We start from the raw sequence: 56,672 nt of genomic DNA on the forward strand, positions 1-56,672 counted from the left end.
CCACGCCACCACCGCCCGTTGCTCGACCGGCGCCGCCTCCGCCTGCGATGGCGCGTCCTGCGCCGCCTCCGATGGCACGGCCTGCGCCGCCGCCACCTCCGGTCGCGCGGCCCGCGCCGCCGCCGATGGCTGCTGCGCCGCATGCGCCTCCGCGGCCGGCCAGCCCACCACCAAAGAGCTGCCCGCCGGGCCAGCCGAAGTGCTAGGAGGCTCGAGGGCAGGGAACTCGGCAAGCGACGGGAGCTTGCCGGCGTCCCTGACGGCCCCTTATTTCCTTGCTTCTGGCCGAAATGGCGCTATATAGCGCGCCATCTCACACGGAAACATGGCTCACAAGGCCGTCCGGTGGCAGCCGGGGCGAGAACGCTCCGTTTTGCTCACACGTTTCCGGAGGAACCAACCGGAGAATTAGAACGATGGCGCTACCCGATTTCACCATGCGTCAGCTGCTCGAAGCTGGCGTGCACTTTGGTCACCAGTCGCACCGCTGGAATCCGAAAATGGCTCCGTTCATTTTCGGCACCCGCAACAACATCCACATCGTCGATCTCGCCCAGACCGTGCCGATGCTGCACCAGGCTCTCCAGGCCGTCAGCGACACGGTTGCCAAGGGCGGCCGCATCCTGTTCGTCGGCACCAAGCGCCAGGCGCAGGACGGCGTCGCGGACGCGGCCAAGCGCTGCGCGCAATATTTCGTCAATTCGCGCTGGCTCGGCGGCACGCTGACCAACTGGAAGACGATCTCCGCCTCGATCAAGCGCCTGCGTCACCTCGACGACGTGCTTGCAGGCGGTGAAGCCAATTCGTACACGAAGAAGGAGCGCCTGACGCTTCAGCGCGAGCGCGACAAGCTCGACCGCTCGCTCGGCGGCATCAAGGACATGGGCGGTCTGCCCGACCTGATCTTCGTGATCGACACCAACAAGGAAGACATCGCGATCCAGGAAGCCCAGCGGCTCAACATCCCGGTCGCCGCGATCGTCGACACCAATTCGGACCCCAAGGGCATCACCTATGTGGTGCCCGGTAATGACGACGCCGGCCGCGCCATCTCTCTGTATTGCGACCTCATCGCGCGTGCGGCGATCGACGGCATCTCGCGTGCGCAGGGCGATTCGGGCATCGACATCGGCGCCTCGGCCAAGCCGCTGGCCGAAGAGCTGCCGGCCGCATCGTCGAGCGGCTTCCAGGGCCTTGCGGGCCCTCGCGGCACCGCCGACGACCTCAAGAAGCTCCCGGGCGTGTCGGGCGCGATCGAGAAGAAGTTCAACGACCTCGGCATCTTCCACTACTGGCAGCTCGCCGAGCTCGACCACGACACCGCGCACACGATCGGCGAAGAAGTCGGTCTTCCGAGCCGCGCGGACGCCTGGGTGGCCAAGGCCAAGGCGCTGACCGCGGAAGCGGAATAGTCAAAAAGAGCGATGGGTTGGCCGGATAGGATCCGGCCACCATTTCAGTTGACGCGAATTCCTGAGATGGACCGCGGCGGGGCGCTTCGATGCCACGCCGCGGCAAACCGGCAGGCACAAAGGATTTTCAACGATGGCAACGATCACAGCTGCGATGGTCAAGGATCTGCGCGAGTCGACCGGCGCAGGCATGATGGACTGCAAGGCCGCGCTGACCGAAAACGACGGCAACATGGAAGCCGCGCAGGACTGGCTGCGCAAGAAGGGACTGTCCAAGGCCGCCAAGAAGTCGGGCCGCGTCGCGGCCGAGGGCCTGATCGGCGCACTCACCAAGGGCACCAAGGGCGTCGTGGTCGAGGTCAATTCCGAGACCGACTTCGTCGCGCGCAACGGCCAGTTCCAGGGCCTGGTCAAGATGATCGCCCAGGTCGCGTTCGACGCCGGCGCCGACGTCGAGAAGATCAAGGCCGCCAAGGTCGGCGACGTCACGATCGAAACCGCGATCAATGATGCCATCGCCACCATCGGCGAGAACATGACGCTGCGCCGTGCCGCCCAGCTCGAAGTCAGCCAGGGCGTGGTGTCGCATTACGTCCACGGCGCCGTTATCGACGGCGCCGGCAAGATGGGCGTGATCGTGGCGCTGGAATCACCGGGCAAGGCCGACGAGCTCGCCGTGCTGGGCCGTCAGATCGCGATGCATGTCGCGGCCGCCAACCCGCTGGCGCTCGATCCGTCCGGCCTCGATCCGGCCGTGGTCAAGCGCGAGAAGGACGTGCTCGCCGACAAGTACCGTCAGCAGGGCAAGCCCGAGAACGTGATCGAGAAGATCGTCGAGTCCGGCCTCAAGACCTACTACAAGGAAGTCTGCCTGCTCGAGCAGGCCTTCATCCACGACACTGGCAAGTCTGTGGCGCAGGCGGTGAAGGAGGCCGAGGGCAAGGTCGGCGGCGCTGTGAAGATCGCGGGCTTTGTGCGCTATGCTCTCGGCGAGGGAATCGAGAAGCAGGAAAGCGACTTCGCGGCCGAGGTCGCCGCGGCCAGCGGCAAGAAATAAGCGCCGGAACGTTCCTTCCGGCGTGCCGCCGGAAGCGGCGCCCGGACAAGGAAAGTGCTCATGACTGATCCGGTCTATCGTCGCGTCGTGATCAAGCTGTCCGGCGAATATCTCGCGGGACAGCAAGGCTTTGGCATCGATCAGCCGACCGTCGACCGGGTTGCGGACGATCTGATCGCGGCCCGCCATCTCGGCACCGAGGTTGCGGTCGTGATCGGCGGCGGCAACATGGTCCGCGGCGTCGAAGTCTCCTCCCGCGGGGTGTCGCGCACGACCGGCGACACCATGGGCATGCTCGCCACTATGATGAACTGCCTCGCGCTGGAAGCGGCGATCGAGCGCAAGGGCACGCCGGCACGGACGCTGTCGGCCTTCGTCATGCCCGAGATTTCCGAGCTGTTCACCCGCACCGCGGCACACAAATACCTGGCCGAGGGCCGGATCGTGCTGCTTGGCGGCGGGACGGGCAATCCGTACTTCACCACCGACACGACCGCGGTGCTGCGTGCCGCCGAGATCGGGGCGCAGGCGGTCCTGAAGGCGACCAATGTCGACGGCGTCTACTCGGCCGACCCGAAGACCGATCCGACCGCCACGCGGTTCGACCGTCTGACGCATTCGCAGGCGATCGAGGGCGGCTACAAGGTGATGGATGCGACCGCCTTCGCGCTTGCCCGCGAGACATCGTTGCCTATCATCGTATTCTCGATCGCGGAGCCGGGGTCGATCGGCGCGATTCTGCGTGGCGTCGGCCATGGAACCATCGTCGCCGGCTGACGGCTCGTCGGGCGCGCCCTGAGGGAAGGGCGCGGAGCGGCCGCCGGGATTTTGAAGGAGAAACGTGATGGCCACGGGTAATTTCGACCTCAACGAAGTGAAGCGCCGCATGCAGGGCGCCGTCCAGTCCCTCAAGCACGAACTCGGCGGCCTGCGCACCGGCCGCGCCTCCGCCTCGATGCTCGATCCGGTTCAGGTCGAGGCCTATGGCAGCCACATGCCGTTGAACCAGCTCGCCACCGTCAGCGTGCCGGAGCCGCGGCTGATCTCGGTGCAGGTCTGGGACAAGTCGATGGTCAAGCCGGTGGAGAAGGCGATCGTCGATTCCAATCTCGGCCTGTCGCCGGCGACCGAGGGCCAGGTGCTGCGCCTGCGCATCCCCGAGCTCAACGAGGAGCGGCGCAAGGAGCTGGTGAAGGTCGCGCACAAATACGCCGAAGCCGCCAAGGTCGCCGCGCGCCACGTCCGTCGCGACGGTCTCGACGTGCTCAAGAAGCTCGAGAAGAATCACGAGATGTCGGAGGACGATCAGAAGCGTCACGCCGACGAGGTGCAGAAGGCGACCGACGGCACCATCGCCGAGATCGACCAGTTGCTGGCCGCCAAGGAAAAAGAAATCCTCACCGTTTAAGGCATCGCCTTCATGTCCAACGCCGCCGCGCCAGCAACGGAAGGACCCGACCGGTCCGAGGCGCCTGCGCATGTCGCCATCATCATGGATGGCAACGGGCGTTGGGCGGCCGCGCGCGGCTTGCCGCGTGCGGAAGGGCATCGCCGCGGCGTGGACGCGCTGCGCCGCGTGGTGCGCGCCTCGCACGAACTCGGCATTCGCTATCTCACCATCTTCTCGTTCTCTTCGGAGAACTGGTCGCGCCCGGCGAGCGAGATCGGCGACCTGTTCGGCCTGCTGCGGCGCTTCATCCGCAACGATCTGGCGAGCCTGCACCGCGACGGCGTCAAGGTTCGCATCATCGGCGAGCGCGAGGGGCTCGATAACGACATCTGCACGCTCCTCAACGAGGCCGAGGAGCTGACACGCGACAACGCGCGCCTGACGCTCGTCGTCGCTTTCAACTACGGCTCGCGGCAGGAGATCGCGAAAGCAGCGCAGAAGCTCGCCCGCGAGGTCGCCGAAGGCAGGCGCGATCCCGCCACGATCGACGCCGAGACACTGGGCGCGCATCTCGACGCGCCCGACATTCCCGATCCCGATCTCATCATTCGCACCAGCGGCGAGCAGCGCCTGTCAAATTTCCTGATGTGGCAGGCCGCCTATAGCGAGCTCGTGTTCGTGCCGATCCACTGGCCCGACTTCGACAAGGCGGCGCTGGAAAGCGCGATCGCCGAGTTTGCCCGGCGCGAGCGCCGTTTCGGCGGCCTGGTCGCGAAAACCGCCTCGTGAGCGAACCCGACGCCGCACCGGCGGGCTCGGCGCCTGCTCCGAGCAATCTCATGATGCGAATCCTCGCAGCCCTGGTGCTGGCGCCGCTCGCCATTGCGCTCGCCTACGCCGGCGGCTGGCTTTGGGCGCTTCTCGTCACCCTGGTGTCGATCGGACTGTTCGCCGAATGGCTGATGGTGGTGGGCGCGAGCTCAGTCGCGCTGACGGGGGCGGGGACCATCGTCATCGCCATCATGGGATTCTGCGTGACCTTCGGTGCCCTCAGGACCGCCGTCATCACCGGCTTGATCGGCGGCGCGATCGTGATGCTGATCGCGCGAGGCAAGTTCGTCTGGGCGGCGACGGGCTTTGCCTATGCATCGGTGGCGCTGCTGGCCTCGATCCTGGTGCGGAAGGATCTCGTCAACGGCTTCTCCGCGCTGATGTTCGTGCTGCTCGTGGTGTGGGCGACCGACATCGGCGGCTATTTTGCCGGCCGCAGCATCGGCGGTCCGAAATTATGGCCGCGCGTGAGCCCGAAAAAGACCTGGTCCGGAGCGCTCGGCGGCTTCGGGGCGAGCCTTGCGGTTGCAGCCGGCTTTGCCGCCTGCGGGATCGGAAAGGCGGTTCCACTGCTGCTCGTCAGTGCAGTCCTGTCGGTGGTGTCGCAACTCGGCGATCTCTTCGAATCCGCAGTGAAGCGGCGCTTCGGTGTCAAGGATTCCAGTCACTTAATTCCCGGCCATGGCGGGCTTATGGACCGCCTGGACGGTTTCGTCGCCGCCATCCTGGCGGCATGGATTATCGGCTTTCTCCGCCACGGTGTGCATAGCGCTGGAAGCGGTCTTATGGTTTGGTGAGGATATGAGCGCGGTCCCATTGCGTAACAACAGGCTTGCGGCGTCCGACGTCCGCAGCGTCACGGTTCTCGGTGCCACCGGCTCGATCGGCGACAGCACGATGGACCTGCTGCGCGCCTCGCCCGAGCGCTACCGCGTCGAGGCGCTGACGGCGAACGGCAATGTCGCAGCGCTGGCGAAGCTCGCCAGGGAATTCTCGGCGCGCTATGTCGCGATCGCCGACACCTCCAAGCTCGCCGAGCTCAAGGCCGCGCTGGCGGGCACCGGCACCGAATGCGGCGCCGGCGAGAGCGCGGTGATCGAGGCCGGCGCGCGTCCCGCCGACTGGGTGATGGCGGCGGTCAGCGGAGCCGCCGGACTGAAGCCGGCGCTGGCGGCGGTCGATCGCGGCGCCCATGTCGCGCTCGCCAACAAGGAGTGCCTGGTCTGCGCCGGCGATTTCTTCATGCAGCGCGCGGCAAAGGCGGGCGCCTGCATCCTGCCGGCCGATTCCGAGCACAATGCGCTGTTCCAGGCGCTGAGCTCAGGCAATCGCGACGAACTCGTCCGCGTCATCATCACGGCCTCGGGCGGTCCGTTCCGGACCTGGAAGCCCGCCGACATCGAGCAGGCCACGCTCGAGCAGGCCCTGAAGCATCCGAACTGGAGCATGGGCCAGAAGATCACGATCGATTCCGCCTCGATGATGAACAAGGGGCTCGAAGTGATCGAAGCGTCCTATCTGTTCGCGCTCGCGCCCGACGAGATCGACGTGCTCGTTCACCCGCAGTCGATCATCCACGGCATGGTCGAGTTTTCCGACTGCTCGGTGGTGGCCCAGCTCGGCGCGCCCGACATGAGGACGCCGATCGCGCATTGCCTCGGTTGGCCCGACCGCATCAAGGGGCCGGCGGCCAAGCTGGACCTCGCCAAGATCGGCCAGCTGACTTTCGAGGCGCCGGATTTCGAGCGCTTCCCCGGCCTCCGGCTGGCTTACGATTCGCTCCGGACCGGGAAGGGGGCGACCACCGTCTACAACGCCGCCAACGAGGTTGCGGTCGCCGCGTTCATCGCCGGCAAGATCCGGTTCGGCGCGATTGCGCGGCTGGTGGAAGCAACACTGGACGACTGGATCCGCGGCGGGAACCAGGCGCCCCTGACGTCCGCCGATGACGCAATTTCCGTTGACCATGTTGCGCGAAATAGAGCTGCCGCCCTATTGCCTCAAATTGCCTTAAAGGCATCCTAGCTGGTTGGGGCCAGGGCCTTGCGGCGCTGGGTGAGGGAAATCGATGATCGACTTTTTAGTCCATAGTTTCAATACGTTGAGCCATGGGCTCCTCGGCTACGCAGTCCCCTTCCTGTTCGTCCTGACCATCGTCGTGTTCTTTCACGAGCTCGGCCATTTCCTGGTCGCGCGGTGGGCGGGCGTTCGCGTGTTGACCTTCTCGCTCGGCTTCGGACCTGAGCTGGTCGGCTTCAACGACCGCCATGGCACCCGCTGGAAGATCTCGGCAATCCCGCTCGGCGGCTACGTCAAGTTCTTCGGCGACGAGAGCGAGGCCTCGACTCCGTCGGCCCAGAGCCTCGCGGCCATGACGGCCGAAGAGCGCGCCGGCAGCTTCCACCACAAGAAGGTCGGCCCGCGCGCCGCCATCGTCGCGGCAGGACCGATCGCCAATTTCATTCTGGGCGCGCTGATCTTCGCCGGCATGGCCCTCTACTACGGCAAGCCGAGCACGATCGCGCGTGTCGACGGCGTCGTCGCCGATGGCGCGGCGGCTGCGGCCGGCTTCAAGATCGGGGACGTCGTCGTCCGGATCGACGGCAAGCCGATCGAGAGCTTTGCCGACATGCAGCGAATCGTTGCGATGAACGCGGGTTCGGCGCTTGTGTTCCAGGTGAAGCGCGACGGCGCCGTGGTCTCGCTGACCGCAACCCCGGCGCTGCTCGAGCGCAAGGATCCGTTCGGCAACAGCCATCGTCTCGGCGTGCTCGGCATCGAGCACAAGTCGCAGGCCGGGGAGGCCTCGACCGCGCCGGTCGGCGTCGGTGAAGCGCTCAAGATCGGGGTCGAGCAGGTCTGGTTCATCATCACCAGCACCTTCAAGTTCCTGGGCTCGCTGTTCGTCGGACAGGGCAATCCGAACGAGGTCAGCGGCGTCCTGGGAATCGCGAAGATGTCGGGGCAGGCGGCCAGCGCCGGGTTCCAGTTCGTGATCAATCTCTGCGCGGTGCTGTCGGTCTCGATCGGCCTGTTGAACCTGTTCCCGATCCCGCTGCTCGATGGTGGCCACCTTATGTTCTATGCGGCCGAGGTGGTCCGCGGCCGGCCCTTGTCCGAGCGGACTCAGGAGATGGGGTTCCGAATCGGACTGGGCTTGGTGCTGATGTTGATGGTGTTTGCGACCTACAACGACATTCTGCGGATGGCAGCTTCCTGATAGGGGCTTTTTTGTGGCGTTGCTGTTGAGCAACGTCCTGGAATGAAATTGAAATTACGGCGCTTTCGGCCGTTTGCGGCGTCGGCGAAATTGGCTACAAGCGGCCTGAACTTGGGGAATCTCCGGACCGGCGTTGGGGTTGGGTCTGGCAGGGAATGATAAGGGCGCGTTGCGCGATGAAGTTTGGACTGCGACTCCGGGGGGGCTTGCTCGCAACCCTGATCATGTTCGGCGCGCCGGTGGTTGCCCCGGTTGGGGCTGCTTTCATGTCTTCGTCTGCGCTCGCTCAGACCGTCCAGTCGATTTCCGTCGAAGGAAATCGTCGGGTCGAGGTGGAGACGATCCGCTCCTATTTCAAGCCGGGTCCGGGCGGCCGCCTGGATCAGGGCGCCATCGACGACGGCCTCAAGGCATTGATCGAGACCGGCCTGTTCCAGGACGTGAGGATCAACCGCGGGCCCGGCGGCCAGATCATCGTCTCCGTGGTGGAAAATCCGGTGATCGGGCGCCTCGCCTTCGAGGGCAACAAGAAGATCAAGGACGAGCAACTCACCGCCGAAGTCCAGTCCAAGGCGCGCGGCACCTTCTCCCGCGCCATGGTGCAGTCCGACACGCTGCGAATCGCTGAAATCTATCGCCGGTCCGGCCGCTATGACGTGCGCGTCACGCCCGAGATCATCGAGCAGCCGAACAATCGCGTCGACCTGATCTTCACGATCGAGGAGGGCGCCAAGACCGGCGTCAAGTCGATCGAGTTCGTCGGCAACAACGCATTCTCGTCGTACCGCCTTAGGGACGTCATCAAGACGCGCGAATCGAACCTGCTGAGCTTCCTCGCCAGCGGCGACATCTATGATCCCGATCGCGTCGAAGCCGACCGCGATCTGATCCGGCGCTTCTACCTCAAGCACGGCTTCGCCGACGTCCAGGTCGTGGCCGCGCTCACCGAATACGACCCGGAGAAGAAGGGCTTCAACGTCACCTTCAAGATCGAGGAAGGCGCGCAGTACCGCGTCGGCGCGGTCGACTTCCGCTCCAGCATTCCGAACTTCGATCCATCCTCGATGCGCGCCTATTCGCGCGTCAATGTCGGCTCGCTCTATAACGTCGAATCGGTCGAGAAGTCGGTCGAGGAGATGCAGATCGAAGCCTCGCGCCGCGGCTATGCCTTCGCCGTGGTCCGGCCCGGTGGCGACCGTAATTTTGAAGCACACACGGTGTCCGTCGTTTTCAACATCGACGAGGGCCCGCGCACCTATATCGAGCGCATCAACCTGCGCGGCAACACCCGCACGCGCGACTACGTGATCCGCCGCGAGTTCGACATCTCGGAAGGAGATGCCTACAACCGCGCGCTGGTCGATCGTGCCGAGCGGCGCCTGAAGAACCTCGACTATTTCAAGAGCGTGAAGATCACGACCGAGCCGGGCTCGTCGAGCGACCGCGTCATCCTGAATGTCGACATGGAAGAGAAATCGACCGGCGACTTCTCGATCTCGGGCGGTTACTCCACCACCGACGGCGCGCTGGCCGAAGTGTCGGTCTCCGAGCGCAATCTGCTCGGCCGCGGCCTGTTCGCCAAGGCGTCGGTGACCTATGGCCAGTACGCCCGCGGCTACTCGCTGTCGTTCGTCGAGCCGTATCTGCTCGACTACCGCGTCGCGCTCGGCCTCGACCTCTATCAGCGCCAGCAGCTGTCCAACAGCTACATCTCCTACGGCACCAAGACGCTCGGCTTCTCGCCGCGCCTCGGCTTCTCCTTGCGTGAAGATCTGGCGCTCCAGCTGCGCTACTCGATCTACCAGCAGGAAATCACGCTGCCGAGCTACCTGGCGAACTGTAATAACGTCGTTGGCTCCTCGGCGTTCAACCCGAGCCCGGCCTTTGCTGCCTCGCAGGTCCCGCCGATCGACCTGAGCTCGACCAACGGTCTTGGCTGCTACAGCGACGGCGAAGCCTCGCTGCCGGTGCGCAAGGAGCTTGCCAACGGCAAGACCCTGACCTCGGCGCTTGGCTATACGCTGACCTACAACACGCTGGACAACAACAAGAACCCCACCGACGGTCTGCTCATCGACTTCCGGCAGGATTTTGCCGGCGTTGGCGGCGACGTCTCCTATCTGAAGACCGTGGCGGACGGAAAGTACTACGCTCCGCTGGTGTCGGACATTGTCGGCATCGTCCGTCTCCAGGGCGGTATTCTGACCAAGGTGGGCAGCGATCTGCGCATGCTCGACCACTTCCAGATGGGCCCGAACCTCGTTCGCGGCTTTGCCCCGAACGGCATCGGCCCGCGCGACCTGAATCCCTTTGGTACCCAGGACGCGCTCGGCGGCACCAAGTACTGGGGCGCCTCGCTCGAACTGCAGATGCCGTTCTGGTTCCTGCCGAAGGAAGTGGGTCTGAAGGGTGCGGTCTATGCCGATGCCGGTGGCCTTTACGACTACCAGGGACCGACGAGTTGGACCACGACCAACGAGGTCAATGCGCCCGGCTGTATCCCGTCGACGATCAATCCGTCATCAGCGGGCACCTGCACCGGTCTCGTGTTTGATGACAGCAAGGTGGTCCGCACGTCGGTCGGTGTCGGCCTGATCTGGCAGTCGCCGTTCGGTCCGCTGCGGTTCGACTACGCCGTGCCGCTCACCAAGGGCAAGTACGATCGCGTGCAGGAATTCCGGTTCGGCGGCGGCACCACGTTCTAGTTCGACCAGCACGGCACGATCCGGATCACTGGAGCCGGTTTCCGAAAAGGGATCGTGCCAATCCAAGACATGAGGCATGATGCGGCCCGACCGCTTCATGCCGAAGCCGGACCGCGACGGGGTGGAATGGCGCAGCCGATCTTCTTCACAAAGCCGCCTGCCACAGCGTTGGGCGATATCGCCACGCTGACCAAGGCGCAACTGGTCGACCCCGCGAGGGGCGGCCATGTCATCACGGGCCTGGCGTCGCTCGACGAAGCCGGCCCGATGCATCTGGCATTCTTCGACAACCTCAAATATGCCGACCAGCTCAAGGCAACCAGGGCGGGCGCTTGCCTGGTCAGTCCGCGCTTCGAGGCCGCGGTGCCCGCGCATGTGGCCGTGCTGCGGGTGGCGCAGCCGTTCCGCGCCTTCGTCAGGATCGCGCGGGAATGGCACGGGGACGCGCTGAGGCCGCAATCCTGGGTCGGCAATGATGGTATCGCGCCCTCGGCGATCATCGATCCCTCGGCCCGGCTCGAGGACGGCGTGATCGTCGATCCCCTGGCCGTGATCGGCCCGGACGTCGAGATCGGCAGCGGGACCGTGATCGGCGTCGGAGCGGTGATCGGCCCCGGCGTCAAGATCGGCCGGGACTGCAATGTCGGCGCCCGTACGGCGATCCAGTGCGCCCTGATCGGCAACAACGTGCTGATCCATCCCGGCTGCTCGATCGGCCAGGACGGCTACGGCTTCATCTTCTTCGGCCCCGAGGGCCATCTGAAGGTGCCGCAGACCGGACGCGTGCTGATCCAGAACGACGTCGAGGTCGGCGCCAACACGACGATCGACCGCGGGTCGTTGCGGGACACCGTGATCGGCGAGGGGACCAAAATCGACAATCAGGTCCAGATCGGCCACAATGTGACGATCGGCCGGCATTGCCTGCTGGCAGCCCAGATCGGCCTCGCCGGCAGCCTGACCATCGGCGACAACGTGGCGCTCGGAGCGAAGGTTGGCATCAACAATCACCTCAAGATCGGCGATGGGGCTCAGGTCACCGCCATGAGCGCGGTCAAGGACGACATCCCGCCGGGCGGCCGCTGGGGCGGGCATTTCGCCAAGCCGACCAAACAATGGTTCAAGGAAATCATCGCAGTGGAGCGCTTGGTACGCGACAGCAAGGCCGATCCGAAGGACGAGGGACGGGAATGACGGAGGAATCACCTGTTAAGTTCGAGTTGGTGGATATCAACGCAATCCTCCAGACCCTGCCGCACCGTTTTCCGATGCTGCTCATCGACCGCGTGATCAACATCCGCGCCGATTACAGCGGCATCGGCATCAAGAACGTCACCTTCAACGAGCCGGCCTTCCAGGGACATTTCCCCGAGCGCCCGGTCTATCCCGGCGTCATGATGATCGAGGCGATGGCGCAGACCGCGGGCGTGATCGGCATCAAGTCGGTCGAGGGCACCGAGAAGCCGCGCGCGGTCTATTTCCTCACCATCGACAAGTGCAAGTTCCGCAAGCCCGTGCTGCCCGGCGACACCATCGAATATCACATGCGCTCGCTCGGGCGCCGCAAGGCCATGTGGTGGTTTCACGGCGACGCCAAGGTCAACGGCCAGGTGGTTGCGGAGGCCGATGTCGGCGCCATGCTGACGGACTGAGCGGGATCAACTCCTCTGGAGCGGCTCGCGCGTCCGGCACGCGTAGCGCCCTGAGGTCGCCTCGCGCCTGATATTCCGGTTGAAGAACTGGCCCATGGAGGGAGCGCCCAGGAGGCGTTCGACCGTGTCAGCCGTCACGCCGCAATAGCGCTCATAGGCGCCGTTGTTCGCGACAAGCAGGTCCTGCTGCGCGCGATCATAACAGACCCGTTGAAGCACTGTGCTGCGGGTGATGTCGCGGCATTCGAATGGCTCGAGATCGACGAAGCGGTGTTCGCCGGCCTCGACCGTCTCGGACACGATCGGTGTACCGGCGAGCTGTGCAAGCAGAAGGACCAGGGCCCTGACCACGATCGTTGAAGCTCCGTATGAACTTGTTGATGGGCCGGCAGGGCCGCTTCATCCGACACTTGAAACACGTCGAGATGATACGTCACTGGACAGATCGGGCATAGTCGCGCTAACCACCCGAAAACCAAGCGACTTCAATACATAACCAGACCTTCTTGACGAGTAAGATTGGCTTGATGAGCAAGATTGATCCCACCGCACGGGTCGCGGACGGCGCCGTGATCGGCGAGGGCACCGAGATCGGACCCTATTGCATCATCGGCCCGAATGTCGTGATCGGCGCGAATTGCAGGCTGATCGGGCATGTCACCGTCATCGGCCATACCTCGCTCGGCGACGGCTGCGTGATCTCGCCGTTCGTCGTGCTCGGCGGCGCCCCGCAGGATCTCAGCTACAAGGGTGAGCCGACCCGGCTCGAGATCGGTTCTGGCTGCACCATCCGGGAAGGTGCGACGATGAACGTCGGCACGATCAAGGGTGGCGGGCTGACGCGCGTCGGCAACGGCGGCTATTTCATGAACAACAGCCATGTCGGCCATGATTGCATGGTCGGCAACGACGTGATCTTCGCGACCTCGGCGACGCTCGGCGGCCATTGCGAGATTGGTGATGCCGTCTACATCGGCGGCCTGTCCGCCGTGCATCAGTTCACGCGCATCGGCCCTTATGTGATGGTTGGCGGGGTCTGCGGCGTGCGTGACGACGTCATCCCGTTCGGCTTGGTCAACGGCCAGTACGCCGTGCTGGAAGGCCTCAACTTGATCGGCATGAAGCGCCGCAAGTTCACCAAGCAGCGGCTTGCGACCGTGCGTGGGTTCTACCAAAAACTCTTCCACGGCCCCGGCACCTTTGCCGAGCGGTTGGAGGCATCCAGGCCGCTCGCAAGCGAAGATCCCGCGATCGCCGAAATCCTCGACTTCATCGGCAAGGGCAAGCGCCCGCTCTGTCTTCCCGCCATCGCGACGTGAGTACGGGATGGCCGCGGGCATGACATCGGCGGCTTCGCAGGTTTCGTCGCCGGTCGGCATCGTCGCCGGCGGCGGGGCCATGCCGTTCGCGGTCGCCGAGTCGCTCGCCGCGCACGGCATCACGCCGGTGCTGTTTCCGCTGCGCGGGGCCTGCGATCCGGCGCGGGTGGAGAAATTCCGCCATCGCTGGATCTCGGTCGGCCAGCTCGGCCGGGCGATGCGGCTGTTTCGCGAGGAGGGCTGCCGCGACCTGATCTTCATCGGCACCTTGGTGCGGCCCTCGCTGTCCGAGATCCGGTTCGACATGAAGACGCTGCGCCTGCTCGGCAACGTCATCCGCGCCTTTCGCGGCGGCGACGATCATCTGTTGTCCGGTGTCGGCCGCATCCTCGAGCAGGACGGCTTTCGTATGGTCGGCATCAGGGATGTCGCGCCGGATCTGCTGATGCCCGAGGGGTGCATCAGTCGGGCCTGGCCCAGCGATACCAGCAAGGCCGACATCGAGCGCGGGCGCGCGGTGCTGACCGCGCTAGGTCCGTTCGACATCGGCCAGGCCGCGGTGGTGATCGACGGCCATGTGGTCGCGGTCGAGGACATCGAGGGCACCGACGCGCTGCTCGCCCGCGTCGCGCGGCTGCGTGAGGAGGGCCGCATCCGCGCCGCCACGGGACGCGGCGTGCTGGTGAAGGCGCCGAAGAGCGGCCAGGACCTGCGCTTCGACCTGCCGACCATCGGCCCGCGCACGATCGAGGGCGTCGCGGCCGCCGGCCTTGCCGGCATCGCGGTCATCGCCGGCAACACCATCGCCGCGGAGCCGCAAGCGATGATCGCGCTTGCCGACGCAAGATATCTGTTCGTCATCGGCCTGCCGGCGTGATGCAGGGTCGCGATCCCAAGCGCAAGATCTTCCTGATCGCCACGGAGGAATCCGGCGACCGGCTCGGCAGCGCCCTGATGAAGGTGTTGCGCCAGCGCCTCGGCGACGGTGTGCAGTTCGTGGGTGTCGGCGGCCGCACCATGGCAAGCGAGGGCCTCGAGTCGCTGTTTCCGATCGAGGAGCTGTCGATCGTCGGCTTTGCCGCGGTGGTGCAGCAATTGCCGAAGATCCTGCGATTGATCCGGAGGACGGCTGACGCCGTGACCGAGGCCGCGCCGGACGCGCTCGTCATCATCGACAGCCCGGACTTCACCCATCGCGTCGCCCGCCGCGTGCGCGCGAAGAACTCCGCGATCCCGGTCGTCGATTACGTCTCGCCCCAGCTCTGGGCGTGGCGGCCGGGCCGGGCGCGGACGATGCTTGGCTATGTCGACCATGTGCTCGGCCTGCTGCCGTTCGAGCCGGAGGAATACCGCAAGCTCGGCGGGCCGCCATGCAGCTATGTCGGCCATCCCCTGATCGAGCAATTGTCGTCGCTGCGGCCGAATGCGGAGGAGCAGGCGCGCCGCGCCGGCCAGCCGCCGGTGCTCCTGGTGCTGCCCGGCAGTCGTCGCAGCGAAATCCGGCATCACCTCGATGTGTTCGGCGCGGCACTCGGCCGGTTGAAGGCGGATGGGCGCGCCTTCGAGCCGATGCTGGCGACCATGCCGCACCTTGAAACCACCATCCGCGAAGGCATCGCGCATTGGCCGGTCAAACCTCAAATCGTGATCGGCGAGAACGAGAAGCGCGCCGCCTTCCGCATTGCCCATGCGGCGCTGGCCAAATCCGGCACGGTGACGCTCGAGCTCGCGCTGTCGGGCATTCCGATGGTGACGGCCTATCGTGTCGGCGCGATCGAGGCCTTCATCCTGCGCCGCGCGATCCGCGTCTCCTCGGTGATCCTTGCCAATCTCGTGATCGGCAGGGACGTCATTCCGGAGTTCCTGCAGGAGGACTGCACGCCGGAGAAGCTGGCGCCCGCGCTTCACGATGTGCTGACGGATTCGCCGCTGCGACGGCAGCAGGTCGAGGCCTTTGCCCGGCTCGATCAGATCATGTCGACCGGCAACAAGTCACCGAGCGTGCTCGCCGCCGACGTCGTGCTGGACACGATGCGCAAGGGCAGGCGGTAAACGGATCAGCCCATCCTGCGGATCCCGCAAACAAAAACGGCGCCATCATGAGATGGCGCCGTTTCGAAAGCCGTGATGGCCGAGCTTACTTGCGATCGCCGATCGGCACGTAGTCGCGCTTGGCGACGCCGGTGTAGAGCTGGCGCGGGCGGCCGATCTTCTGATGCGGATCCTCGATCATCTCGCTCCACTGGCTGATCCAGCCAACGGTGCGGGCGACCGCGAACAGCACGGTGAACATCGAGACCGGGAAGCCCATCGCCTTCAGCGTGATGCCCGAATAGAAGTCGACGTTCGGGTAGAGCTTGCGGTCGATGAAGTACTGGTCGCTGAGCGCGATCTTCTCGAGCTCCATTGCCACGTTCAGCATCGGATCGTTGCCATGGCCGGTCTCCTTGAGCACGGCGTGACACATCTTCTGCATGATCTTGGCGCGCGGATCGTAGTTCTTGTAGACGCGGTGCCCAAAGCCCATCAGGCGGACTTCGGAGTTCTTGTCCTTCACCTTGGCGATGAACTCGGGGATCTTGTCGACCGTGCCGATGTCGTAGAGCATGTTCAGCGCGGCTTCGTTGGCGCCGCCATGCGCGGGGCCCCAGAGGCAGGCGATGCCCGCCGCGATGCAGGCGAACGGGTTGGCGCCGGAGGAGCCGGCGATGCGCACCGTCGAGGTCGAGGCGTTCTGCTCGTGGTCGGCGTGCAGGATGAAGATCTTCTCGAGCGCATCGGCGAGCACGGGGCTCACCTTGTAGTCCTCGCAGGGCACCGCGAAGCACATGTTCAGGAAGTTCTCGGCAAAGCCCAGCGAGTTCTTCGGATAGATGAAGGGCTGGCCGACGGTGTACTTGTAGGCCATCGCCGCCAGCGTCGGGATCTTCGCGATCATGCGCATGGACGCGATCATGCGCTGCTTCGGATCGTTGATGTCGGTGCTGTCGTGATAGAACGCGGCGAGTGCGCCGACGGCCGCAACCATGATCGCCATCGGATGGGCATCGCGGCGGAAGCCCTGGAAGAAGCGGGCCATCTGCTCGTGCACCATCGTGTGATGCGTCACGCGGTGGTCGAAATCCCTCTTCTGCGCGGCGGTCGGCAGGTTCCCGTAGAGCAGGAGATAGCAGGTCTCCAGGAAGTCGCCGTGCTCGGCGAGCTGCTCGATCGGGTAGCCGCGGTATTCCAGCACGCCCGCGTCGCCGTCGATATAGGTGATCTTGGACTGGCAGCTCGCGGTCGAGGTGAAGCCCGGATCATAGGTGAACAGGCCGGACTGGCCGTAGAGCTTGCCGATATCGATGACATCGGGCCCGACGCTGCCGCTGAGGATCGGAAGCTCGTAATTCTTGTTTCCTACCGTCAGCGTGGCGGTCTTGTTGCTTGGTTTTGCGTCCATCGTAGTCCCCGATGTGTGGTGAAACGGGCCGAAGCCGGAGGCCCCCAGGGAGATCAGGGGCAGGCCGGATGTTCCAGAATGTACGGGGGAGATGGGTATATTATTGCTATGTGCGCTGCAAGATCGCCGCACGCATGGTCGACTTACGTCGTAGACTGATCTTTAAGCCGGCCCAGGCTTTCCTGGCGCCCAAGGACGTCCAAAACCTCAAATATACCAGGCGAGGTGGTCCGTCCGGTGAGCGCGGCCCTCAAGGGCTGGGCGACGGCGCCGAGCTTGAGACTATTTTCCTCGGCAAAGGCGCGCAGCGCGGCTTCGGTGGTGGTGCCGTTCCACGTCTCGACTTTCTCCAGCGCGGAATGAAGCTGGCCGATCAGCTTGCGGTTCTCTTGTGTCAGCAATGCTCGCGCCTTGGGATCGAGCTCCAGTGGCCGGTCGGCGAAGATGAAATGGGCGGCATCGATCAGCTCGATCAGCGTCTTGGCGCGCTCCTTCAAGGCCGGCATGGCCTTGAGAAGTTGTGCACGTGTCGTGTCGTTTAACTTGGCCTTGATCTCGTCGCGGCTCGGCACGACGTGGTCGAGCACGTGCTCGAACATCCTCACGAGCGATCCATCGTCGGTGTGGCGGATGTAGTGGCCGTTGAGATTTTCCAGCTTGGCGAAATCGAAGCGGGCGGCGGCGCGGCCGACGCTGGCGAGGTCGAACGCCGCGATCATCTCCTCGGTCGAGAAGATCTCCTGGTCGCCGTGGCTCCAGCCGAGCCGGACCAAGTAGTTGCGCAGCGCGGCCGGCAGGTACCCCATGGCGCGGTAGGCATCGACGCCGAGCGCGCCATGGCGCTTCGACAGTTTCGAGCCGTCCGGGCCGTGGATCAGCGGGATGTGGGACATGCTCGGCAGCGCCCAGCCCATCGCATCATAGATCTGCTTCTGGCGCGCGGCGTTGATCAGATGGTCGTCGCCCCGGATCACATGGGTGACGCCCATGTCGTGGTCGTCGACCACCACGGCGAGCATATAGGTTGGGTTGCCGTCGCCGCGCAGCAGGACGAGATCGTCGAGGTTCTCGTTCTGCCAGACCACGCGGCCCTGGACCTGGTCCTCGATCACGGTCTCGCCGGTCTGCGGCGCGCGCAGGCGGATGGTGGGCTTCACGTCGTTTGGGGCGGTCGCGGGATCGCGGTCGCGCCACATGCCGTCATAGAGGCGGGTGCGCCCCTCCGCGCGCGCCTTCTCGCGCATGGCGGCGAGCTCCTCGGCCGTGGCGTAGCAGCGATAGGCCTTGCCGGCGGCCAGCAGCTGCTCGGCGACCTCGCGGTGGCGGGCGGCGCGGGCGAACTGGTAGATGACCTCGCCGTCCCAGCCGAGCTCGAGCCACTTCAATCCGTCGAGGATGGCGCCGATCGCGGCCTCCGTTGAACGCTCCCGGTCGGTGTCCTCGATCCGGAGCAGCATCTTGCCACCGTGCTTCTTCGCGTAGAGCCAATTGAACAGCGCCGTGCGGGCGCCCCCGATATGGAGGAAGCCGGTCGGCGAGGGAGCGAAGCGGGTGACGACGGAATCGGACATTCTTGGCAGGGCCTATGCATTGGAGGCGGTGGTGTATAGCAGGAACGGGACATAACTAAAGCCCGACCGCGGACCTGGCGGGCCTCGCTTAAGCTCTTGGCGCGGCCACGCGAATTTGGCAGAAGGACCGCTGATTTCCCTACAGGATTTTGGTGATGACAGAACCGGTGGCAGCTGAGGTTGGGCGCGATTTCATTCGTGACATCATTCAGGCCGACCTCGATCAGGGCAAGTACAGGGAGATCGTGACCCGGTTCCCGCCGGAGCCGAACGGCTACCTGCATATCGGCCACGCCAAGTCGATCGCTCTCAACTTCGGCATCGCCCAGGAGTTTCCGGGCCGCTGCCATCTGCGCTTCGACGACACCAATCCGGTCAAGGAAGAGCAGGAATATATCGATTCCATTCAGGCCGACGTGCGCTGGCTCGGCTTCGACTGGGGCAAGAACCTGTTCTTCGCCTCGGACTATTTCGACCGCCTGTACGCATGGGCGGAACAGCTGATCCGCGACGGGCTCGCCTATGTCGACGACCAGACCCAGGAGGAGATCCGCCTCTCGCGCGGCACGCTGACCGAGCCCGGCAGGAACTCGCCGTTCCGCGACCGCAGCGTGGAGGAGAACCTCGACCTGTTCCGCCGCATGAAGGCCGGCGAGTTTCCAAACGGCGCGCGCGTGCTGCGGGCAAGGATCGACATGGCCGCCGGCAACATCAATTTGCGCGACCCCGTGCTGTACCGCATCCTGCATGCGCACCATCCGCGCACCGGCAACGCGTGGTGCATCTATCCGAGCTACGATTATGCGCACGGCCAGTCGGATGCGATCGAGGGCATCACGCATTCGATCTGCACGCTGGAGTTCGAGGACCACCGGCCGCTCTATGACTGGTTCATCGAGAAGCTGCCGGTGCCATCCAAGCCGCACCAGTACGAATTCGCGCGGCTGAACCTGACCTACACGCTGCTGTCCAAGCGCGTGCTGACCCAGCTCGTCCGCGACGGCCATGTCGCGGGCTGGGACGATCCGCGCATGCCGACCATGGCGGGCATGCGCCGCCGCGGCGTGCCGCCGGCCGCCCTTCGCGAGTTCGTCAAGCGCATCGGCGTCGCCAAGGCCAACAGCGTGGTCGATGTCGGCATGCTCGAATTCTGCATCCGTGAGGAGCTCAACCGCACGGCGCAGCGGCGCATGGCGGTGTTGAAGCCGCTGAAGGTCGTGATCGAGAACTATCCGGAAGGGCAGGTCGAGGAGCTCGAGGCGATCAACCATCCCGACGACGCTAGCGCCGGCACGCGCAAGATCGCGTTCGGCCGCGAGCTCTATATCGAGCAGGACGACTTCATGGAGAACCCGCCGAAGAAATTCTTCCGCCTGTCGCCAGGCAACGAGGTACGGCTGCGCTACGCCTATTTCGTCAAGTGCACCGGCGTGATCAAGAACGATAAGGGCGAGGTGGTGGAGCTGCGCTGCACGTTCGACCCCGCGACCAAGGGCGGCAACGCGCCCGACGGCCGCAAGGTCAAGGCGACCATGCACTGGCTGCCGGCGGCGACCTCGAAGCCGGCCGAAATCCGCATCTACAACCAGCTGTTCTCCAACCCGAGCCCGGACGCCTCGAACTTCGCGGCCGACCTCAATCCGAATTCGCTGGAGATCCTGTCCGATGCGCGCATCGAGGCATCGGTCGCGGAGAGCAATTCCACCGAGCCGATGCAGTTCGAGCGCCAGGGCTACTTCGTGCGCGACAAGGATTCGACGCCCGGCAAGCCGGTGTTCTCGCGCACCATCGGCCTGCGCGACACGTTCGCGAAGGAAGTCGCGAAAGGTTGATCCGCAATGAGCAACGAAGCCGATGCCATCGTTTCCGCCGTCATCGCGAAATGGTGCGCCGGATTCGCGACGCTCGACGCGGCTGCGCTGTCGTCGCTCTATGCAAGGAACGCGTTCTTCTTCGGCTCGAATCCAAGACTCTATCGGGGCAGGGACGGCGTCGCCGACTATTTCAACGGGCTGCCGCGATGGCGCAAGCCGAGCGCGTCCTTTTCCGAGGTCAACGCAGCGCAGGCCGGGCCTGACCTGATCAACATGGCCGCGACCATCTCGTTCGATCTCGCCGGCGAGCGGGACGATCTCGTCGTCAAGATGAGCTGGGTCCTCGTCCGCGAGGACGGCGACTGGAAGATCGTCAATCATCACGCTTCGTCGCAAGCGCCGCTGATTTAGCGATCGGGCTTTACCGACCGCTTTCCGTCATTCCGGGCTCGCGCCAGGTGGCGCGCCCCGGAATGACATCAAAATACGAACCGAAGCTCTCTCCGCGCGTTGAGGTGGTTCCAACCAAGGACCCCACCATGCAGAACATCACAGAGCATATGGAAGTCATCGGCGCTGATGGCGTGCATGTCGGCACCGTCGACCGTGTCGAAGGCAACCGCATCAAGCTGACCAGGAAGGACAGCGGCGAGGGCAGCCACAAGGGTCATCATCATTTCATCGACAAGGGACTCGTCGCCGACGTCGAGGGCAACAAGGTCCGTCTCTCGGCCAAGGCATCGGTGGCCGTGACCATGGAAGAGGAAAAGTAGGGCTCGTCCGAGCTCGTTCCTGATCTGTACCGCTATTCGCGCAGCCGCACGGTCCGGTAGCCTCTGCACCCGTCGCGTATCGTAAGGTGCAGGAAATGGCAGAGCCGGGCCGGCCAGTCCGTTCCCAGGGAGTCGCCGGGACGTGGCCGGTCGGCCGTGCCGCGCCGGCCGGTGGCTTCGCGCCGACCGGCTTCGACGTTTGGCCGGCAATCGTCGAAACGCTGCGCGAATGGGCGTGCGCCGAGGCCGGCCCCGGCCGGTTGTTGCCCTGGGTGCCCGTCGCTTTCGGCGGCGGGATCGCACTCTACTTTGCGGCCGACCACGAGCCGGTGCTGTGGGTCGTTGCCGCAACGGCGGTCGCGCTCATGCTGGGTGCGGTCCTGCTGCGGAGGAGCCGGCTGTTCGCGCCGGCGATCATGATCGCGGCGCTCGCGGCCGGCTTTGCCGTGGCGACCTGGAAGACGGCGCGCATCGCCCATGCGGTGCTGGCCAAGCCGCTCTATTCGGTGTCGCTGTCCGGCTTCGTGGAAGCGCGCGACATCCGCGAGCGCACCGATCGTTTCGTGCTGCGCGTCAGCGCGATGGAGGCGCAGCGCAGCGACATCAGGCTCGAGCGCGTGCGCCTTTCGGTGCGCAAGGGCACTGCGCCCGAGGTCGGCAGCTTCGTGCAGTTGAAGGCGCGGCTGATGCCGCCGATCTCGCCGGTGCGCCCCGGCAGCTACGATTTCTCCCGGGACATGTTCTTCCAGGGCATCGGCGCTTCCGGCTTCGTGATGGGCGCGATCACGGCTTCTGTGCCGCCCGATGCTGCGGGCCTGCGGCTGCGCTATGCTGCGTTCATGCAGGGGCTGCGCGATGCGATCGACGCGCGCATCCGTGCGACGCTCGAAGGCGACAATCGCGCGATCGCGACAGCGCTGCTCACCGGACGGCGCGATGCGATCGCCGCGCCCGTCAACGATGCGATGTTCATCTCGGGGCTCGGCCATGTGCTGTCGATCTCCGGCTATCACATGGCGGTCGTCGCCGGTGTCGTGTTCTTCGCGGTGCGCGCGCTGCTGGCCTTGATCCCGGGACTGGCGGCCGGCTTTGCCATCAAGAAATGGTCGGCGGCCGCGGCGCTGGTTGCGGCTGCATTCTACCTGCTGCTCTCGGGCGCGGAGGTCGCAACGCAACGATCGTTCTTCATGACGGCGGTTGTGCTGATCGCCGTCATGGTCGATCGCCGCGCCATCACGTTCCGGACGCTGGCAGTGGCCGCGCTGATCGTGCTCGCAGTCGCGCCCGAGGCGCTGGTTCATCCGAGTTTTCAGATGTCATTCTCCGCAACGCTCGGGCTGGTGGCGCTGGTGCAGATCGGCATGCCTAACCTGCTTGCATCGCCCGATCATTCCGCAACGGCGCGGATCGCGCTGTGGGGCGGCCGCGAGATCGCGATGCTGTTCCTGGCCTCGTTGATCGCGGGGCTAGCGACCACGCCCTATGCCGCCTTCCACTTCCACCGCGTGACGCCATACGGCGTGCTCGCCAATCTCGGCGCGATGCCGGTGGTCTCGGCGCTGGTGATGCCGGCCGGGCTGTTGGGGCTGCTCGCGGCGCCATTCGGGCTCGACGGCGCGTTCTGGTGGCTGATGGGGATCGGCATTGATTGGATGGTCGCGGTCTCGCGCTGGGTGGCGGCTCTGCCGGGCGCAGTCGGCCGCATTCCGGCGTTCGGGATCGCGCCGCTGATCGCGGCGAGCCTCGGGATCATCGTGATGGGTCTGTTGCGCACGCCCTTGCGCTGGTCCGGTGCCCTGGTGCTGCTGGCAGCGATCCTCTGGGGACTGTCGGTGCGGCAGCCCGATATCCTGATTGCCGGGGACGGCGCGAGCGTCGCGGTCCGCGGCGGGGATGGGCGCCTGCATGTGATCCGCGCGAGCAAGGATGGCTTCCTGCTGAGGGAGTGGCTGGCCGCCGATGCCGATCCGCGCGATGCCGGCAACGCCTCGTTGGCGAGCGGTGTGTCATGTGACGAGTCCGGCTGCGTGACGCCGCTCGCGGACGGACGGCTGGTCGCGCTTTCCCTGCGCATCGACGCGCTGATCGATGATTGCAGCCGCGCCGCGCTGGTGGTGACGGCGCGGCCTGCGCCGCCCGATTGCGCGGCGATGGTGGTCGATCGGCCGCGTCTCGCCAGTCAGGGCGCGCTGGCTCTGACGCAGCGCGGTGACGGCTTCTCGGTTCAGGCGGTGAGGGCCAGAGGCACGAGCCGCCCTTGGCTGCCGGCCGGCGCCGGCGAGGGCGATTTCAGCGGCGACCTTGCGCCGAGGGCCGCGGCGCCCCGCAACCGGGACGCAACGCCATCCGAGACCGACTTGCAGGCTGACGATTGAGGACAGGGGGATGGGATTCCGTTGGACGCAAACCATGCCATCTCGCCGGCCTCGGCCGGCGATGGCATTTCAATCCTGGCCCTCGACCGATGAGCCGGGGGCGACGACGTCAGCCGATCGGCAGGCGCGTGATCGTGGGCCGCGTGCCGGCGACGGTCTGCGGCTTGTGCTCACGCTCGCCAACCGGCTGGGTCACCGGCAATTGCAGCACGGTCGCGCGCTGGCCTTCGACCAGCTGTGTCACCAGCACGTATTTGCCGTCGGGGAATTCGATCGCGTCATGATGGCGATCGGGAATGTGCGGATCGACCTTGCCGAACTTGCCGACGCGGGAGTTGACGGTGCGCGTCCAGATCCAGCGGTTGTCGTAACGGACATTGTCGGCGAAAGCGAGCTCCGTTCCCGGCAGCAGGCAGACCGCGACGGACAGATCGGCTTCGGAGGCGAAGCCGCGGGTCGAAGTTCCGCGGAAGGTTGTCGTGACGATCGTCTCGCCGACTTCGGCGGGGCGAGTCGCGACGGCATGCAGGCTGTAGTCACACATCGGGTGCTCCTCATGCGAAGATAGCAACCCGCACCTCCTTTGGAGGCACAGGCCTCTATCAAGGTGAAAGTATACGACGCTCTGCTTGGTTGTAGGCAAATCTGCGGCTGGGCCTCGCAAGCCGCGATCACATTATCTTTCCTGGTTTCGATAGGAACAAAGCTCACTCCTGCGCATTCGACGGCGCATCTCGGCGCCCCGCGGGTGCCGACCGACTCGCTATTGCCAGCTCGATTGCTGAGGCTGCGCGATGCACCGCGCGCGTTGCGGATATGCTCGCTGACCGCCGCTTCATTGCGCACATGGCGGTGTCATTGTGTGGCAACGGCTTGCAGCGCTGATGCTGCGATCAGCGCTGCAACGATTGTCCATGAAGGATCTGGCGCATGGCGCCGGCTCGAACTTTCAGGCCGCGAAGCCATGTTGCTTCGAGCGGCGTGCCGAGGATGCAGCGCCGGAAGAGGGGCCGGATAATCTGAGCAGAACCGGAATGACCATCCAGCCGGAGCGGATACGATCCGCTCCAATCGGTGTCGGGCGGCCGCCGGACCGGTCAGTACTTCCGGTAAAGCCCGATCAGCTTGCCCTGGATCTTCACGCGGTTCGGCGGAAGGATGCGGACCTCATAGGCGGCATTGGCGGGCTCTAGCGCGATCGAGGCGCCGCGGCGGCGGAAGCGCTTGAGCGTGGCCTCCTCGTCGTCGATCAGCGCCACCACGATGTCGCCGGTATCGGCGCTCTCGTTGCGCTGGATCAGCGCCATGTCGCCGTCGAGGATGCCGGCCTCGACCATCGAATCGCCGCGCACTTCGAGCGCGTAGTGCTCGCCCGAGCCGAGCATGTCGGGCGGCACGCTGATGGTGTGGCTGCGGGTCTGCAACGCCTCGATCGGCGTGCCGGCCGCGATGCGGCCCATCACGGGCACCGCGACGGGACGTTCGCCCTCGTCCGCAGGCGGGCTGGAGGTTGCGCGCACCTTGCCGAGATTGCCCTCGATGACGCTCGGCGTGAAGCCGCGGCGATTGCCGGCGGCGGCCTGGAGCTCGGGCAGCTTGATCACCTCGATGGCACGGGCGCGGTTGGGCAGGCGGCGGATGAAGCCGCGCTCCTCGAGCGCAGTGATCAGGCGATGGATGCCCGACTTCGAGCGCAGATCGAGCGCATCCTTCATCTCGTCGAAGGACGGCGGCACGCCGCTTTCCTTCAGACGTTCGCTGATGAACCGCAGAAGCTCGTATTGTTTGCGTGTCAACATCTCGACCAAAGTCCCCCGGTTGATGTCGTTCGATTCCGAGACGATGAAATCAGCGATAAGCCGCTACATCCTCGAAACAAATCATGAACGGACACTATATGTTCGATATGTGTTCCGCAACTGCTTAATTTAGCGTGAACGCGACGAAGTTCGCGGACCGCGTGTGGCCGCGCGACTTAAAGGGGGAGCCGCAGCACCTCGCAAGGCGTGCCGGCCTCGGCCTTCGGCGCGAACGGTGCGCGTACGAGAAGTGCCTGTGCCGCAGCGAGATTCGCAAGCAGAGAGGAGTCCTGATGGCTGACGGGAAGGGCGACGAGCGTGCCGTCGCCGCCTGTCTCGAGGCGCGCACGCAGATAGTCCTCGCGCTGGTCGTTGGCGCCGAGATCGCGGCCCAGCACGGCGCGCTCGCGGTGATGATGAATCACCGAACGGCCCGACAGGGCGCGAATCAGCGGCACCATGAACAGGAAGGCACACACGTATGATGACACGGGATTGCCGGGCAGGCCGATCACGCGCATGGCGCCGAGCCGTCCGTGCATCATCGGCTTGCCGGGCCGGATCGCGATCTTCCAGAACGCCATCGCGATGCCTTCGCCCTCGAGCGCCTGCTGGACCAGATCGTGGTCGCCGACCGACGCACCTCCGGTCGTGATCAGGATGTCGGCGCCGCTGTCGCGGGCGCGGCGGATGCCGGCGGAAGTGGCCTCCAGCGTATCGGCGGCAACGCCGAGGTCGATGGTCTCGGCGCCCTCGCTGCGGGCGAGCGCGTGCAGGGCATAGCCATTGGAATAGACGATCTGGCCGCGGCCGGGCGTGGTGCCCGGCAACACCAGTTCGTCGCCGGTCGCGAGGATCGCGACCTTCGGACGGCGGCAGACGGCGAGCTGCGGGTAATTCATCGCAGCCGCGAGCGCGAGATCGCGCTCGGTGAGACGGGTACCCTTGCGCAGGAGCACGTCGCCTTCAGAGAAGTCGACGCCGGCGGGACGAATGTGCCGACCGGGAATCGCGGCTTCCCTGATCGTGATGCGCTTGCCCTCGGCAACCGTATCCTCCTGGATCACGACCGCATCGGCACCATCGGGAATGACGCCACCGGTGAAGATCCGAACGGCTTCGCCGGGGCCAATCCTTCCCGCGAACGGACGGCCCGCCGCGACCTCACCGATGACCGTCAGCCCTGAATCGATCGTTGCCGCGTCGGCCGCACGCACGGCATAACCGTCCATCGCCGACATGGCTTCCGGGGGCTGCGTGCGCCGCGCCGCGACGTCGCGCGCGAGCACGCGATGGTAGGCCTCATCGAGGGAGACCATCTCTTCAGCCAGCGGCTCGGCGCCGGCCAGCACCGCGGCAAGCGCGTCAGAAACCGGCATGAGGGCCACGGGCGGAAACTCCTGCAAATGGGTGGCGGGAGTTCTAGCCGAGTGCGGGCACGAGGCAAAGCAGCACGCAAGACGATTTATCCTGCGTGATTTCCGTCGTGGAGGCGGGAGCTCAAGTCCGACGGGGCATGATCCGGAAGGCGAGACAGACCGGCACGAGGGCGACGATGGCGAGCACGAGCGCCACGGCCAGCATCGGTCAACTCGCGGTCGGATCGTCCGGACCGACGTCCCAGGCGACGTCGGGAGCTTGGGGACCTTGATCCTTGTCGGGCAGCGGATCGGCCCGGGATTTCAGGTCGGCGGCCTTGCTGATCAGCTTGGCGGAAAGGTCAGAATCCGAGGTGGTTCTGGCGAATTCAAGCAGGAGAGAGGCTTGCTTGGTCAGATAGGTTTTGCCCAGCACGTCGATGAGTCCGATGTAGAAATCCCAACAGACTCAAGAGTCCGGAGGGCGGTATTCCGTTCCCGGAACTCCGTACAAAAATGCACGGAGTGCTTGGGTTCCTCTTCTTACGCAAATTTAGCTCCGGAAACCGGGCGGCGGACTCTCGCGGCGACCGGTTCGCCTCAGATGCCCAGTGCCTTCAATGCGTTCCCGACGTCGCCGGGTGACGTCACGTGCACGGCGTTCAGACCGCGTGCCCGCGCGCCCTCGATGTTCTCGGCGAGATCATCGAAGAATACGATGCGCTCCGCCGGCACGCCGATCGCCGCCACGACATGGTCGAAGGCCTCCGCATCCGGTTTGCGCAGGCCGATGCTGGACGACAGATACAGATCGCGGAAATGGCCGAGCACGCCGGCATATTCCTTCGAGAAATAGTCCACGTGCGGCCGATTGGTGTTGGAGAACGCATAGAGCGGCATCTGCCTTGCCGCACGCGGCAACAGCTCGGCGATGTCGGGCATCTCGCCGGCGAAGATCGCATTCCAGCCTTCCAGGAACTGCGCGTCCGAGATGCCGATTCCGAGCGAAGCACGCAGCGAGGCGAAATAATCCTCGTCGCTGATCTTGCCCATCTCGTGCAGCCGGTAGGCCTCGTCACGCACATAGCGCGCGACGATCGCCTCGGGCTCGCAGCCCGCATGTCCCGCCCAGCAGGCGATCGCCTTGGAGAAGTCGATGTCGAGCACCACGCGCCCGAGGTCGAACAGGAGCGCATCCGCGCTGCCGGGAGAGAGCGATGTCATTGCGTCCCTTTCACTTCGGTATCGGCAAGTCAGTAGCGATAGGGCTCATGGTCGAACAGCGGGAACGCGCTGAACACGCTCGGCGCGTTGGTGGCGGTCGCCGGATGCAGGCAGGACTTGTCGATCTCGGCGAATGAGGTGGCGCCCAGCAGGCCGAGGCAGCGCAGCACCTCGTCCTCCAGCAGCTCCAGCATCCGTGCGACGCCGGCTTCGCCTGCCGCCGCCAGTGCCCAGCATTGCAGCCGGCCGATGCCGACGAGATCCGCGCCCGCCGCGATCGCCTTGACGATATCGGTGCCGCGGCCGAAGCCGCCGTCGACCATGATCTTGGCGCGGCCCTTCACGGCCTCGACGATCTCCGGCAGCACATGCATGGCGCCGCGGCCGTGGTCGAGCTGGCGGCCGCCATGGTTGGAGACGTAGATCCATTCGACGCCGTGGTCGAGCGCGATCAGCGCGTCCTCTGCGGTGGCAATGCCCTTGAGGATCAGCGGTATTCTGAACCTGTCCTTGATCATCTTCACGGTCCGCCACTCCAGGCCCTTCTGGAAATCGCCTCCGGTGGCGCGCAGGCGGCTCTCGCGGACGTAGCGCTTGGCGATGTCACGTTCACGACGGCTGTAATGGGCGGTGTCGACGGTCAGGCAGAAGGCGGCATAGGCGTTCTTCTCGGCCCGGCTGACGACGTCGGCGACGAAGGCATCGTCGCCGCGGACATAGAGCTGATAGAGCCGCAACGCGTCGGGGGCGGCCTCGGCGGTCTTCTCCAGCCCTGGCTCGGACACCGAGCTCAGCATGTGTGCCGCCCCGAAAGTGCCGGCGGCGCGCGCCACGCTTGCCGCGCCATTCGGATCGAATATCTCGAGGGCACCTACCGGGGCGAGCACCACCGGAAGGCGCATCCTGCGGCCGAGCTGCTCGACGGAACCATCTACCTTGCGAACATCGCGCAGCACGCGCGGGCGGAAGGCGATCTCGTCCAGCGCCATGCGGTTGCGGCGCATCGTGGTCTCGGTCTCGGCCGCGCCGACGATGTAGTCCCAGGCATTCTGGTTGAGGTTGGCGCGCGCCTTCCGGATGAACTCGTGCAGATTCTGGAACGGCTCGTTGCTTGCGCCGAGTTCGACGTTCCGTTCCGACCGGATGCGGGGCGCTTCGTTCATTGTTGTCCTCCCGAGAATTTGAAGTCTTGTCGTCATCGCCTATCGCGTCCGGCCCTCCAAAACCATCCTAAAATCGCATAGCTGCGAGGCGTGTCGGCCCGGCCGGTTTCCGCTTTGCGCGAAACAGTTTCGGAACGTTGCCAAAAGTTTAGGCCAGGGCGAAGGGATTTTTCGGTATGCCCGCCGGCGTGGCATCCCGGCCTTGAAGAAACCGGAATGGTATTGTGAGAAATGGGCTGGATCGCCATTTGCATGGCGTGCCCCAGCCCCCAAGAGAACCGCCAAGCAAAAGGCTACCTCATCCATGCGGAAAACCCTGCTGTTCCCCCTTGGCGCGCTCACCGGAGCGTGTCTGACCCTTCTGGTAGCGAGCCCGCACGGCGGAGTATGGGCGGCGCGGGCGGCGGCGAGCGCGGATGATGCCTATTCCCAGCTCAATTTGTTCGGCGCGGTGTTCGAGCGGGTCAAGGCCAGCTATGTCGAGAAGCCGGACAACGCCAAGCTGATCGAGGGCGCGATCACCGGCATGGTGACCTCGCTCGACCCGCACTCGCGCTACATGAACGCCAAGGCGTGGACCGAGATGCAGGAGACGACCTCCGGCGAGTTCGGCGGCCTCGGCATCGAGGTCACGATGGAGGATGGCCTCGTCAAGGTGGTTTCGCCGATCGACGACACCCCGGCGTCGAAGGCCGGCCTCATGTCCGGCGACCTCATCAGCAAGATCGACGGCGAGGCCGTGCAGGGCATGACGCTCGAGCAGGCGGTCAACAAGATGAAGGGCCCTGTCGATACCAAGACCAAGCTCACCATCGTGCGCAAGGGCGCGGACGCGCCGCTCGACGTCGCGATCACGCGCGAGATCATCCATGTGCGCCCCGTGCGCTTCCACGTCGAGAACGGCGACATCGGCTATATCCGCGTCACCTCCTTCAACGAGCAGACCACCGACGGGCTGAAGAAGGCGATCGCCTCGATCTCCAAGCAGGTCCCGCAGGAGAAGCTCACCGGCTACGTGCTCGATCTGCGCAACAATCCGGGCGGCCTGCTCGATCAGGCCGTGTCGGTGTCGAGCGCCTTCCTGCAGCGCGGCGAGGTCGTCTCGACCCGCGGCCGCAATCCGGAAGAGACCCAGCGCTTCACCGCGCATGGCGGCGATCTCACCAAGGGCAAGCCGCTCGTTGTGCTGATCAACGGCGGCTCGGCCTCGGCCTCGGAGATCGTCTCCGGCGCGCTGCATGACCACAAGCGCGCGACGCTGATCGGCACGCGCTCGTTCGGCAAGGGCTCGGTGCAGACCATCATTCCGCTCGGCGCGGGCAATGGCGCGCTGGCGCTGACCACGGCGCGCTACTACACGCCGTCGGGCCGCTCGATCCAGGCCAAGGGCATCGCACCCGACATCGAGATCCTTCAGGATGTGCCGCCGGAGCTGAAAGGCCGGATGGACACCATGGCGGAATCCCAGATGCGCGGGCATCTGTCGGCCGCCGACGGCACCGAGCAGACCGGATCGCAATCCTATGTCCCGCCGAAGGAGGAGGACGACAAGGCCCTGCATGCGGCCTTCGACTTCCTCCATGGCGTAACCGCGAATGCGGTTGCGGCCAAGCCTGCGCCGAAGGCGGCGGTGCCGAACTAGGTCTTGCGACCTTCGGATATGATCGCCCGGGAGCGGATGACCGCTCCCGGGCGAATTCGTTTGGGGACCTGTCTCAACTCGGATTCATGAGGGCAAAGGTCGCCTCGTAGCGGCCGTCGCGCTCGGCCCAGCGGCGGGCGCGGTCGCGCTCGACCAGCACCTCGTCGCGGGGATGAACCCGCAACTCCAGCAACTGCATGACCTCGGTGGCATAGGCAGGAAGCGGCATGGCGCGCGCGTCGCTCGCCTGCTGCGCGCCGGTGAGTTCGGTCTGCACATAGGGTGGCGCAAGCTCCAGCACCTCGATCGGGATCTTGCGCAACTGGTGCCGCAGCGACTGCAGCCAGGAATGCAGGAACGCCTTGCTGGCGCAGTAGGTCGGGAAGTCGGCGCGCGGCACGAAAGCGAGGTTCGAGCTGGTCGCGATGATGGTTGCGCTCGGTTGCGATTTGAGAATCGGCAGGAACGCGGCCGTCGCCCGCAGAACGCCGAGAATGTTGGTCTCGACGATAGCTTCCGCGTCGGCTGTGCCCCAATTTTCCGCAGTCATGTCCTCCGCCCGCGAGATGCCGGCGTTGGCGATCAGCACGTTTAGTTCGGGGAAGCGTTCGCGCATCTCAGCCGAGAGGCGTGGCAGGCTTGCGGGATCTTCGAGATCGAGTGGAAGACCGATCACGTCGGGACGTTCAGCGGTGATCTGATCGAGCAGGGTCTGCCGTCGTCCGGTGACGATGACGCGATTGCCGCGGTCGTGGAAAGCCTCGGCCAGGGCGCGGCCGATGCCGCTGGTTCCGCCGGTGACGAGGATTGTGTTGCCAGTCATCTTCATAGTTGCCTCTCAATGGAGTTGAGGGCCACGGCAAGCCTGAAAATCCCGGCGGCGACAGCCGCCAAGACAGCCAACATCCAGGCGCGGGCGAGCCGTGCCGGACGTCTTGAAGGGATGAGCTGTCGCAACCGCGCGAGTGAAGGCATAACCGTGGCGTCTCGTGAATCGAGATCTCCCAGCCGGGATCCTCTCGACAAAGGACGCGTTGGATGACGGTAACGCCTACGGCAGCGGCGTCTCACGCGGCTGCGCATGTGGAAATAATTGGGGCGCCGGCCATCGTCAAGTCTTGGAGGCTCGGCCTCCGAGAAGGACCTAGCCGGCCTCGCGTCGGCGGCTCTCGCTGCCTTTGCGCTGGGCGAGCCGGCTGCGATGCAGCGCGAACAGCTCCAGCATCTTGTCGGCGGGCTTTGCGGCGCTGAACAGATAGCCCTGCATCTCGGAGCAGCCGAGCGTGCGAAGCAGGCGCTGCTGCTCCTCGGTCTCGACGCCCTCGGCCGTGGTGGTCATGTGGCGGGAGGCTGCCAGGTTGACGACGGCCTGAACGATGCTGGCGGAGCCGTCGGGACGGGCGATGTCGTCGACGAAACAGCGGTCGATCTTGATCTTGTCGAACGGGAAGCGGTGCAGATAGCTCAGCGACGAATAGCCGGTGCCGAAATCGTCGAGCGCGATGCGCACGCCGATGGCACGGAGCTGGTGCAGGATCGCGAGCGCGGCATCGTCGTCGCGGATCAGCACCGCTTCGGTGATCTCGAGCTCGAGCCGGCTCGCCGGCAGGTTCGACGCGGCGAGCGCCGCCATGATCTTCAGCGCCAGCGTGCCGCTCTTGAACTGGATCGGGGAGACGTTGACGGCGAGGCGGATGTCGTCGGGCCAGGCGGCCGCGTCCCGGCAGGCGGTCGCCAGCACCCATTCGCCAATCTCGTTGATCAGGCCGGTGTCTTCGGCGATCGGGATGAACTCGGCCGGCGAGACCATGCCGCGCTCCGGATGGCGCCAGCGCACCAGTGCCTCGCAGCCGGTGATGCGGTCGTCCTTCAGGCCGAGGCAGGGCTGGTAATAGACCTCGAGCCCGCCTTCGAGACCCCCTTGGGCAATGGCATGGCGCAGGTCGCTCTCGAGCTGGCGGCGCTCGCGGACCTTGGCGTCCATTTCCGGCTCGAAGAAGCGGTAGGTGCGGCGTCCGGCAGACTTGGCCGCGTACATCGCCATGTCCGCGTTCTTGAGGATCTGGTCCAGCACCGTGCCGTGTTCCGGCACGAGCGCAATGCCGATGCTGGCATCGGTGGCGAGATGATGGCCCATGCAGTCGAACGGCGTACGGATGGCTTCGAAGACCCGCGCGACGAGCTCGTTGACCTGGTCCAGCGACGTCACCGCGCTCTGTACGATGGCGAATTCGTCGCCGCCGAGGCGCGCCACGAAGTCCGCCGGGCCCGCACAGCGGCGGAGGTTCGCCGCTACCGATTTCAACAGCTCGTCGCCGACGAGATGGCCGAGCGCGTCGTTGACGCCCTTGAACTCGTCGATGTCGATGTAGTGCACTGCGATCTGTTCGTCGTCGCCGACCGCGGCCAGCTCTTCGCGCAGACGCTCGTGGAACATGGTGCGGTTGGGTAGGTCCGTCAGGGCATCGTAATGGGCGAGATGGATGATGCGCTCCTCGATGCGACGGCGCTCCGTGATGTCTTCATGGGTCGCGACCCAGCCGCCATCCGCGAGCGGTTCGTTGAGGATGTGGATCGAGCGGCCATCGGAGGTATCGACCACCATGGAATTGCGCACATGGACGTCCTTCAGCACGAGCGCGACGTAGGCATCGACGTCGCCAGTGAACGAGCCGGTTGCCTTGCGATGGGCGATGATGTCGTGGAAGCTGGAGCCGGGCTTCACGATCTCGGCCGAGAGTCCGTACATCTCGATGTAACGCTGGTTGCAGATCACGAGCCGCCGCTCGGCGTCGAACAGCAAGAGGCCTTGCGACATGTTGTTGACGGCGCGGTCGAGCCGCTGCTTTTCCAGCGTCAGCCGTTCGCGCGAAAGGCGGTGCTGCTCCAGCAGCTTGCGGACGATCGCGATCAGCACGCCCGCGATGGCGAGCGCGGAAGAGGCGGCGACCGATAGCAGGATGCCGATCTGCTCGCGCCAGTCCGTCAGAGCCGCCGCGCGTGTCATGGTGGCCATCATCAGGATCGGGAAGTGGGGCAGGGCACGCGAGGAGATCAGCCGGTCCTCGCCGTCGACGGGGCTCGCGAAACGGCCGGCGAAGCGATCGAGGCCGAAAACCCTCTGATGCGCGAACGATCCGGTCTTGAAGTTCCGGCCCATCAACGCGTTGGAATGGGGATAGCGCGCGAGCAGCGTACCGTCGCGATGCAGCATGGAGATGGTCGCGCCTTCACCAAGCGCGACCGAGGCGAAGAATTTCTCGAAGCTGGTCGGCTCGATGCCGCGCCCGACGACACCCAGGAATTCGCCGTTCGGCCCCAGGATCCTGCGCACGATCAGGATCGTCCAGGCGCCGGAGATGCGGCTGTGCAGCGGCTCGATCAGCACATCGGGCGAATAGGGATCGTATTTGAAGGTGCGGAAGTAGGCGCGATCGGCGACGTTTACTTTCGGAGCCGGCCATGCCGCCGACGAATTGATCAGATTGCCTTCGGCGTCGATGATGTTGACGCCGCCGATATAGGGTAAGGCCTCGATCTTCGAGCGCAACATCCGGTGGACGTCTTCGCCCGAGAGGTGCTTGCGATAGTCCTCCACGGTCGCGATTCCCGTCGCGCGGACGTGGTCGACGAAGTCCTTCTGGATGACCGCGAAATCCTGCAATTGCTGATCGAAATGGTGGGCGAGCAGTAGCGCGGTATTTTCCAGCTCGCGGGCGGAGTTGCGCAGCGCCCGCTCGCGGAAATTCTGCGCCATAAGGACCGAACCGATGGCGATGGCAGCGATCAGCAGCGTTCCGCCCACCACCAGCCAGCGGATCGGCCCGCTGCGCACGACGACTTGGTCAAAGAGACGACTGCCGAATTTCATCTTCATGCTGGATCATTGCCGCGCACACGTCAGGATCAATTCATGACCCGGAGAACACCCGTTGGTTTACGGGGGCGGTGTGGAGGTAAAGTTAGGAAGCGCGGTTAACGAAGCGTGAATGGTCGCATGCAAAGGCAATCGATGCGCGCGGCGGGAGAGGTGGGTCGTTACGGCAAGCGCGCTTCAGGCGCGATAATGGCCGGACTTGCCGCCGAGCTTCTCGACCAGATGGATGGCTTCGATGCGCACGCCGCGCTCGACCGCCTTGATCATGTCGTAGATGGTGAGGCAGGCGACCGAGACGGCCGTGAGGGCCTCCATCTCGACGCCGGTCGGGCCCGTCACCTTCACGCTGGCGCGAACGAGGCAGCCCGGCAGTTTCGCGTCGGGCTCGATCTCGACCGTCACCTTCGACAGCGCGAGCGGATGGCAGAGCGGGATCAGCTCGGAGGTGCGCTTGGCGGCCATGATGCCGGCGATGCGCGCGGTGCCGAGCACGTCGCCCTTCCTGGCGTTGCCGGACACGATCAGGTCGAGCGTTGCCTTGGTCATGACGACGCGGCCTTCCGCGACCGCAAGCCGCTCGGTCGCGGGCTTGTCCGAGACGTCGACCATCCGCGCCTCGCCGGAGGCGCCGATATGGGTGAGGGCGGGGCCGGCGTTTGATTTGGCCGTCTTCGTCCTGGCTGGCTTCGGATTGGCTGGCTTGCGCGCCATGTCAGCGCGTGCCCGTCGCGCGCGCCGTCGTCTTGCGTGCGAGCAGCGCGCGCGTCGCCGCAGTGACGTCGGCCTGCCGCATCAGGCTCTCGCCGACCAGGAATGTCGACATGCCGACGCGCTCGAGCCGGGCGAGATCGTCGGGCGTAAAGATGCCGCTCTCGCCGACCATCAGCCGATCCCCAGGGATCAGCGGCGCCAAGGCCTCGCTGGTCGCAAGCGTGGTCTCGAAGGTGCGCAGGTTGCGGTTGTTGACGCCGATCATCTGCGACCGCAGCTTCAGCGCGCGGTCGAGCTCGGCGCGGTCATGTATCTCGATCAGCACGTCCATGCCATGGGCGATGGCAGCGTCTTCGATATCGCTCGCGGTGGCATCATCGAGCGCCGCCATGATGATCAGGATGCAGTCGGCGCCGTGCGCGCGCGCCTCGACCACCTGATAGGTGTCGAACATGAAGTCCTTGCGCAGCACAGGCAGCGAAGTCGCCGCCCGCGCCGCGACCATGAAGTCGAGATGGCCCTGGAATGAGGGCGTGTCGGTCAGCACCGACAGACATGCCGCGCCGCCCGCCTCATAGGCTCTTGCGAGTGCCGGCGGGTCGAAATCGGCGCGAATGAGACCCTTCGACGGCGAGGCCTTCTTGACCTCCGCGATCAGTGCATAGTCGCCATTGGCAAGCTTGCTCTTGATCGCGCGCAGGAAACCGCGCGGCGCGGAAGCCGCCTTGGCTTGCGCCTCGACGGCGGAGAGCGGACGCATCCGCTTCGCCGCCGCGATCTCCTCGCGCTTATAGGTCTCGATCTTGGTCAGGACGTCGGACATGCGCAATTCAGCTGTTGGAGACTGAGACCAGGTGCTTCAGCTTGGCGTTGGCCGCGCCGCTGTCGATTGAGCGGATGCCGATCGCAACGCCCTCCTTGAGGTCCTTGGCGCGGCCGGCCACGACCAGCGCGGCGGCGGCGTTGATCAGCGCCACATCGCGGTAGGGACTCGGCTTGCCGTCGAGCACGCTTTGCAGCGCGATCGCATTGGCATCGGCGTCACCGCCCCTGAGCGCGCCAGCCTCGCAACGCGACAGTCCGGCCTCCTCAGGCGTCACCTCGAAATTCCGGATCTCGCCCTTGTGGAGCGCGGAGACGAAGGTCGGACCGGTGAGGGTGATCTCGTCGAGCCCATCGGAGCCGTGCACGACCCAGGCGGATTCCGAGCCGAGGTTCTTCAGCACCTGCGCCAGCGGTTGCACCCATTGCCTCGAGAACACGCCGACCATCTGCCGCTTCACGCCGGCCGGGTTGGACAGGGGGCCAAGCAGGTTGAAGATCGTGCGCGTGGCAAGCTCGACCCGGGTCGGGCCGACGTTCTTCATGGCGGGATGGTGGGCGGGGGCGAACATGAAGCCGATTCCGCATTCGCGCACGCAGCGCCCGACCTGCTCCGGCTTCAGATCGATCTTCACCCCGAGCGATGCCAGCACGTCGGCCGCGCCCGAGCGCGACGACAGCGCGCGGTTGCCATGCTTGGCGACTGGCACACCGGCGCCAGAGACGATGAAGGAGGCGCAGGTCGAGACGTTGACCGAGCCGGAGCCGTCGCCGCCGGTGCCGACGATGTCGACGGCGTCAGGCGGCGCCGTCACGGTCAGCATCTTGGAGCGCATCGCCGAAACCGCGCCAGTGATCTCGTCCACGGTCTCGCCGCGCACGCGCAGCGCCATCAGGAGGCCGCCCATCTGCGAGGGCGTGGCTTCGCCCGACATCATGGCGTCGAAGGCGGAAGCGGCTTCGTCACGCGACAGGCTGGCGCCGGTCGCCACTTTTCCAATGATCGATTTCAGGTCGTCCATCGCGTGCTTTCAACTCACTGGTTCGCGCCGGTCACCTGCGCGAAGGCGGCCTGATTAATGGTGGTCCCGATGTCGGTTTCAAGCTTGTTGACGTAGGAGGCGACCTGCTCCTCGGTCTGGGCCCGGACGAGGCTTTCCTTCAGCTTCTTGACCGCGTCGGAGGCCATGTCGACCGCGGGATCGATGATATCGGTGACGCGGAAGACGATCACTTCGCTGCCGCCGCTCACGGCCGTTTGTCCGACGCCGTCCTTGGCGGTGCGGAAGGCGGCCGACACGACGGCGGCGGGCACGCCGGCGGGCGAGTCGTCGCGCTTGAAGCCCGCCGCGGTCTCGACCTTGGCGCTGATCGCAGCGGCCTCGTCAGCGAGCTTGCCGCCTGCTTCGAGCTTCTGCACCATCTCCGTCGCCTTGGCCTTCAGCTTGGCCGCGATCTGGTCCTGGCGCCAGCGCGCCTCGACCTGGTCGCGGACCTCGTCGAGATTGCGGTCGCGCGAGGGCGTGATGGCAAGCACGTCGTACCAGACATAGCCGCCCTTGAACGAGATTGCGTCGTTGTCGACGCCGACGTCGGTGTTGAAAGCCTGCGATACCACGTCGAGGCCCTGCGGAATGTTGGCGACCGGCTGGCCGTTCGGGGCGCGGCCGGAACGGTCGACGGCGTCGATGGTCACGGCGGTGAGGCCGAGCTTCTGCGCCGCGTCGATCACGCTGGCGCCGCCGCCGCGCTCGTCCTCCATCTTGTCGCGGAGGTCGGCCACCTTGACGCGCGCGCGCTCGGTGGCGATCTCGCGCTTGATGTCGCCGGCCAGGCTGGCGTAGTCCGCCTCTTTGCCCGGCTCGATCTTGTCGACCCTGACGATCGATGTGCCGAGAGCGCCCTGGATCGGCTGGCTGATCTCACCGACGGGAAGAGCGAAGGCGGCGGCGCCGACCGCGGGATCGAGCGAAGACTTGGTCACGAGGCCAAGATCGACGTCGGAGGCACTCAGTCCGCGCTCCTTGCCGAGATCCTCGAATGACAGCCCGCCGGCGAGCCGTTCGCGCGCGGCCTGCGCCTCCGCGGCATTCGGGAACACGATCTGGTGGATCTGGCGCTTCTCCGGGGTGTCGAGCCGGTCCTTGCGCTGCTCGAACACCTTCCTGGCGTCCTCGTCTGAGACCTCGGTCCATTTGCCGATCTCTTCCGGCGAGACCACGACGAATGCGATCTTGCGATATTCAGGCGCGCGGAACTGGACCTTGTGATCCTCGAAATAGGTGGCGAGGGCTTCGGGAGAGGGCGGATCGATCTGGCCGGCTTGGGCTGCGTCGAGCCTGATGAATTCGATGGTGCGCTGCTCGTTCTGGAAGCGCGTCAGCACGTCGATCATCGCCTTCGACGGCTCCACGCCGGCGCCGATCGTGCCGGTGATCTGGCGGCGCAGCGACACCTTGCGCTGCTCGGCAACGTATCGCTGCTCGGTGTAGCCGAAATTGCGGATCATGGCCTGGAAGCGGTTCGCATCGAAATTGCCGCCGACGCCCTTGAAGTTGGGATCGTTCATGATGAGCTGGCGGATCTGGTCGTCGGACTGGCCGAGCCCGAGCCGGCGCGCCTCTTCGTCCAGCGCTGCTTCCGCAATCGTCTGCTGGAGCACCTGGCGGTCGAGGCCGAAGGCGCGCGCCTGGTCGGGCGTCAGCGGGCGGCCGAACTGGCGGCTGATCTGTTGCAGGCGGTCGGTATAGATCTGGCGGAACTCGTTGAGCGAAATCTCGGTGCTGCCGACCTTGGCCACCGTGGATTGCCCGAAGCCGCGGAAGATGTCGGCGATGCCCCAAATGCCGAAACTGATGATCAACACGCCCATCACCACGGCCATAATGGTTTTGCCGAGCCAGTTTGATGAGGCCTTGCGCATTCCTCGAAGCATTTGGTCCAACTTGTTTGGTCAGGAGGGGAACGGAGCGCGTCTTAATGCAGATTCCGCAAAAGCGCGTCACCAAATTGATAGATCATCATAAAGTGGCGGCTTTCCCCCCGCAACCTCGCCTCGCGTGGCCCTTCGAAGCTGCGGTTGAAAGCCCCAAAGCGTTTTCCAGCGAAGTGGACCCCGGTTCGCGTCACGAAAACGCGTCAAAACAAGAATCTGGAACTGCCGCGACGGCTCTGCTAGCGCATCCACACACCTCATTTTGCTGGACCTCGACATGACCGACGCCATCCGACCGCTGATTGCGGGCAACTGGAAAATGAATGGGCTGAAGGCCCAGGCTGCCGAATTCGACGCCATGCTCAACGGTGCGGCAGACGTGGCCGGCAAAGCCGACCTGCTGGTTTGCCCGCCAGCGACCCTGGTCGCCGCCTTCGCCGACAAGGCGCGGGGCAAGAAGGTCGCGGTGGGAGCCCAGGACTGCCATCCCAAGGCCTCCGGCGCCCATACCGGCGATGTCGCCGCCGAAATGCTGGTGGATGCGGGCGCAACCGCCATCATCGTCGGCCATTCCGAGCGCCGCGCTGATCACGGCGAGGGCGATGCTCTGGTTCGGCACAAGGCCGAGGCCGCCTGGCGCGCCGGGGCGACGGCGATCGTCTGCATCGGCGAGACGCAGGGCCAGCGCGATGGCGGCCAAACCCTGGACGTCCTGCGCGGCCAGCTCGACGGTTCGCTGCCAGACGGTTCCACCGCAGCCAAGCTGGTCGTGGCCTACGAGCCGGTCTGGGCGATCGGCACCGGGCTGACGCCGACAGCCAAGGATGTCGAGCAAATTCATGGCTTTATCCGGGAACTCCTGACCTCCCGGTTCAAAGCCGAGGGTGCCAGAATGCGCATCCTCTATGGCGGATCGGTCAAGCCCTCGAATGCGGCCGAACTGATGGCGGTGAAAAACGTCAACGGCGCGCTGGTTGGTGGCGCCAGCCTGAAAGCGGCCGATTTCCTTGCGATCGCCAAAGGCTGTCCTAACTAAGCGCTGCCCGGCTCGTTCAAACCGTTGGGTTCGGATCCGATCGGGGGTGGCAATACCCCTCCCGATCGTGTAACACCGCGCAACTTCAGGAAAACCGCGAAGCGCGATCGGCCGCCGTCAGGCGCCGTCCGCTTGTGACGGAAGGATATCATGCAGACCGTTGTCATCGTCATCCACCTCATGATCGTCGCCGTCATGATCGGCACCGTCCTGCTCCAGAAGTCGGAAGGCGGCGGGCTCGGCATGGGCGGGGGCGCCGGCTTCATGTCGAGCCGCGGCACTGCGAACCTTCTGACGCGGACCACCGCGATCCTGGCCGTCGGCTTCTTCCTCACCAGCCTGTTCCTGTCCTGGTACGCCGGCTACGACCGCAAGCCGTCGTCGATCATCGGCCAGCCGTCGCAGACCCAGCCGGCCGGCGGGTCGCCGATCGCGCCGCCGACCTCGGGCGGCATCCTGGATTCGCTGAAGAAGGCGGACGAGCAGCAGCAGGCGCCGGCTCCGAGCGGCCCACAGGTACCGCGCTCGCAATAAAGCAGGGGGGCCATGCAGGGCGGCTGCTACCGTCCTGCGTCAACAATCCCCATCAAGGCACTGTCACCACTCTTAGTTCTGGCTCACCCACAGGCCCGCAAAATCTTTCGGGGCGGAATACGAATCGCTTTGGCGAATCGAATTCGAGGGATTAGAGGTTAAGTCCCATGGCGCGGTACATATTCATCACCGGCGGCGTGGTTTCTTCGCTCGGCAAGGGACTGGCCTCAGCGGCACTCGGTGCCCTGTTGCAGGCCCGGGGCTACAAGGTCCGCCTCCGCAAGCTCGATCCCTATCTCAACCTCGATCCCGGAACGATGTCGCCGTATCAGCACGGCGAAGTGTTCGTGACCGATGACGGCGCGGAGACCGATCTCGATCTCGGTCACTACGAGCGCTTCACCGGCAGGCCTGCGACCAAGGCCGACAACATCACCACCGGGCGCATCTACCAGGACATCATCTCCAAGGAGCGCCGCGGCGATTATCTCGGCGCGACCATCCAGGTGGTTCCGCACGTCACCAACGCGATCAAGGAATTCGTCCTCGACGGCAACGACGATTACGACTTCGTGCTGGTCGAGATCGGCGGCACCGTCGGCGACATCGAGGGGCTGCCGTTCTTCGAGGCGATCCGCCAGCTCAAGAACGAGCTGCCGCGCGATCATGCCGTCTACATCCATCTGACGCTGCTGCCCTACATTCCGAGCGCCGGCGAGCTCAAGACCAAGCCGACGCAGCATTCGGTGAAGGAGCTGCGCTCGATCGGCATCCAGCCGGACATCCTGCTCTGCCGCACCGACCGCGAGATCCCGAAGGAAGAGCGGCGCAAGCTCGGGCTGTTCTGCAACGTGCGCGAAAGCGCCGTGATCGAGGCGCGCGACGTCGACAACATCTACGCGGTCCCCGAGGCCTATCACAATGCGGGCCTCGACGACGAAGTGCTCGCCGCCTTCGGCATCGCCTCGCGGATTCCGCCGGAGCTGCGCAGCTGGCAGGAGATCAACGAGCGCATCCGCAACCCCGAGGGCAACGTCACCATCGCCATCGTCGGCAAGTACACCGGCATGAAGGATGCGTACAAGTCGCTGATCGAGGCGCTCTCGCATGGCGGCATCGCCAACAAGGTGAGGGTCAATCTCGACTGGATCGAGAGCGAGATCTTCGAGAAGGAAGATCCGGCGCCGTTCCTCGAGCACGTCAACGGCATCCTGGTGCCCGGCGGTTTCGGCCAGCGCGGTGCCGAAGGCAAGATCAGGGCGGCGCAGTTCGCGCGCGAGCGCGACGTGCCGTATTTCGGCATCTGCTTCGGCATGCAGATGGCGGTGATCGAGGCGGCGCGAAATCTCGTCGGCATCGAGGATGCCAACTCCACCGAGTTCGGCCCGACCAAGGAGCCGCTGGTCGGCCTGATGACGGAGTGGCTGCGCGGCAACGAGCTCGAGAAGCGTTCGCAGGCCGGCGACCTCGGCGGCACGATGCGGCTCGGGGCGTATCCCGCCGCGCTCAATCGCGGCAGCCGCGTGTCGCAGGTCTACGGCGGCGCCACCGAGATTTCCGAGCGCCACCGTCACCGCTACGAGGTCAACACCGCCTACAAGGACCGCCTCGAGCAGCATGGCTTGAAGTTCTCGGGGCTCTCGCCCGACGGCGTGCTGCCCGAGATCGTCGAGTACGAGGACCATCCCTGGTTCATCGGCGTCCAGTTCCACCCCGAGCTGAAGTCGCGGCCGTTCGAGCCGCATCCGCTGTTCGCCTCGTTCATTGCGGCGGCGGCGAAGCAGAGCCGGCTGGTCTGACGGCTCAGCGCGCGGCGGAGGAGTCGCGCGCGTGATACATCGGCTCCAACGCGGCCCGCGCTGATGGTTTGGGCGCAAGCGATCCCGTGATCAGCTTCATCTGTGGTCGCCGCGTCAGCCTGTAGACGGCGGCGGGCGGCACGTTCAGCAAGGCGCGATCCACGAGCTTTGCACGCAGGCCCAGCCGGTCGAGCACGGGCCGCGGCACCGGGCAGCTCATGCCATAGGTAAACTGGTAGAAGGCGCCACCTGGACGGACATAGCTGAACGCGCCGCTGAGGATCGAGATGACCTTGCGCCTCGACATGTTGAGCAGCGGCAGCCCGCTCACCACCGCGCCGACGGGGGCGCCGTCATAGAGCCGCTCGGTCGCAAGCCGGCCTGCATCCATCCACAGCACGCGCGCGCCGGGAAAGCGCAGTTGCAGGAGCTTCATGAAGTCGGAGCCGTATTCGATCAGCGTGAGATCCTGCGGCCGGACGCCGCGTTTGAGCAGCTTGTAGGTGAACGCGCCGGTGCCGGGCCCGAGCTCGAGGATCGGACCCGTCGTCGCGCTGATCTCGCGCGTGATGAGATCGGCCAGCGCCGCACCCGATGGTGCGACCGCACCGACCCGACGCGGGGACGACATCCAGGACAGGAAGAAGGAAAGGAAATCGTTGGGCATGCGCACTCCGGCATCTTGGTTTGCACCTCCCGAGATCAGAGGTGAGACGGATGCAGTGTTGCGGAGGCGCATTGCGACAGCATTGCGCTGTCGGACGCGGATGCAGATTGAGTCAATCCTGTCGGACCGGCGGCAGCGTGATCCGGAAACAGCCGCCGCCCTCCGGCCCGTCCACCACCGAAACGTGGCCGCCATGCAGCTGCACGATCTCGCGCACCATGTTGAGGCCGAGGCCGGCGCCGCGATCGAGCGGCGCCAGCCGGTAGAACGGCTCGAAGATCTGTTCGCGCTGATCGGCGGGAATTCCGGCGCCTTCATCCGTGACCTCGATATTTGCAGGCCTGACGACGCGTATCCCGATCGTGCCGCGGCGAGGGCCGTGCTGGATCGCATTCTGCACGAGATTGGTGAGGGCACGCTCCAGCGCCGCCGCATCGCCGATCGTCTCGACCGGTGTCGACGGCGCATCGAGCGCCAGCTCGTAGCCGGCGGCGATCGCCAGCGGCGCGAGGTCGGCGGCGACGCTTTGCGCAACGGCGGCGAGATCGACGCTCGTGAAGGGATGGTCGCAACGGTCGAGCCGTTGCATGTCGAGCAGCTGGTCGGCAAGCGTCGCGAGCCGTGCGGCATCCTCCAGCAGGCGGGTCTTGTCCGGCCCGGGGGCAAGTGACTCCAGGCGTGTGTTCAGGATTGCGATCGGCGTGCGCAGCTCATGTGCGGCGTCCGCGACGAAGCGCTTGTGGCGGGCATAGCCCTGGTCGAGCCGCGCCAGCGCGTCGTTGATCGCGGTCACGAGCGGCACGACCTCCAGCGGAATCCGTTCTATCGGGAGCCGCGCGCCGCGCTGATGGATATCGATGCGCCGCGCCTCGTCCGCCGCGGAATCCAGCCCCCTGAAAGCGCGCCGCACGATCATTGGCGTCGCGATGAAGGTCGCCGTTCCCATCAGGAGCAGGCCGGGCAGGGTGATGCCGAGGAACGCAAGGGATGTCGTGAACAGTGCCTTGGCGCCGGTCAGGCGTCCTTGTGTCGCCGTGATGACCTGCACGTTGCCCGCATCGGTGTCGACCCGCTTCATCCGCGCCGCCGGCTTGCGCGGATCGTCCCCGAACAGCTGCCAGCCGAGCCGCGCCTGGCTGACCTGGTCAAGGCCACCGCCGATCGCGGCGAATTCGGCCGGCACGGTGCCTTCGCTGAGCGAACGAGCCTGCCGGTCGCGCACCAGGAACCAGAGGTCCGGCGTCTCACTCCGCAGCTGTTTCAGCTCGGCCGTCGGCCGCAAGGCCAATGCGCCTTGCGCGTCGCGCGTGAGCGCGCGCTGGACGACATCGATCACGCGGTCCTCGTCCCTCTCGGCCAGCATGAAGCCGGAGGCGCAAAGCCCGGCGAGCACGATCGCAACCAGCGCGACCAGGATCGCGGCCTGAAGCGAGAGCAGGCGCCAGCTCAGCCGCGAGCGCAAGCAATAGGGATCGTGGTGCTTGCTCATGGCAACTTCTTGAGGAGATAGCCAACGCCGCGAATGCCGTGGATCTCGATCCCCGCATCGGCTTCCGCGAGCTTTCGTCGGAGCCTCGAGACATGCGTGTCGAGCGCGTTCGACTGGATCTCGTCGTCGAAATTGTAGACCGCCTCTTCCAGCGCCGAGCGCAGCACGGTTCGGCCCATGCGACGAACCAAGGCTTCAAGCACCAGGAGCTCGCGGCGCGGCAGCTCGAACGGCTGGCCGTCGATGCTGGCCTCGCGATGGCCGACATCGAAGGCGAGGCGGCCGGCGCGGATGATTTCGGGGGAGAGGCCGGCCGGGCGCCGCAGCACGGCGCGCAGCCGCGCCAGCAGCTCCTCGACGGCAAACGGTTTTGCCAGGTAGTCGTCGGCCCCGCCGTCGAGCCCGGCGATGCGGTCGGCGAGCTCCCCGCGCGCAGTCAGGACGATGATCGGCACGCCGTCGGCGCGGGCGCGGAGCTTCGGGATCAGGGCGAGGCCATCGCCGTCAGGAAGTTGGCGGTCGAGCAGGACGGCGGCATGGACGTCGGCGGAAATGGCCTCCTCCGCCTCGGCGAGCGTCGGAGCATGGTCCACCACCATGTCGTAGCGCTTCAGCGCCGAGGCCAACGCGCCGGCCATCTCCGCTTCATCCTCGACCAGCAAAATCCGCATGTGACAGGCACCTGAACCGCAACTGCGTCTTTCTAGCGGCCCGATCATTGCGGCAGCATTGCGGGAGCCCGGCGCGGCGCAGTGCCGGAAGCTGTCCAGCCATGCGCGGAACGCTACGGGGGCGGACGGGCAGGGCCCGAGACACTGTCGTGACCAGCCGCTATAACCGCCGGACCTGTTCAGGGAGGAACATGAATGATCTACGAAATGCGCGTCTATCGCTGCGTGCCCGGCCGCTTGCCGGCGCTCTTGAAGCGGTTCGAAACCGCCACGCTGAAGATCTGGGAGAAGCACGGCATCAAGCAGGCCGGATTCTTCACAACGCTGATCGGTGAATCCAACCAGGAGCTGACCTATTTTCTGGCCTGGGACTCGCTCGCCGAGCGCGAGAAGAAGTGGGGCGCGTTCATGACGGACCCGGACTGGCTCGAGGCGCGGGCGAAGTCGGAAGCCGACGGCCAGATCGTCGGCAATATCGTCAGCCAGCTCCTGACGCCGACTGCCTTCTCTGCGGTGAAGTAGGAATCTGCCGTGCAGGGGCGGCGCCGGGAACCCCCGGCGCAACCCTGATATTCGAATGGCCGCGCCAAATAGGGTTGATCCGCCCCTCATCGCGGCTATGGTCGCGCCGAAACGAGGGATTTGTCTTGAGCTCTTCGACGTCAGCGGCGCCGGTCGTCACCATCGGCACGGTCAAATTCGGCAATGACCTGCCGATCTCGATCATTGCCGGACCGTGCCAGCTCGAAAGCCGTCAGCACGCGCTGGAGGTCGCCTCCGCACTCAAGGAGATTGCCGCGCGGCTGAACGTCGGCCTCGTCTACAAGTCCTCCTTCGACAAGGCCAACCGCACCAGCGCTTCGGCGGCGCGCGGGCTTGGCCTCGCTCAGTCGCTGCCGATCTTCGCGGAAATCCGCTCCTCGCTTGGCCTTCCCGTGCTGACCGACGTGCACGAAGCCACGCAATGCGCCGAGGTGGCGCAGGCGGTGGACATCTTGCAGATCCCTGCGTTCCTGTGCCGGCAGACTGACCTCCTTCTTGCCGCGGCCGCAACCGGGAAGGTCGTGAACGTCAAGAAGGGCCAGTTCCTGGCGCCTTGGGACATGGCGAACGTCGTGACCAAGATCACCGGCGCCAGCAATCCCAACGTGCTCGTCACCGAACGCGGTGTGTCCTTCGGCTACAACACGCTGGTCTCCGATATGCGCGCGCTGCCGATCCTGGCGCGCACCACCGGCGCACCCGTTATCTTCGACGCCACCCATTCCGTGCAGCAGCCGGGCGGGAAGGGGACCTCCTCGGGCGGCGAGCGCGAGTTCGTGCCGGTGCTGGCGCGCGCCGCCGTTGCGGTCGGCGTTGCCGGCGTCTTCATCGAGACCCATCCTGATCCCGATCATGCGCCGTCGGATGGGCCCAACATGGTGCCACTGCGCGAATTCGAGGGGCTGATCGCCAGACTGATGGCGTTCGACGCGCTCGCCAAAGAAACAGTCAAGACCGGTCCGCGCTGATGCAGCAAGGCGAGGCGCGGCCGCACGATCACGGCTTGCCGGCAGCGCTTTACGTCATCTCCGGCGCCAGCTTCGCCGCAGCCCTGTCGGCGCGCGCGCTCGATCCGGTGCTGCCGCATGTCGCCGAGGATTTCGGCGTCAGCATCGCCACCGCTGCGGGCTTTGCCGCGGTGTTCGCCTTTACCTTCTCGATCATCCAGCCGATCATCGGCGCTGCGGCCGATCTGTTCGGCAAGACGCGGCTGATGATCGGCTGCCTCGCGCTGCTTGGCCTTGCCAACATCCTGGGCGCATTCTCGACCTCGTTCTCGGTCCTGTTTGCCACCCGTATCCTCGCCGGCATCGGCTCGGGCGGTGTGTTCCCGGTGGCGCTCAGCCTGACCAGCGATCTCGTCGGGCCCGAGAAGCGGCAGGTCGCGATCAGCCGCACGCTGGCCGGCGCCATGACCGGCAATCTGCTCGGTGCTTCGGCCTCGGGCCTGATCGGCGATTTCCTCGGCTGGCGCGGCGTGCTCGCGGTGCTCGGCGGGCTCGTGATCGTGGCGTCGATCGCGGTCGCGGCCGGCTTTCGCGGCGCCAAGGTCAAGCATCCGCCAAAGACGAGCCTCTCGGCGCTGAAGGCCGGCTACCGCACCATCTTCACCAATCCGAATGCCTATGTCTGCTACTCGGCAGTGTTCATCGAAGGCTGCTGCGTGCTCGGCCTGTTTCCCTACATCGCCTCGTTCCTGTTCGATCTCGGCCAGACCTCGCTGTCGATCGCGGGCCTCGTCATCGCAGGCTTTGCGGTGGGTGGCCTGTTCTACACGCTGACGGTGTCGCGGCTGCTGCCGTGGCTCGGCGTCAAGGGCATGATGATCGCAGGCATGACCCTGGTCGCCTCACAGCTCGTTGCCGTCGCGTTCGGTCCGCGCTGGGAAGTGCAGGCGCTCAACCTCATCGTGATGGGATGGGGCTTCTACATCGCCCATGGCTGTCTTCAGGTGTTTGCCAGCGAGCTCTCGGTCGAGGCGCGCGCCACCGCGCTGTCGCTGCATTCGTTCTTCTTCTTCATGGGGCAGACCGTCGGACCGCTCGCCTATGGTGCCGGGCTCCAACATGCCGGCAAGATGCCGACCCTGTTCGCGAGTGCGGTGATCATGGTGGTGCTCGGCTTCGCCTGCGCCCGGCTGCTCAGGCAGCGGGCTCCGGCGGATGCGCGCTGACAATTGCTTCCGTGCAACGGCGGCGCACGATCGATCGCGTGATCCTGCCGGTTCTTCAAAATACTTCGCCGGGATAGACGCCCCACAGTCTGGACTGCCGGACGTAACCCGAGAAGGTCTGAGCTCGCACGTAGCACCACGTGCCGGTGCACGTCTCCACCCTGACGAGAACGCGCGGCTCGACGACCGCATTGACCCTCGCGTTCTGCCTGGAACGATTCAGAAGCCGCACCGGCTTGGCGGCTGACCAGGGAGCGATCAAGGCGGTTCTCCGACCGGACAGCAACGCCGCCAGAATCCAGCCCTCTTCGCCATCGGCATCGCGAATGCGTCGCCAATTGCCGAACTCCGCGAGGATCTCGACGGGCAGATGACGGCGAACGAACGTCCATCGCAGCGGATAGTCGACGCCTGGCCCGACGCGGACATTGGCCGGCTTGCTCTTGACCGAGACGAAGCGGGGTAGCGGAAGGCCGCTCCGGTCGCCAAGCTCGGAGCCGGACGCGGAGCCGAGTGAACCGCCAAGCAAGGTCGGCACGAGAATTGTGACGGCCCGCATCGAGCTTCGCAGCGCACGCTGCCATGTCGAGATTTCAAATCGTCTTGACGCGTTCAAGTGCCGGTCTTTCCACTCGTGATGTTGCGAGGCTTTCGATCATTGAAAGTCCCAGCGTGAGATCCCGGACGTTCAAATGAGAGCTCACCGCTCGCGCGAAAAAATTCGATACACCGTGCGCGGACGCATTTAGATCGAGTTTTGTACGGTAGAGGACCAAGCGCGCAACGAAACCAAAACAGTCGGGCGCTTTGGTTAACCATCCTGGCAGACGCGCCAAGCTTTTGCCGTCGTTCGACATTGAAGTCGATCGCGCACGGCTCCTCACTTTTCAAGCAGCTCTTCATGCCGCAGACGCGTTGCCCTTGCTTCATCCGCACCCTGTCCTTGGCGGGTGTGGCGCTGCTGGTTGCCGGTTCGGCGGCAGTCGGCGCTCCGAAAGGACGTGCTGATGCGCCCGATGCGATCACTGAGCTTCTTTCATCGAGCAAGGCGGCGCCGAGTTCCAGGGCTGTTGGCGCGAAGTCGCGTGGCCAGTCCGCGAGGTCGAGCTCCGTTCTCGCTCATACGCCGTCGTCTGCAGGCCTCGGCAGTTTGAAGGAGACGATCCGTCTGGCCCGTCAGGGGAGGGCGGAGCTGGCGATGGAACGCAGCGATCGAATTGGGGATCGTGCAAGCCGAAATCTGGTGGAGTGGGTCATCCTGCGTTCCAATGACGATGCGATCGTCTTCGAGCGTTACGCTTCGTTCGTGCGCACCAATCCGTCCTGGCCTAGCCACGATCTGTTTCGAAGACGGGCGGAAGCCAGGCTCTGGTTCGAGCGGCGCGACCCCGAAACCGTTCTGACCTTCTTCTCCCGGCAGGAACCGTTGGGGCCGTTGGGCAAGCTCGCGCTTGCGGGAGCCTTGTCGAAGCGTGGCGATCAAGCCGCAGCCCGAAAATACGTCCGGTCCGCCTGGCACGAAGGCAATCTCACCGCGGAGTCCGAGGCGCAGGTGCTCGCACGGTTCGGCCACCTCCTCACTGCTGCCGATCACAGGACCCGCATGGATTCCCGTCTTTTCGCAGACGATATCAGCGGGGCCATGCGTGCGGCGAACCGTCTCACCTCCGCCGACCGCGCGATCGTGAAGGCGCGGGCAGCCGTCATCCGAAGCGCCAAGACCAGCGGGGCCCTGCTCGATGCGGCATCCGTGACTGCGGGCGCCGATCCCGCCTTCCTCTTCACCCGCATCCAGTGGCTTCGTCGCAACGACCGCATTGCGGAGGCTGCGCAAATGCTGCTGTCGGCCGGCTCTCGCACATCCATTTCCGATCATGCCGATGCATGGTGGGTCGAGCGCCGCATCCTGGTGCGCCGACTGCTCGACGCCGGCAGGGCGCAGGCCGCTTACCGAATCGCTCGCGATGCCGCTTCCCCTTCCAGGGAGAGCCTCCGCGTCGATCGATCGTTTACGGCGGGTTGGATTGCGCTGCGTTTTCTGAACGACCCCGATCTGGCCGCACAGCACTTCGCGCACATCCCTGCGATCACGACCCATCCGACGTCGCTGGCGCGCGCAGCGTACTGGCTCGGACGGGCCGCGGAAGCGGGCGGCCACGGCAAGAAGGCGCACGACTACTATGCCGCGGCCTCAAAGCGCGCAGCCGCCTATTATGGCCAGTTGGCCAGCGCCCGACTGGGGCGTCGCGAAATTTCGCTGCCGCAAGCGCCGGGCCCTGGTGCAAGAGAACGCGCAAGATTGTCGAAAAACGATCTCGTCCGCGCGATCGAACTGCTCTACGCGACCGGCAACGACGATCTGGTGATCCCGCTCGTCGCTGACGTCGGACGCACCGCCGACGTTGGCTTGCTGGCGTTCATGGCCGAGGTGGCCGCCAGGAAGCGGGATGCGCGCGCCACGCTCACCATCGGCAAGAGCGCGCTGGCGCGCGGCCTTGCGCTCGAACGGTATGCGTTTCCCAATTTCGGTGTGCCCAATTACGATTCCGTCGGCCCGAAGGCGGCTGCAAGTCTGGTCTACGCGGTGGCGCGAGCGGAGAGCGCCTTCGACAGGCGTGCGCAATCTGCGGCAAAGGCCTCGGGATTGATGCAGGTGACACCCGCGGCTGGCCGCACGATCGCCCGCCGGCTGGGCATCGCGTTCGATCCCGCGCGGCTGCGCACCGATCCCGCCTATAACGTGCAACTCGGATCGGCGGAGCTCGCTGATCTTCTCAAGACGTATGACGGGAACCACGTCCTCGCCCTGGTCGGCTACAATGCTGGGCGTGGGCGGGTCAAGCAATGGATCGCGCGCTACGGCGATCCTCGCGATCCGAGCGTCGATGTGATCGACTGGGTCGAGCGTATCCCTTTCACCGAGACGCGCATCTACGTACAGCGCGTGATGGAGAATCTTCAGGCCTATCGCTCACGCTTCGGCGAGCGCGCGCCTCCAGGTCTCGAGGTGGACATGCGAGGGGCCAGCCGGTGAGCTCGTGAATCGTCAATCTACTCGCGTGTCGCGCGCCTGCGATGGGCCATCCAGCCGTGCGATCAGGCAGCCCGTCTGCCCCGGCAGGGCTTCCGGTCGGGCACGGCGCGCCCGGGGTGCTAACTAACCCCGTCCGCGATAGGGCGCGACCCCTTGCTCCGGCACCCACAGGCCTTTCGGCACGCGGCCGGTCTGCCAGAACACGTCGATCGGGATACCGCCGCGCGGATACCAATAGCCGCCGATGCGCAGCCATTTCGGCTTGATCTCGGAGGCGATGCGCTTGCCGATCATCACGGTGCAGTCCTCGTGGAAGGCGCCGTGGTTGCGGAAGCTCGCGATATAGAGTTTCAGCGACTTCGATTCCAGCAGCCACGCACCCGGCGCGTAGTCGATCATCAGATGCGCGAAATCCGGCTGGCCGGTGACCGGGCAGAGCGAGGTGAATTCCGGCACGGTGAACCGCACCAGATAGTCGGTGCCCTTCTGCGGATTGGGCACGCGGTCGAGCTGGGCCTTGTCGGGCGCGTCCGGCCATTCCACCGCGTGGCCAAGCTGCAGGCCAGCCGGGTCCAGGCTTGAGTTCTTCGATTTGCTGGGCTTTTTCGACATGAGGCGCCTCCGAGCGGCCCTCTTAGCCAATCATCCGGCGGCCGTCACCCGGCCTTTTCCACTTCGATGCATTGCGGTAGAAGCACCGCCAACTGCCCCCTTTGTTTCTCGAAATGAGGCTCCCATGACCGCCATCATCGACATCATCGGCCGCGAAATTCTCGACAGCCGGGGCAATCCCACCGTCGAGGTCGATGTCGTGCTGGAGGACGGCGCGCTCGGCCGCGCCGCGGTGCCGTCGGGGGCCTCGACCGGCGCCCACGAGGCGGTGGAACTGCGTGATGGCGACAAGGCCCGCTATCTCGGCAAGGGCGTCACCAAGGCGGTCGGCGCCGTCAACGGCGAGATCTTCGAGGCCCTGAGCGGCCTCGACGCCGAGCAGCAGGCCCAGATCGACCAGATCATGATCGACCTCGACGGCACGGCGAACAAGAGCCGGCTCGGGGCCAACGCCATCCTCGGCGTCTCGCTCGCCTGCGCCAAGGCGGCCGCGAACTCGCTCGACATGCCGCTCTACCGCTATGTCGGCGGCACCTCGGCGCGCCTCCTGCCGGTGCCGATGATGAACATCATCAATGGCGGCGTGCACGCCGACAACCCGATCGACTTCCAGGAGTTCATGATCCTGCCCGTCGGCGCGTCGTCCTTCGCCGAGGGCCTGCGCTACGGCGCCGAAGTCTTCCACACGCTGAAGTCGGAGCTGAAGAAGGCCGGCCACAACACCAATGTCGGCGACGAGGGCGGCTTCGCCCCGAACCTGCCGTCGGCCGATGCCGCGCTCGACTTCGTCATGAACGCGATCGGCAAGGCCGGTTTCAAGGCGGGCACCGACATCGTGCTCGGCCTCGATTGCGCCTCGACCGAGTTCTTCAAGGACGGCAAATACGTCTATGAAGGCGAGGGCAAGACCCGCTCGATCTCCGAGCAGGCGAAGTATCTTGCAGACCTGGTCTCGCGCTATCCGATCGTGACCATCGAGGACGGCATGTCGGAAGACGACATGGACGGCTGGAAGGAGCTCACCGACCTCATCGGCAAGAAGTGCCAGCTGGTCGGCGACGACCTCTTCGTCACCAACGTCAAGCGCCTTGCTGACGGCATCAAGGCAGGCCGCGCCAACTCGATCCTGATCAAGGTCAACCAGATCGGAACGCTGACCGAGACGCTGGCGGCCGTCGAGATGGCGCACAAGGCCGGCTACACCTCGGTGATGTCGCACCGCTCCGGCGAGACCGAGGATTCCACCATCGCCGATCTCGCCGTCGCCACCAATTGCGGTCAGATCAAGACCGGCTCCCTTGCGCGGTCCGACCGCACCGCCAAATACAACCAGCTCCTGCGCATCGAGCAGCAGCTCGGCAAGCAGGCGCTCTACGGCGGCAAGGCGGCATTGAAGGCGCTGGCGTAGGCCGGAGCTTCGGTCCGCGCAAAGACGGACAGGGGAGGATCGACATGAGCGACGACAAGACCGGACTGCAGCTGCGCTCGCTGCTGAAGAAGAGCGGCGAGCTGGAATTGTCCCTGGTGAATGTCCCGACGCCGGAGCCGGCCGACGATGAGGTCGTGGTTCGCGCCGAGGCGACGCCGATCAATCCGTCCGACCTCGGGCTCCTGATCGGAGCGGCCGACATGTCGGCCGCCAAGGCCTCCGGCACCAAGGAGATGCCGGTCATCACCGCGACGATGCCGGAGGCGGCGATGCGGATGATGGCGGCCAGGTTCGATCAGTCGTTGCCGGTCGGCAATGAGGGCGCCGGCACGGTGATCCGGACCGGATCGTCGGACGCGGCAAAAGCGCTGATGGGCAAGACGGTGTCGATGATCGGCGGCGCGATGTACACGCAGTATCGCGTGCTCAAGGTCCGCGACGTCATGGAGCTGCCGGCGGGCACGACGGCCGCCGACGGCGCGTCCTGGTTCGTCAATCCGCTGACCGCGCTCGGCATGACCGAGACGATGCGACGGGAGAACCACAAGGCGCTCGTGCACACCGCCGCTGCCTCCAATCTCGGCCAGATGCTCAACAAGATCTGCATCAAGGACGGGATCGGTCTCGTCAACATCGTGCGCAGCAAGGAACAGGCCGACATCCTGCACAAGATCGGCGCCAAGCACGTCGTGGATTCCAGCGCGCCGAGCTTCATGGACGACCTTACCGACGCGCTGGTCGAGACCGGCGCCACCATCGCTTTCGATGCGATCGGTGGTGGCAAGCTGGCAGGCCAGATTCTGACGGCCATGGAAATTGCGGCCAACAAGACCGCGAAGGAATACAGCCGCTACGGCTCCAACGTGTACAAGCAGGTCTACATCTATGGCAGCCTCGACACGCGGCCGACGGAGCTGAACCGTTCGTTCGGCCTGAGCTGGGGCGTGGGGGGCTGGCTGCTGACGCCGTTCCTGCAGAACATCGGCCCGGCCGAGATCGGCCGCCTGCGCCAGCGCGTGGCGTCGGAGCTGAAGACCACCTTCGCCAGCCACTACACCAAGGTGGTATCGCTGGCCGAGGTGCTCGATCCCGCCAACATCGCGGTGTACGCCAAACGCGCCACCGGCGAAAAATTCCTCATCAATCCAAATAAATAATCGCGATGTGCGACGGCACGTCACTGAAGGAGGGTCTTGCCTTCTGAGCAAAGCGGGAGATTATTCCGCCGCCATTGCGGGCAGAAAAACCGCGGGCGCTCAGAAGGGGACCTCTCCATGACTGATCTCAATCGCCGTCATTTGCTCACAGGTGCCGCCGCCCTCGGTGCGGCTGCCGTAACCGGCTTCGGGCCGACTGCTGCCAATGCCTCAGTGCCGCCGGCTGGGACGCAGGCGCCGGGCTTCTACCGCTACAAGGTCGGCAGCTACGAGTGCACCTCGATCAACGACGGTGCGCGCACCTTCCCGATGCCGGACAAGTTCGTCGTCAACATACCGAAGGACGAGGCGCTGGCCGCGGGCGAGGCGGCCTACATGCCGAAAGGCATGGTCACCGTGCCGTTCAATCCGCAACTCATCAACACCGGCTCCAAGCTTGTGCTGATCGATACCGGTAACGGCGTCGCCAATCTCGAGCCGAGCAAGGGCGCGGTCGGTCGTACGCTGCAGAACCTCCAGGCCGCCGGCGTCGATCCGAAGAACATCGACATCGTGCTGCTCTCGCATCTGCATCCCGATCACACCAACGGCATCCGCCTCGCCGACGGCGCGCTCGCATTCCCCAACGCGGAGATCATGGTGCCCGGCAAGGACTGGGAGTTCTGGACCAGCGCGGACAACACGGCCAAGGCCGAGTCCAATCCGATGATGAAGAACTACTTCGCCAACGTGAAGAAGACCTTCGCAGGCCTCGAGTCCAAGGTGACGAAGTACGAGTGGGGCAAGGAGGTCGCGCCCGGCATCACCTCGATCGCGACACCCGGCCACACGCCGGGGCACACCTCGTTCGCGGTCGCCTCTGGCGATGCCAAGGTGCTGATCCAGTCCGACGTCACCAACATCCCGGAGTTCTTCCTGCGCAATCCGGACTGGCACGTGATGTTCGACAACGATGCCGCGATGGCGCAGGCGACGCGCCACAAGTTCTACGACATGGCGGCAACGGAGAAGGCGACCGTGATCGGCTTCCACTTCTCCTTCCCCTCGGTCGGCCATGTCGAAAAGGATGGCGCCAAATATCGCCTGATCCCGTTGGCGTGGAATCCGACGATCTGATCCGAGTTGGACGTTTGCGCGAAAGATCGGGCCGCCGCCTGGCGGCCCGATTGGTTTGGGCGACCGTCTGCTTTCGCGAAACGCAGCGTTTCCAAATCGGACCGGTCCATGCACTTGCATCAAATAGTCCGGATCGCTTAAGTGCCATCAGGCACTTCCTCTCAAGGTTCAAGGACACCTCATGGCCTACAACATCGTCGCGATCGCCGGCAGCCTGCGCAAGGAAAGCTTCTCGCTGAAGATCGCCAATGCGCTCGCCAAGCTCGCGCCTGGCTCGCTCAAGCTCGAGGTCGTCACGCCGGCGGGCATCTCGTTCTTCAACCAGGACCTCGAGGGCGCGCCGCCCGCGGACTGGCTCGCCTTCCGCGAGAAGCTCCAGAAGTCGAACGGCGTCCTGTTCGTCACGCCCGAATACAACCGCTCGATCCCGGGCGTCCTCAAGAACGCCATCGACGTTGCCTCGCGGCCCTATGGCAAGAGCTCGTTCCTCGGCAAGCCGGTGGGCATCATCTCCAACTCGCCGGGGCTGCTCGGCGGGGTCAGCGCGGCCAAGCATCTGCAGAACATCCTGCCGGGCATTTCCGGTCCGGTTCTCCAGCAGCCGGAAATTTACCTCAGCAGCGTCGGCGATGCCTTCGACGCGGACGGCAACCTGACCAAGGACTCCCTCAAGACGGTGCTGCAGCAATACGTCGATGCTTTCGCCGCGCATGTGGCGAAAAATCAGGCCTGAGGCACTCTCCGTGATGGCCGGGCTTGTCCCGGCCATCCACGTTCTTGCTTGCGGCGACGAAGGACGTGGATGCCCGGCACAAGGCCGAGCATGACGGCTGGGGAGACAGAGCGCCGTCTATCACGCTTCCATGTCTGGGGGGCAGAGTGCGATTAGCACTCCCTTAACCAACCTGTCCCATCTTCCCAGGATGGTCTCACGCGCCCGCCTGAAATCGATCCTGACTGGCCTTGCCCTCTATGCGATGGCGGCGGCGATCGTCGGCTATTTCGGCGTCAACGCCTATACCGGCAAATACGGCCTCAACGCCCGCCAGGAACTCGACCAGGAGATCATCGCGCTGACCAGCGAACTGGCCCAGCTCAAGCGTGAGCGCGCCAGGAGCGAGCAGCGGGTGTCGCTGCTGCGGTCCGAGAAGATCGACCCCGACATGCTGGACGAGCGGGCGCGCTTCCAGCTCGACTATGTCAATCCGCGCGACCTCGTTCGGATGATCCCGGCGAAGTAGCGTTTTCCGCAGCTTTCGAAACCGACACGAAAGCCGCTGCCGAAATCCGACCATTGTGCGCTTCGCTCCTGCGAAGGTC

At 65.3% G+C, this 56,672-nt stretch carries 52 protein-coding genes; 31 read left to right on the forward strand and 21 right to left on the reverse strand.

Features of this window, described 5'->3' with window-relative positions; genetic code table 11:
- Positions 1-416: 416 nt before the first annotated feature.
- The 11 genes from XH87_RS09755 (at position 417) to fabZ (ending at position 12,267) form a co-directional block, all read left to right on the forward strand.
- On the forward strand, positions 417-1,412 hold the full coding sequence (locus XH87_RS09755; protein ID WP_035702301.1) for a 30S ribosomal protein S2: 996 nt from the start codon (positions 417-419) through the stop codon (positions 1,410-1,412).
- Positions 1,413-1,545: 133 nt separating this feature from the next.
- Positions 1,546-2,469 carry a translation elongation factor Ts gene (gene tsf, locus XH87_RS09760; RefSeq protein ID WP_035702304.1) on the forward strand — a complete coding sequence of 308 codons (924 nt, stop codon included), beginning with the start codon at positions 1,546-1,548 and terminating at the stop codon, positions 2,467-2,469.
- A 60-nt stretch (positions 2,470-2,529) separates the two neighbouring features.
- Complete coding sequence (gene pyrH / locus XH87_RS09765; protein ID WP_271587106.1) at positions 2,530-3,246, forward strand: UMP kinase; 717 nt, start codon at positions 2,530-2,532, stop codon at positions 3,244-3,246.
- Between the two features lie 67 nt (positions 3,247-3,313).
- A complete protein-coding gene (gene frr, locus XH87_RS09770; RefSeq protein ID WP_035702309.1) occupies positions 3,314-3,877 on the forward strand; it encodes a ribosome recycling factor in 564 nt (187 codons plus the stop codon).
- Positions 3,878-3,889: 12 nt separating this feature from the next.
- Positions 3,890-4,648, forward strand: a complete 759-nt coding sequence (locus tag XH87_RS09775; RefSeq protein ID WP_271587107.1) for an isoprenyl transferase — start codon at positions 3,890-3,892, stop codon at positions 4,646-4,648.
- Positions 4,645-5,487, forward strand: coding sequence for a phosphatidate cytidylyltransferase (locus XH87_RS09780; protein ID WP_271587108.1), 843 nt, complete (start codon positions 4,645-4,647; stop codon positions 5,485-5,487). The genes XH87_RS09775 and XH87_RS09780 overlap by 4 nt, the downstream gene beginning before the upstream one ends.
- A 4-nt stretch (positions 5,488-5,491) precedes the next feature.
- Positions 5,492-6,715, forward strand: a complete 1,224-nt coding sequence (dxr, locus tag XH87_RS09785; RefSeq protein ID WP_271587109.1) for a 1-deoxy-D-xylulose-5-phosphate reductoisomerase — start codon at positions 5,492-5,494, stop codon at positions 6,713-6,715.
- A gap of 43 nt (positions 6,716-6,758) precedes the next feature.
- On the forward strand, positions 6,759-7,910 hold the full coding sequence (rseP, locus tag XH87_RS09790; RefSeq protein ID WP_271587110.1) for an RIP metalloprotease RseP: 1,152 nt from the start codon (positions 6,759-6,761) through the stop codon (positions 7,908-7,910).
- 176 nt (positions 7,911-8,086) lie between these two features.
- Complete coding sequence (gene bamA / locus XH87_RS09795; protein WP_271587111.1) at positions 8,087-10,615, forward strand: outer membrane protein assembly factor BamA; 2,529 nt, start codon at positions 8,087-8,089, stop codon at positions 10,613-10,615.
- Positions 10,616-10,741: 126 nt separating this feature from the next.
- On the forward strand, positions 10,742-11,809 hold the full coding sequence (gene lpxD, locus XH87_RS09800) for a UDP-3-O-(3-hydroxymyristoyl)glucosamine N-acyltransferase (RefSeq protein ID WP_271587112.1): 1,068 nt from the start codon (positions 10,742-10,744) through the stop codon (positions 11,807-11,809).
- Positions 11,806-12,267: a 3-hydroxyacyl-ACP dehydratase FabZ gene (fabZ, locus tag XH87_RS09805; protein ID WP_035702330.1), complete on the forward strand. Its 462-nt coding sequence runs from the start codon at positions 11,806-11,808 to the stop codon at positions 12,265-12,267. Before lpxD ends, fabZ begins: the two co-directional genes overlap by 4 nt.
- A 6-nt stretch (positions 12,268-12,273) precedes the next feature.
- On the opposite strand, the gene XH87_RS09810 is transcribed toward fabZ, so the two are convergent.
- On the reverse strand, positions 12,274-12,618 hold the full coding sequence (locus XH87_RS09810; protein WP_271587113.1) for a KTSC domain-containing protein: 345 nt from the start codon (positions 12,616-12,618) through the stop codon (positions 12,274-12,276).
- Positions 12,619-12,794: 176 nt separating this feature from the next.
- On the opposite strand from XH87_RS09810, the gene lpxA reads away from it, so the two are divergent.
- Genes lpxA through lpxB form a run of 3 tightly spaced genes read left to right on the forward strand, consistent with a single transcriptional unit; the run spans position 12,795 to position 15,638 of the window.
- A complete protein-coding gene (gene lpxA, locus XH87_RS09815; RefSeq protein ID WP_271587114.1) occupies positions 12,795-13,586 on the forward strand; it encodes an acyl-ACP--UDP-N-acetylglucosamine O-acyltransferase in 792 nt (263 codons plus the stop codon).
- A 19-nt stretch (positions 13,587-13,605) separates the two neighbouring features.
- The gene (locus XH87_RS09820; protein WP_271587217.1) at positions 13,606-14,463 is read left to right on the forward strand and encodes an LpxI family protein; all 858 of its coding nucleotides are present in this window, start codon (positions 13,606-13,608) and stop codon (positions 14,461-14,463) included.
- Complete coding sequence (gene lpxB, locus XH87_RS09825; protein WP_271587115.1) at positions 14,460-15,638, forward strand: lipid-A-disaccharide synthase; 1,179 nt, start codon at positions 14,460-14,462, stop codon at positions 15,636-15,638. The genes XH87_RS09820 and lpxB overlap by 4 nt, the downstream gene beginning before the upstream one ends.
- An 85-nt stretch (positions 15,639-15,723) precedes the next feature.
- On the opposite strand, the gene gltA is transcribed toward lpxB, so the two are convergent.
- Both gltA and gltX read right to left on the reverse strand, forming a co-directional pair.
- The gene (gene gltA, locus XH87_RS09830; protein WP_271587116.1) at positions 15,724-17,028 is read right to left on the reverse strand and encodes a citrate synthase; all 1,305 of its coding nucleotides are present in this window, start codon (positions 17,026-17,028) and stop codon (positions 15,724-15,726) included.
- Positions 17,029-17,171: 143 nt separating this feature from the next.
- Positions 17,172-18,599 (reverse strand): glutamate--tRNA ligase, encoded by a 1,428-nt coding sequence (gltX, locus tag XH87_RS09835; protein WP_271587117.1) that lies wholly within the window; start codon positions 18,597-18,599, stop codon positions 17,172-17,174.
- Between the two features lie 155 nt (positions 18,600-18,754).
- On the opposite strand from gltX, the gene XH87_RS09840 reads away from it, so the two are divergent.
- The 4 genes from XH87_RS09840 (at position 18,755) to XH87_RS09855 (ending at position 23,561) form a co-directional block, all read left to right on the forward strand.
- Positions 18,755-20,431 (forward strand): glutamine--tRNA ligase/YqeY domain fusion protein, encoded by a 1,677-nt coding sequence (locus XH87_RS09840; RefSeq protein WP_271587118.1) that lies wholly within the window; start codon positions 18,755-18,757, stop codon positions 20,429-20,431.
- Positions 20,432-20,437: 6 nt separating this feature from the next.
- Positions 20,438-20,824 carry an SgcJ/EcaC family oxidoreductase gene (locus XH87_RS09845; protein WP_271587119.1) on the forward strand — a complete coding sequence of 129 codons (387 nt, stop codon included), beginning with the start codon at positions 20,438-20,440 and terminating at the stop codon, positions 20,822-20,824.
- Positions 20,825-20,952: 128 nt separating this feature from the next.
- Complete coding sequence (locus XH87_RS09850; protein WP_035702353.1) at positions 20,953-21,186, forward strand: DUF2171 domain-containing protein; 234 nt, start codon at positions 20,953-20,955, stop codon at positions 21,184-21,186.
- A 95-nt stretch (positions 21,187-21,281) separates the two neighbouring features.
- The gene (locus XH87_RS09855; RefSeq protein WP_271587120.1) at positions 21,282-23,561 is read left to right on the forward strand and encodes a ComEC/Rec2 family competence protein; all 2,280 of its coding nucleotides are present in this window, start codon (positions 21,282-21,284) and stop codon (positions 23,559-23,561) included.
- Positions 23,562-23,670: 109 nt separating this feature from the next.
- Here XH87_RS09855 and XH87_RS09860 read toward each other — a convergent pair whose 3' ends face one another.
- From XH87_RS09860 to XH87_RS09885, 6 genes are all read right to left on the reverse strand, one after another.
- The gene (locus tag XH87_RS09860) at positions 23,671-24,105 is read right to left on the reverse strand and encodes a hypothetical protein (protein WP_035702367.1); all 435 of its coding nucleotides are present in this window, start codon (positions 24,103-24,105) and stop codon (positions 23,671-23,673) included.
- A 553-nt stretch (positions 24,106-24,658) separates the two neighbouring features.
- On the reverse strand, positions 24,659-25,360 hold the full coding sequence (gene lexA / locus XH87_RS09865) for a transcriptional repressor LexA (RefSeq protein ID WP_158670475.1): 702 nt from the start codon (positions 25,358-25,360) through the stop codon (positions 24,659-24,661).
- A gap of 176 nt (positions 25,361-25,536) precedes the next feature.
- Complete coding sequence (locus XH87_RS09870) at positions 25,537-26,748, reverse strand: molybdopterin molybdotransferase MoeA (protein ID WP_271587121.1); 1,212 nt, start codon at positions 26,746-26,748, stop codon at positions 25,537-25,539.
- 199 nt (positions 26,749-26,947) lie between these two features.
- Complete coding sequence (locus tag XH87_RS09875) at positions 26,948-27,154, reverse strand: hypothetical protein (protein ID WP_271587122.1); 207 nt, start codon at positions 27,152-27,154, stop codon at positions 26,948-26,950.
- A gap of 164 nt (positions 27,155-27,318) precedes the next feature.
- Positions 27,319-27,942: an HAD-IA family hydrolase gene (locus XH87_RS09880; RefSeq protein WP_035702375.1), complete on the reverse strand. Its 624-nt coding sequence runs from the start codon at positions 27,940-27,942 to the stop codon at positions 27,319-27,321.
- A 29-nt stretch (positions 27,943-27,971) separates the two neighbouring features.
- Positions 27,972-29,105, reverse strand: coding sequence for an alpha-hydroxy acid oxidase (locus XH87_RS09885; RefSeq protein WP_271587123.1), 1,134 nt, complete (start codon positions 29,103-29,105; stop codon positions 27,972-27,974).
- A gap of 304 nt (positions 29,106-29,409) precedes the next feature.
- Between XH87_RS09885 and XH87_RS09890 the strand changes: the two genes are divergently transcribed.
- On the forward strand, positions 29,410-30,747 hold the full coding sequence (locus tag XH87_RS09890) for a S41 family peptidase (protein ID WP_035702381.1): 1,338 nt from the start codon (positions 29,410-29,412) through the stop codon (positions 30,745-30,747).
- Between the two features lie 73 nt (positions 30,748-30,820).
- Here XH87_RS09890 and XH87_RS09895 read toward each other — a convergent pair whose 3' ends face one another.
- From XH87_RS09895 to XH87_RS09920, 6 genes are all read right to left on the reverse strand, one after another.
- Entirely contained in the window at positions 30,821-31,570 is a 750-nt protein-coding gene (locus XH87_RS09895) for an SDR family oxidoreductase (protein WP_245333930.1), read from the reverse strand.
- 321 nt (positions 31,571-31,891) lie between these two features.
- Entirely contained in the window at positions 31,892-34,624 is a 2,733-nt protein-coding gene (locus tag XH87_RS09900; RefSeq protein ID WP_271587124.1) for a bifunctional diguanylate cyclase/phosphodiesterase, read from the reverse strand.
- Positions 34,625-34,801: 177 nt separating this feature from the next.
- Positions 34,802-35,335, reverse strand: a complete 534-nt coding sequence (gene moaC, locus XH87_RS09905; protein ID WP_271587125.1) for a cyclic pyranopterin monophosphate synthase MoaC — start codon at positions 35,333-35,335, stop codon at positions 34,802-34,804.
- 1 nt (position 35,336) lies between these two features.
- On the reverse strand, positions 35,337-36,158 hold the full coding sequence (trpC, locus tag XH87_RS09910) for an indole-3-glycerol phosphate synthase TrpC (RefSeq protein ID WP_271587126.1): 822 nt from the start codon (positions 36,156-36,158) through the stop codon (positions 35,337-35,339).
- A gap of 7 nt (positions 36,159-36,165) precedes the next feature.
- The gene (gene trpD / locus XH87_RS09915) at positions 36,166-37,179 is read right to left on the reverse strand and encodes an anthranilate phosphoribosyltransferase (protein WP_271587127.1); all 1,014 of its coding nucleotides are present in this window, start codon (positions 37,177-37,179) and stop codon (positions 36,166-36,168) included.
- A gap of 14 nt (positions 37,180-37,193) precedes the next feature.
- Positions 37,194-39,092: a SurA N-terminal domain-containing protein gene (locus XH87_RS09920; protein ID WP_271587128.1), complete on the reverse strand. Its 1,899-nt coding sequence runs from the start codon at positions 39,090-39,092 to the stop codon at positions 37,194-37,196.
- A 277-nt stretch (positions 39,093-39,369) separates the two neighbouring features.
- Between XH87_RS09920 and tpiA the strand changes: the two genes are divergently transcribed.
- The 3 genes from tpiA (at position 39,370) to XH87_RS09935 (ending at position 42,461) form a co-directional block, all read left to right on the forward strand.
- Positions 39,370-40,128: a triose-phosphate isomerase gene (tpiA, locus tag XH87_RS09925; protein ID WP_271587129.1), complete on the forward strand. Its 759-nt coding sequence runs from the start codon at positions 39,370-39,372 to the stop codon at positions 40,126-40,128.
- 150 nt (positions 40,129-40,278) lie between these two features.
- Positions 40,279-40,662, forward strand: coding sequence for a preprotein translocase subunit SecG (secG, locus tag XH87_RS09930; protein ID WP_271587130.1), 384 nt, complete (start codon positions 40,279-40,281; stop codon positions 40,660-40,662).
- Between the two features lie 167 nt (positions 40,663-40,829).
- Positions 40,830-42,461 carry a CTP synthase gene (locus tag XH87_RS09935; protein WP_271587131.1) on the forward strand — a complete coding sequence of 544 codons (1,632 nt, stop codon included), beginning with the start codon at positions 40,830-40,832 and terminating at the stop codon, positions 42,459-42,461.
- A 4-nt stretch (positions 42,462-42,465) separates the two neighbouring features.
- Here the strand turns inward: XH87_RS09935 and XH87_RS09940 are convergent, their stop codons facing one another.
- From XH87_RS09940 to XH87_RS09950, 3 genes are all read right to left on the reverse strand, one after another.
- A complete protein-coding gene (locus XH87_RS09940; RefSeq protein ID WP_271587132.1) occupies positions 42,466-43,128 on the reverse strand; it encodes a class I SAM-dependent methyltransferase in 663 nt (220 codons plus the stop codon).
- A 112-nt stretch (positions 43,129-43,240) separates the two neighbouring features.
- On the reverse strand, positions 43,241-44,617 hold the full coding sequence (locus XH87_RS09945; protein ID WP_271587133.1) for a sensor histidine kinase: 1,377 nt from the start codon (positions 44,615-44,617) through the stop codon (positions 43,241-43,243).
- Positions 44,614-45,288: a response regulator gene (locus tag XH87_RS09950; RefSeq protein ID WP_061881837.1), complete on the reverse strand. Its 675-nt coding sequence runs from the start codon at positions 45,286-45,288 to the stop codon at positions 44,614-44,616. Before XH87_RS09950 ends, XH87_RS09945 begins: the two co-directional genes overlap by 4 nt.
- 195 nt (positions 45,289-45,483) lie before the next feature.
- On the opposite strand from XH87_RS09950, the gene XH87_RS09955 reads away from it, so the two are divergent.
- The 3 genes from XH87_RS09955 (at position 45,484) to XH87_RS09965 (ending at position 48,004) form a co-directional block, all read left to right on the forward strand.
- On the forward strand, positions 45,484-45,810 hold the full coding sequence (locus XH87_RS09955) for an NIPSNAP family protein (protein WP_035702417.1): 327 nt from the start codon (positions 45,484-45,486) through the stop codon (positions 45,808-45,810).
- A gap of 125 nt (positions 45,811-45,935) precedes the next feature.
- Complete coding sequence (gene kdsA / locus XH87_RS09960; protein ID WP_271587134.1) at positions 45,936-46,799, forward strand: 3-deoxy-8-phosphooctulonate synthase; 864 nt, start codon at positions 45,936-45,938, stop codon at positions 46,797-46,799.
- Entirely contained in the window at positions 46,799-48,004 is a 1,206-nt protein-coding gene (locus XH87_RS09965; RefSeq protein WP_271587135.1) for an MFS transporter, read from the forward strand. The genes kdsA and XH87_RS09965 overlap by 1 nt, the downstream gene beginning before the upstream one ends.
- Positions 48,005-48,059: 55 nt before the next feature.
- Here XH87_RS09965 and XH87_RS09970 read toward each other — a convergent pair whose 3' ends face one another.
- Together XH87_RS09970 and XH87_RS09975 are read right to left on the reverse strand one after the other, a co-directional pair.
- Positions 48,060-48,563: an SH3 domain-containing protein gene (locus tag XH87_RS09970; protein WP_271587136.1), complete on the reverse strand. Its 504-nt coding sequence runs from the start codon at positions 48,561-48,563 to the stop codon at positions 48,060-48,062.
- 34 nt (positions 48,564-48,597) lie between these two features.
- The gene (locus XH87_RS09975; protein ID WP_271587137.1) at positions 48,598-48,861 is read right to left on the reverse strand and encodes a hypothetical protein; all 264 of its coding nucleotides are present in this window, start codon (positions 48,859-48,861) and stop codon (positions 48,598-48,600) included.
- 341 nt (positions 48,862-49,202) lie between these two features.
- Between XH87_RS09975 and XH87_RS09980 the strand changes: the two genes are divergently transcribed.
- Positions 49,203-51,038, forward strand: a complete 1,836-nt coding sequence (locus tag XH87_RS09980) for a lytic transglycosylase domain-containing protein (RefSeq protein ID WP_271587138.1) — start codon at positions 49,203-49,205, stop codon at positions 51,036-51,038.
- Positions 51,039-51,161: 123 nt separating this feature from the next.
- Here the strand turns inward: XH87_RS09980 and queF are convergent, their stop codons facing one another.
- Positions 51,162-51,650: a preQ(1) synthase gene (queF, locus tag XH87_RS09985; RefSeq protein ID WP_271587139.1), complete on the reverse strand. Its 489-nt coding sequence runs from the start codon at positions 51,648-51,650 to the stop codon at positions 51,162-51,164.
- 124 nt (positions 51,651-51,774) lie between these two features.
- Between queF and eno the strand changes: the two genes are divergently transcribed.
- The 5 genes from eno to XH87_RS10010 all read left to right on the forward strand — a co-directional run bounded on the left by eno (position 51,775) and on the right by XH87_RS10010 (position 56,593).
- The gene (gene eno, locus XH87_RS09990; RefSeq protein ID WP_158667748.1) at positions 51,775-53,058 is read left to right on the forward strand and encodes a phosphopyruvate hydratase; all 1,284 of its coding nucleotides are present in this window, start codon (positions 51,775-51,777) and stop codon (positions 53,056-53,058) included.
- 44 nt (positions 53,059-53,102) lie between these two features.
- Positions 53,103-54,236 carry a zinc-binding dehydrogenase gene (locus XH87_RS09995; RefSeq protein ID WP_271587140.1) on the forward strand — a complete coding sequence of 378 codons (1,134 nt, stop codon included), beginning with the start codon at positions 53,103-53,105 and terminating at the stop codon, positions 54,234-54,236.
- A gap of 117 nt (positions 54,237-54,353) precedes the next feature.
- Positions 54,354-55,352, forward strand: coding sequence for an MBL fold metallo-hydrolase (locus XH87_RS10000; RefSeq protein WP_271587141.1), 999 nt, complete (start codon positions 54,354-54,356; stop codon positions 55,350-55,352).
- Between the two features lie 181 nt (positions 55,353-55,533).
- On the forward strand, positions 55,534-56,085 hold the full coding sequence (locus XH87_RS10005; RefSeq protein ID WP_271587142.1) for an NADPH-dependent FMN reductase: 552 nt from the start codon (positions 55,534-55,536) through the stop codon (positions 56,083-56,085).
- A 190-nt stretch (positions 56,086-56,275) separates the two neighbouring features.
- Positions 56,276-56,593 (forward strand): FtsB family cell division protein, encoded by a 318-nt coding sequence (locus XH87_RS10010; RefSeq protein WP_028177591.1) that lies wholly within the window; start codon positions 56,276-56,278, stop codon positions 56,591-56,593.
- The last annotated feature ends 79 nt before the right edge of the window (positions 56,594-56,672 follow it).

This window comes from Bradyrhizobium sp. CCBAU 53415, assembly GCF_028128735.1.
GTDB lineage: Bacteria > Pseudomonadota > Alphaproteobacteria > Rhizobiales > Xanthobacteraceae > Bradyrhizobium.

What these genes read in the sequence shown, in the direction of transcription:
- XH87_RS09755 (WP_035702301.1), top strand. Translation starts at nt 417, where the DNA reads ATGGCGCTACCCGATTTCACCATGCGTCAGCTGCTCGAAGCTGGCGTG.
- tsf (WP_035702304.1), top strand. Translation starts at nt 1,546, where the DNA reads ATGGCAACGATCACAGCTGCGATGGTCAAGGATCTGCGCGAGTCGACC.
- pyrH (WP_271587106.1), top strand. Translation starts at nt 2,530, where the DNA reads ATGACTGATCCGGTCTATCGTCGCGTCGTGATCAAGCTGTCCGGCGAA.
- frr (WP_035702309.1), top strand. Translation starts at nt 3,314, where the DNA reads ATGGCCACGGGTAATTTCGACCTCAACGAAGTGAAGCGCCGCATGCAG.
- XH87_RS09775 (WP_271587107.1), top strand. Translation starts at nt 3,890, where the DNA reads ATGTCCAACGCCGCCGCGCCAGCAACGGAAGGACCCGACCGGTCCGAG.
- dxr (WP_271587109.1), top strand. Translation starts at nt 5,492, where the DNA reads ATGAGCGCGGTCCCATTGCGTAACAACAGGCTTGCGGCGTCCGACGTC.
- rseP (WP_271587110.1), top strand. Translation starts at nt 6,759, where the DNA reads ATGATCGACTTTTTAGTCCATAGTTTCAATACGTTGAGCCATGGGCTC.
- bamA (WP_271587111.1), top strand. Translation starts at nt 8,087, where the DNA reads ATGAAGTTTGGACTGCGACTCCGGGGGGGCTTGCTCGCAACCCTGATC.
- lpxD (WP_271587112.1), top strand. Translation starts at nt 10,742, where the DNA reads ATGGCGCAGCCGATCTTCTTCACAAAGCCGCCTGCCACAGCGTTGGGC.
- fabZ (WP_035702330.1), top strand. Translation starts at nt 11,806, where the DNA reads ATGACGGAGGAATCACCTGTTAAGTTCGAGTTGGTGGATATCAACGCA.
- lpxA (WP_271587114.1), top strand. Translation starts at nt 12,795, where the DNA reads ATGAGCAAGATTGATCCCACCGCACGGGTCGCGGACGGCGCCGTGATC.
- XH87_RS09820 (WP_271587217.1), top strand. Translation starts at nt 13,606, where the DNA reads ATGACATCGGCGGCTTCGCAGGTTTCGTCGCCGGTCGGCATCGTCGCC.
- gltA (WP_271587116.1), bottom strand. Translation starts at nt 17,028, where the DNA reads ATGGACGCAAAACCAAGCAACAAGACCGCCACGCTGACGGTAGGAAAC.
- gltX (WP_271587117.1), bottom strand. Translation starts at nt 18,599, where the DNA reads ATGTCCGATTCCGTCGTCACCCGCTTCGCTCCCTCGCCGACCGGCTTC.
- XH87_RS09840 (WP_271587118.1), top strand. Translation starts at nt 18,755, where the DNA reads ATGACAGAACCGGTGGCAGCTGAGGTTGGGCGCGATTTCATTCGTGAC.
- XH87_RS09845 (WP_271587119.1), top strand. Translation starts at nt 20,438, where the DNA reads ATGAGCAACGAAGCCGATGCCATCGTTTCCGCCGTCATCGCGAAATGG.
- XH87_RS09850 (WP_035702353.1), top strand. Translation starts at nt 20,953, where the DNA reads ATGCAGAACATCACAGAGCATATGGAAGTCATCGGCGCTGATGGCGTG.
- XH87_RS09855 (WP_271587120.1), top strand. Translation starts at nt 21,282, where the DNA reads ATGGCAGAGCCGGGCCGGCCAGTCCGTTCCCAGGGAGTCGCCGGGACG.
- XH87_RS09860 (WP_035702367.1), bottom strand. Translation starts at nt 24,105, where the DNA reads ATGTGTGACTACAGCCTGCATGCCGTCGCGACTCGCCCCGCCGAAGTC.
- lexA (WP_158670475.1), bottom strand. Translation starts at nt 25,360, where the DNA reads ATGTTGACACGCAAACAATACGAGCTTCTGCGGTTCATCAGCGAACGT.
- XH87_RS09880 (WP_035702375.1), bottom strand. Translation starts at nt 27,942, where the DNA reads ATGACATCGCTCTCTCCCGGCAGCGCGGATGCGCTCCTGTTCGACCTC.
- XH87_RS09885 (WP_271587123.1), bottom strand. Translation starts at nt 29,105, where the DNA reads ATGAACGAAGCGCCCCGCATCCGGTCGGAACGGAACGTCGAACTCGGC.
- XH87_RS09890 (WP_035702381.1), top strand. Translation starts at nt 29,410, where the DNA reads ATGCGGAAAACCCTGCTGTTCCCCCTTGGCGCGCTCACCGGAGCGTGT.
- XH87_RS09895 (WP_245333930.1), bottom strand. Translation starts at nt 31,570, where the DNA reads ATGACTGGCAACACAATCCTCGTCACCGGCGGAACCAGCGGCATCGGC.
- XH87_RS09900 (WP_271587124.1), bottom strand. Translation starts at nt 34,624, where the DNA reads ATGAAGATGAAATTCGGCAGTCGTCTCTTTGACCAAGTCGTCGTGCGC.
- moaC (WP_271587125.1), bottom strand. Translation starts at nt 35,335, where the DNA reads ATGGCGCGCAAGCCAGCCAATCCGAAGCCAGCCAGGACGAAGACGGCC.
- trpC (WP_271587126.1), bottom strand. Translation starts at nt 36,158, where the DNA reads ATGTCCGACGTCCTGACCAAGATCGAGACCTATAAGCGCGAGGAGATC.
- trpD (WP_271587127.1), bottom strand. Translation starts at nt 37,179, where the DNA reads ATGGACGACCTGAAATCGATCATTGGAAAAGTGGCGACCGGCGCCAGC.
- XH87_RS09920 (WP_271587128.1), bottom strand. Translation starts at nt 39,092, where the DNA reads ATGCTTCGAGGAATGCGCAAGGCCTCATCAAACTGGCTCGGCAAAACC.
- tpiA (WP_271587129.1), top strand. Translation starts at nt 39,370, where the DNA reads ATGACCGACGCCATCCGACCGCTGATTGCGGGCAACTGGAAAATGAAT.
- secG (WP_271587130.1), top strand. Translation starts at nt 40,279, where the DNA reads ATGCAGACCGTTGTCATCGTCATCCACCTCATGATCGTCGCCGTCATG.
- XH87_RS09935 (WP_271587131.1), top strand. Translation starts at nt 40,830, where the DNA reads ATGGCGCGGTACATATTCATCACCGGCGGCGTGGTTTCTTCGCTCGGC.
- XH87_RS09940 (WP_271587132.1), bottom strand. Translation starts at nt 43,128, where the DNA reads ATGCCCAACGATTTCCTTTCCTTCTTCCTGTCCTGGATGTCGTCCCCG.
- XH87_RS09945 (WP_271587133.1), bottom strand. Translation starts at nt 44,617, where the DNA reads ATGAGCAAGCACCACGATCCCTATTGCTTGCGCTCGCGGCTGAGCTGG.
- XH87_RS09950 (WP_061881837.1), bottom strand. Translation starts at nt 45,288, where the DNA reads ATGCGGATTTTGCTGGTCGAGGATGAAGCGGAGATGGCCGGCGCGTTG.
- XH87_RS09955 (WP_035702417.1), top strand. Translation starts at nt 45,484, where the DNA reads ATGATCTACGAAATGCGCGTCTATCGCTGCGTGCCCGGCCGCTTGCCG.
- XH87_RS09965 (WP_271587135.1), top strand. Translation starts at nt 46,799, where the DNA reads ATGCAGCAAGGCGAGGCGCGGCCGCACGATCACGGCTTGCCGGCAGCG.
- XH87_RS09970 (WP_271587136.1), bottom strand. Translation starts at nt 48,563, where the DNA reads ATGCGGGCCGTCACAATTCTCGTGCCGACCTTGCTTGGCGGTTCACTC.
- XH87_RS09975 (WP_271587137.1), bottom strand. Translation starts at nt 48,861, where the DNA reads ATGTCGAACGACGGCAAAAGCTTGGCGCGTCTGCCAGGATGGTTAACC.
- XH87_RS09980 (WP_271587138.1), top strand. Translation starts at nt 49,203, where the DNA reads ATGGAACGCAGCGATCGAATTGGGGATCGTGCAAGCCGAAATCTGGTG.
- queF (WP_271587139.1), bottom strand. Translation starts at nt 51,650, where the DNA reads ATGTCGAAAAAGCCCAGCAAATCGAAGAACTCAAGCCTGGACCCGGCT.
- eno (WP_158667748.1), top strand. Translation starts at nt 51,775, where the DNA reads ATGACCGCCATCATCGACATCATCGGCCGCGAAATTCTCGACAGCCGG.
- XH87_RS09995 (WP_271587140.1), top strand. Translation starts at nt 53,103, where the DNA reads ATGAGCGACGACAAGACCGGACTGCAGCTGCGCTCGCTGCTGAAGAAG.
- XH87_RS10000 (WP_271587141.1), top strand. Translation starts at nt 54,354, where the DNA reads ATGACTGATCTCAATCGCCGTCATTTGCTCACAGGTGCCGCCGCCCTC.
- XH87_RS10005 (WP_271587142.1), top strand. Translation starts at nt 55,534, where the DNA reads ATGGCCTACAACATCGTCGCGATCGCCGGCAGCCTGCGCAAGGAAAGC.
- XH87_RS10010 (WP_028177591.1), top strand. Translation starts at nt 56,276, where the DNA reads ATGGTCTCACGCGCCCGCCTGAAATCGATCCTGACTGGCCTTGCCCTC.